The 57671-nt window shown below is 38.8% G+C and carries 56 protein-coding genes, 2 tRNA genes, 1 riboswitch and 1 other annotated feature (1 of these 60 running past the window's edge); of the genes, 18 read left to right on the top strand and 40 right to left on the bottom strand.

What is annotated here, in order from left to right; all coding sequences use genetic code 11:
• The 4 genes in view from FC85_RS10605 to asnB are tightly spaced (at most 29 nt apart) and all read right to left on the bottom strand, a layout consistent with a single transcriptional unit that may run on beyond the window.
• A protein-coding gene (locus FC85_RS10605; RefSeq protein WP_057865506.1) for an aspartate/glutamate racemase family protein crosses the window boundary here: on the bottom strand, positions 1-530 show its 5' portion. Its footprint begins 193 nt before the window's first position; the window shows 530 of its 723 coding nt (coding positions 1-530); its start codon is at positions 528-530; the stop codon falls past the left edge of the window.
• A gap of 13 nt (positions 531-543) precedes the next feature.
• Positions 544-1794 (bottom strand): carboxylate--amine ligase, encoded by a 1251-nt coding sequence (locus FC85_RS10600; RefSeq protein ID WP_057865505.1) that lies wholly within the window; start codon positions 1792-1794, stop codon positions 544-546.
• 4 nt (positions 1795-1798) lie between these two features.
• Complete coding sequence (locus FC85_RS10595) at positions 1799-3334, bottom strand: UDP-N-acetylmuramoyl-L-alanyl-D-glutamate--2,6-diaminopimelate ligase (protein ID WP_057865504.1); 1536 nt, start codon at positions 3332-3334, stop codon at positions 1799-1801.
• Positions 3335-3363: 29 nt separating this feature from the next.
• On the bottom strand, positions 3364-5244 hold the full coding sequence (gene asnB / locus FC85_RS10590) for an asparagine synthase (glutamine-hydrolyzing) (protein ID WP_057865503.1): 1881 nt from the start codon (positions 5242-5244) through the stop codon (positions 3364-3366).
• Positions 5245-5463: 219 nt separating this feature from the next.
• Between asnB and FC85_RS10585 the strand changes: the two genes are divergently transcribed.
• Complete coding sequence (locus FC85_RS10585) at positions 5464-5712, top strand: hypothetical protein (protein WP_057865502.1); 249 nt, start codon at positions 5464-5466, stop codon at positions 5710-5712.
• 205 nt (positions 5713-5917) lie between these two features.
• Here FC85_RS10585 and FC85_RS10580 read toward each other — a convergent pair whose 3' ends face one another.
• From FC85_RS10580 to FC85_RS10555, 6 genes are all read right to left on the bottom strand, one after another.
• Complete coding sequence (locus FC85_RS10580) at positions 5918-6949, bottom strand: uroporphyrinogen decarboxylase family protein (RefSeq protein WP_057865501.1); 1032 nt, start codon at positions 6947-6949, stop codon at positions 5918-5920.
• A complete protein-coding gene (locus FC85_RS10575; protein WP_057865500.1) occupies positions 6946-7650 on the bottom strand; it encodes an amino acid ABC transporter permease in 705 nt (234 codons plus the stop codon). Before FC85_RS10575 ends, FC85_RS10580 begins: the two co-directional genes overlap by 4 nt.
• Complete coding sequence (locus FC85_RS10570; RefSeq protein ID WP_057865499.1) at positions 7647-8357, bottom strand: amino acid ABC transporter permease; 711 nt, start codon at positions 8355-8357, stop codon at positions 7647-7649. The genes FC85_RS10575 and FC85_RS10570 overlap by 4 nt, the downstream gene beginning before the upstream one ends.
• A gap of 64 nt (positions 8358-8421) precedes the next feature.
• Positions 8422-9243, bottom strand: a complete 822-nt coding sequence (locus tag FC85_RS10565) for a transporter substrate-binding domain-containing protein (RefSeq protein WP_057865498.1) — start codon at positions 9241-9243, stop codon at positions 8422-8424.
• 5 nt (positions 9244-9248) lie between these two features.
• Complete coding sequence (locus FC85_RS10560; RefSeq protein WP_057865497.1) at positions 9249-10031, bottom strand: amino acid ABC transporter ATP-binding protein; 783 nt, start codon at positions 10029-10031, stop codon at positions 9249-9251.
• A 582-nt stretch (positions 10032-10613) separates the two neighbouring features.
• Entirely contained in the window at positions 10614-11060 is a 447-nt protein-coding gene (locus tag FC85_RS10555) for a universal stress protein (protein WP_057865496.1), read from the bottom strand.
• A 213-nt stretch (positions 11061-11273) separates the two neighbouring features.
• On the opposite strand from FC85_RS10555, the gene FC85_RS10550 reads away from it, so the two are divergent.
• Positions 11274-11876: a DUF3862 domain-containing protein gene (locus FC85_RS10550; protein ID WP_057865495.1), complete on the top strand. Its 603-nt coding sequence runs from the start codon at positions 11274-11276 to the stop codon at positions 11874-11876.
• A gap of 561 nt (positions 11877-12437) precedes the next feature.
• Here FC85_RS10550 and FC85_RS10545 read toward each other — a convergent pair.
• A tRNA-Leu gene (locus FC85_RS10545) sits at positions 12438-12521 on the bottom strand.
• Positions 12522-12542: 21 nt separating this feature from the next.
• Positions 12543-13241, bottom strand: a complete 699-nt coding sequence (locus FC85_RS10540) for a DUF2238 domain-containing protein (RefSeq protein WP_057865666.1) — start codon at positions 13239-13241, stop codon at positions 12543-12545.
• Positions 13242-13372: 131 nt separating this feature from the next.
• On the opposite strand from FC85_RS10540, the gene FC85_RS10535 reads away from it, so the two are divergent.
• A complete protein-coding gene (locus tag FC85_RS10535) occupies positions 13373-13834 on the top strand; it encodes a MarR family winged helix-turn-helix transcriptional regulator (protein ID WP_057865494.1) in 462 nt (153 codons plus the stop codon).
• A gap of 360 nt (positions 13835-14194) precedes the next feature.
• On the opposite strand, the gene FC85_RS10530 is transcribed toward FC85_RS10535, so the two are convergent.
• From FC85_RS10530 to FC85_RS10490, 9 genes are all read right to left on the bottom strand, one after another.
• Complete coding sequence (locus FC85_RS10530) at positions 14195-14950, bottom strand: serine hydrolase (protein ID WP_057865493.1); 756 nt, start codon at positions 14948-14950, stop codon at positions 14195-14197.
• The gene (locus FC85_RS10525) at positions 14950-15840 is read right to left on the bottom strand and encodes a C40 family peptidase (RefSeq protein WP_057865492.1); all 891 of its coding nucleotides are present in this window, start codon (positions 15838-15840) and stop codon (positions 14950-14952) included. The genes FC85_RS10530 and FC85_RS10525 overlap by 1 nt, the downstream gene beginning before the upstream one ends.
• Before the next feature lie 144 nt (positions 15841-15984).
• On the bottom strand, positions 15985-17064 hold the full coding sequence (locus tag FC85_RS10520; protein WP_057865491.1) for a dipeptide epimerase: 1080 nt from the start codon (positions 17062-17064) through the stop codon (positions 15985-15987).
• Positions 17065-17075: 11 nt separating this feature from the next.
• Entirely contained in the window at positions 17076-18695 is a 1620-nt protein-coding gene (locus FC85_RS10515) for a peptide ABC transporter substrate-binding protein (RefSeq protein ID WP_057865490.1), read from the bottom strand.
• A 128-nt stretch (positions 18696-18823) separates the two neighbouring features.
• Positions 18824-19375, bottom strand: a complete 552-nt coding sequence (locus FC85_RS10510) for a C39 family peptidase (protein ID WP_057865489.1) — start codon at positions 19373-19375, stop codon at positions 18824-18826.
• Entirely contained in the window at positions 19372-20481 is a 1110-nt protein-coding gene (locus FC85_RS10505) for a DmpA family aminopeptidase (protein ID WP_057865488.1), read from the bottom strand. Before FC85_RS10505 ends, FC85_RS10510 begins: the two co-directional genes overlap by 4 nt.
• 75 nt (positions 20482-20556) lie before the next feature.
• Positions 20557-21267, bottom strand: a complete 711-nt coding sequence (locus FC85_RS10500) for a CPBP family intramembrane glutamic endopeptidase (protein WP_057865487.1) — start codon at positions 21265-21267, stop codon at positions 20557-20559.
• Positions 21268-21377: 110 nt separating this feature from the next.
• On the bottom strand, positions 21378-23255 hold the full coding sequence (locus FC85_RS10495; RefSeq protein WP_057865486.1) for a S53 family peptidase: 1878 nt from the start codon (positions 23253-23255) through the stop codon (positions 21378-21380).
• A 20-nt stretch (positions 23256-23275) separates the two neighbouring features.
• Positions 23276-23545 carry a hypothetical protein gene (locus FC85_RS10490; RefSeq protein ID WP_057865485.1) on the bottom strand — a complete coding sequence of 90 codons (270 nt, stop codon included), beginning with the start codon at positions 23543-23545 and terminating at the stop codon, positions 23276-23278.
• A 160-nt stretch (positions 23546-23705) separates the two neighbouring features.
• Here FC85_RS10490 and mscL point away from each other — a divergent pair, with 160 nt between their 5' ends.
• From mscL to pgmB, 3 genes are all read left to right on the top strand, one after another.
• Positions 23706-24101, top strand: coding sequence for a large-conductance mechanosensitive channel protein MscL (gene mscL, locus FC85_RS10485; RefSeq protein WP_057865484.1), 396 nt, complete (start codon positions 23706-23708; stop codon positions 24099-24101).
• A gap of 265 nt (positions 24102-24366) precedes the next feature.
• Positions 24367-27084: a glycoside hydrolase family 65 protein gene (locus FC85_RS10480; protein ID WP_057865483.1), complete on the top strand. Its 2718-nt coding sequence runs from the start codon at positions 24367-24369 to the stop codon at positions 27082-27084.
• Between the two features lie 17 nt (positions 27085-27101).
• Positions 27102-27776 (top strand): beta-phosphoglucomutase, encoded by a 675-nt coding sequence (pgmB, locus tag FC85_RS10475; protein WP_057865482.1) that lies wholly within the window; start codon positions 27102-27104, stop codon positions 27774-27776.
• 153 nt (positions 27777-27929) lie between these two features.
• Here the strand turns inward: pgmB and FC85_RS10470 are convergent, their stop codons facing one another.
• Positions 27930-28700, bottom strand: a complete 771-nt coding sequence (locus tag FC85_RS10470; protein WP_057865481.1) for a Cof-type HAD-IIB family hydrolase — start codon at positions 28698-28700, stop codon at positions 27930-27932.
• 158 nt (positions 28701-28858) lie between these two features.
• On the opposite strand from FC85_RS10470, the gene FC85_RS10465 reads away from it, so the two are divergent.
• The gene (locus FC85_RS10465) at positions 28859-29512 is read left to right on the top strand and encodes a deoxynucleoside kinase (protein WP_057865480.1); all 654 of its coding nucleotides are present in this window, start codon (positions 28859-28861) and stop codon (positions 29510-29512) included.
• A 258-nt stretch (positions 29513-29770) separates the two neighbouring features.
• On the opposite strand, the gene FC85_RS10460 is transcribed toward FC85_RS10465, so the two are convergent.
• On the bottom strand, positions 29771-30577 hold the full coding sequence (locus FC85_RS10460) for a DUF3658 domain-containing protein (RefSeq protein WP_057865479.1): 807 nt from the start codon (positions 30575-30577) through the stop codon (positions 29771-29773).
• A 103-nt stretch (positions 30578-30680) separates the two neighbouring features.
• A complete protein-coding gene (locus FC85_RS10455; RefSeq protein WP_057865478.1) occupies positions 30681-31487 on the bottom strand; it encodes a DUF3658 domain-containing protein in 807 nt (268 codons plus the stop codon).
• An 87-nt stretch (positions 31488-31574) separates the two neighbouring features.
• On the opposite strand from FC85_RS10455, the gene FC85_RS10450 reads away from it, so the two are divergent.
• Positions 31575-31910 (top strand): hypothetical protein, encoded by a 336-nt coding sequence (locus FC85_RS10450; protein ID WP_057865477.1) that lies wholly within the window; start codon positions 31575-31577, stop codon positions 31908-31910.
• Between the two features lie 167 nt (positions 31911-32077).
• On the opposite strand, the gene FC85_RS10445 is transcribed toward FC85_RS10450, so the two are convergent.
• Entirely contained in the window at positions 32078-32542 is a 465-nt protein-coding gene (locus FC85_RS10445; RefSeq protein ID WP_057865476.1) for a universal stress protein, read from the bottom strand.
• Positions 32543-32561: 19 nt separating this feature from the next.
• The gene (gene pepV / locus FC85_RS10440; protein WP_057865475.1) at positions 32562-33965 is read right to left on the bottom strand and encodes a dipeptidase PepV; all 1404 of its coding nucleotides are present in this window, start codon (positions 33963-33965) and stop codon (positions 32562-32564) included.
• A 123-nt stretch (positions 33966-34088) separates the two neighbouring features.
• On the opposite strand from pepV, the gene FC85_RS10435 reads away from it, so the two are divergent.
• The gene (locus tag FC85_RS10435) at positions 34089-34919 is read left to right on the top strand and encodes an NAD(P)H-hydrate dehydratase (RefSeq protein WP_057865474.1); all 831 of its coding nucleotides are present in this window, start codon (positions 34089-34091) and stop codon (positions 34917-34919) included.
• Positions 34920-35349: 430 nt separating this feature from the next.
• On the opposite strand, the gene FC85_RS10430 is transcribed toward FC85_RS10435, so the two are convergent.
• Positions 35350-36996 (bottom strand): putative polysaccharide biosynthesis protein, encoded by a 1647-nt coding sequence (locus tag FC85_RS10430; protein ID WP_371862940.1) that lies wholly within the window; start codon positions 36994-36996, stop codon positions 35350-35352.
• A gap of 208 nt (positions 36997-37204) precedes the next feature.
• Here FC85_RS10430 and FC85_RS10425 point away from each other — a divergent pair, with 208 nt between their 5' ends.
• Positions 37205-38233, top strand: a complete 1029-nt coding sequence (locus tag FC85_RS10425) for an acyltransferase family protein (protein WP_057865472.1) — start codon at positions 37205-37207, stop codon at positions 38231-38233.
• 227 nt (positions 38234-38460) lie between these two features.
• Here the strand turns inward: FC85_RS10425 and leuS are convergent, their stop codons facing one another.
• Positions 38461-40887: a leucine--tRNA ligase gene (gene leuS, locus FC85_RS10420; RefSeq protein ID WP_057865471.1), complete on the bottom strand. Its 2427-nt coding sequence runs from the start codon at positions 40885-40887 to the stop codon at positions 38461-38463.
• A gap of 71 nt (positions 40888-40958) precedes the next feature.
• Positions 40959-41169 (bottom strand) — a binding site (T-box leader).
• A gap of 99 nt (positions 41170-41268) precedes the next feature.
• Between leuS and FC85_RS10415 the strand changes: the two genes are divergently transcribed.
• A complete protein-coding gene (locus FC85_RS10415; protein ID WP_225427543.1) occupies positions 41269-41904 on the top strand; it encodes a phosphatase PAP2 family protein in 636 nt (211 codons plus the stop codon).
• Entirely contained in the window at positions 41904-42500 is a 597-nt protein-coding gene (mnmM, locus tag FC85_RS10410; protein ID WP_057865469.1) for a tRNA 5-(aminomethyl)-2-thiouridylate-methyltransferase MnmM, read from the top strand. The genes FC85_RS10415 and mnmM overlap by 1 nt, the downstream gene beginning before the upstream one ends.
• 328 nt (positions 42501-42828) lie before the next feature.
• Here the strand turns inward: mnmM and FC85_RS10405 are convergent, their stop codons facing one another.
• Together FC85_RS10405 and metK are read right to left on the bottom strand one after the other, a co-directional pair.
• Entirely contained in the window at positions 42829-44304 is a 1476-nt protein-coding gene (locus FC85_RS10405) for an MDR family MFS transporter (protein ID WP_057865468.1), read from the bottom strand.
• A gap of 70 nt (positions 44305-44374) precedes the next feature.
• Positions 44375-45580 (bottom strand): methionine adenosyltransferase, encoded by a 1206-nt coding sequence (metK, locus tag FC85_RS10400; protein WP_057865467.1) that lies wholly within the window; start codon positions 45578-45580, stop codon positions 44375-44377.
• Positions 45578-45661, bottom strand: a riboswitch (SMK box riboswitch). Its footprint overlaps the gene before it by 3 nt.
• A gap of 209 nt (positions 45662-45870) precedes the next feature.
• On the opposite strand from metK, the gene FC85_RS10395 reads away from it, so the two are divergent.
• A complete protein-coding gene (locus FC85_RS10395; RefSeq protein ID WP_225427544.1) occupies positions 45871-46572 on the top strand; it encodes a hypothetical protein in 702 nt (233 codons plus the stop codon).
• A 135-nt stretch (positions 46573-46707) separates the two neighbouring features.
• On the top strand, positions 46708-47067 hold the full coding sequence (locus FC85_RS10390) for a hypothetical protein (protein ID WP_057865466.1): 360 nt from the start codon (positions 46708-46710) through the stop codon (positions 47065-47067).
• A gap of 224 nt (positions 47068-47291) precedes the next feature.
• Here the strand turns inward: FC85_RS10390 and FC85_RS10385 are convergent, their stop codons facing one another.
• Both FC85_RS10385 and FC85_RS10380 read right to left on the bottom strand, forming a co-directional pair.
• Positions 47292-48197, bottom strand: coding sequence for a magnesium transporter CorA family protein (locus FC85_RS10385; RefSeq protein WP_057865465.1), 906 nt, complete (start codon positions 48195-48197; stop codon positions 47292-47294).
• Between the two features lie 76 nt (positions 48198-48273).
• Positions 48274-49638, bottom strand: coding sequence for an amino acid permease (locus FC85_RS10380; protein ID WP_057865464.1), 1365 nt, complete (start codon positions 49636-49638; stop codon positions 48274-48276).
• 386 nt (positions 49639-50024) lie between these two features.
• On the opposite strand from FC85_RS10380, the gene FC85_RS10375 reads away from it, so the two are divergent.
• Both FC85_RS10375 and FC85_RS10370 read left to right on the top strand, forming a co-directional pair.
• Positions 50025-50582: a cysteine hydrolase family protein gene (locus tag FC85_RS10375; RefSeq protein ID WP_057865463.1), complete on the top strand. Its 558-nt coding sequence runs from the start codon at positions 50025-50027 to the stop codon at positions 50580-50582.
• A gap of 123 nt (positions 50583-50705) precedes the next feature.
• Positions 50706-51068 carry a hypothetical protein gene (locus FC85_RS10370; protein ID WP_057865462.1) on the top strand — a complete coding sequence of 121 codons (363 nt, stop codon included), beginning with the start codon at positions 50706-50708 and terminating at the stop codon, positions 51066-51068.
• A gap of 420 nt (positions 51069-51488) precedes the next feature.
• Here the strand turns inward: FC85_RS10370 and FC85_RS10365 are convergent, their stop codons facing one another.
• The 7 genes from FC85_RS10365 to FC85_RS10335 all read right to left on the bottom strand — a co-directional run bounded on the left by FC85_RS10365 (position 51489) and on the right by FC85_RS10335 (position 55903).
• Positions 51489-51902: an Asp23/Gls24 family envelope stress response protein gene (locus tag FC85_RS10365; RefSeq protein WP_057865461.1), complete on the bottom strand. Its 414-nt coding sequence runs from the start codon at positions 51900-51902 to the stop codon at positions 51489-51491.
• A 31-nt stretch (positions 51903-51933) separates the two neighbouring features.
• The gene (locus FC85_RS10360) at positions 51934-52365 is read right to left on the bottom strand and encodes an Asp23/Gls24 family envelope stress response protein (protein ID WP_057865460.1); all 432 of its coding nucleotides are present in this window, start codon (positions 52363-52365) and stop codon (positions 51934-51936) included.
• Positions 52366-52469: 104 nt separating this feature from the next.
• Positions 52470-52652 carry a hypothetical protein gene (locus FC85_RS10355; RefSeq protein WP_057865459.1) on the bottom strand — a complete coding sequence of 61 codons (183 nt, stop codon included), beginning with the start codon at positions 52650-52652 and terminating at the stop codon, positions 52470-52472.
• Positions 52653-52663: 11 nt separating this feature from the next.
• Positions 52664-53227 carry an alkaline shock response membrane anchor protein AmaP gene (amaP, locus tag FC85_RS10350; protein ID WP_147008626.1) on the bottom strand — a complete coding sequence of 188 codons (564 nt, stop codon included), beginning with the start codon at positions 53225-53227 and terminating at the stop codon, positions 52664-52666.
• A 30-nt stretch (positions 53228-53257) separates the two neighbouring features.
• Entirely contained in the window at positions 53258-53509 is a 252-nt protein-coding gene (locus FC85_RS10345; RefSeq protein WP_057865458.1) for a GlsB/YeaQ/YmgE family stress response membrane protein, read from the bottom strand.
• Between the two features lie 577 nt (positions 53510-54086).
• Positions 54087-55139, bottom strand: a complete 1053-nt coding sequence (locus tag FC85_RS10340) for a YdcF family protein (protein WP_057865457.1) — start codon at positions 55137-55139, stop codon at positions 54087-54089.
• A gap of 284 nt (positions 55140-55423) precedes the next feature.
• On the bottom strand, positions 55424-55903 hold the full coding sequence (locus tag FC85_RS10335) for a MarR family winged helix-turn-helix transcriptional regulator (RefSeq protein WP_057865456.1): 480 nt from the start codon (positions 55901-55903) through the stop codon (positions 55424-55426).
• 141 nt (positions 55904-56044) lie between these two features.
• On the opposite strand from FC85_RS10335, the gene FC85_RS10330 reads away from it, so the two are divergent.
• On the top strand, positions 56045-56869 hold the full coding sequence (locus FC85_RS10330; RefSeq protein WP_057865455.1) for a LicD family protein: 825 nt from the start codon (positions 56045-56047) through the stop codon (positions 56867-56869).
• A gap of 75 nt (positions 56870-56944) precedes the next feature.
• On the top strand, positions 56945-57253 hold the full coding sequence (locus FC85_RS10325; protein ID WP_057865454.1) for a DUF960 domain-containing protein: 309 nt from the start codon (positions 56945-56947) through the stop codon (positions 57251-57253).
• Positions 57254-57483: 230 nt separating this feature from the next.
• Here FC85_RS10325 and FC85_RS10320 read toward each other — a convergent pair.
• Positions 57484-57555 (bottom strand) — tRNA-Asn (locus FC85_RS10320).
• Positions 57556-57671 lie beyond the last annotated feature (116 nt).

Below are 57671 nucleotides of genomic sequence, written 5' to 3'. Positions count from 1 at the left end.
AGCTCACCATCAACAACGTTCTTTTCTTTAATATCATCATAAATTAATGACATTGTCTCATCAGCAACTTCACGGGTCGGCTTAAACAATTCATAACCAGCATCAATAATCTCTTGATCATAAATACCATCTTCAAGTGTTCCCTTAGTCGCAATTAAACCAACCTTGCGTGCATTTGGTGCGTAGCCCTTGATAGCTTTAATCGTTTCCTGGGGCATATTCAAAATGGGAATTGTGGTTAACGCCTGCAACTGAGCTAAAAAATAATGAGCTGTATTACAAGGAATCGCAAAGAAGTCGGGTGCCAGTTTGCTTTGCTGCTTAATGTCTTCAGCCAGTGGTTCGAATGGATTAGGCTTGGTATGATCCAAAATATAATCGGTTCGGTCTGGAACCGTTGCATGATTAACCAATATATAATTCAAGTAATCTTGATCCTTATTGGCATGTGTCCGTTCATTCAGGATATGAATAAACGTTTCAGTTGCTTCGGTACCCATGCCACCAATGATAGTGAAAAAGTCTTTCATTCTAAATCAGTCCTTATTTTGTGACAAAATAGCGTTTAAAGTTCTTGGCATAATTATGCATCATCCATTTATATAAGGCAAACCGCTTCAGATTTTTATCTTTACCATACCAAAAAGTATCGCCAAACCGCCCCTCTTTAATGAGTTGCATGGCATGTTGTTTAACATCATTCGTCTTGGCATATTTTTCAAAAATTCGGGGTGTGACACCAAGCCATAAGAAATAGTTGCTTTGATCTTTATTCGCATAAAGCGTCGGTTGATCTTTCAGAGAATCGAAGACATAATCTTGGACAACCCAGTCAGCTAGTTTATATCCATTTAAAGTTACAAAGAAACTGCTCCGTCCAGTCCGCAAATTGATTTCAAAGAGTTTATAGGAATCATCACGAGTATCAAATTTAATATCAAAATTAGCATACCCGGTAAAGTTGATTTCTTCTAGGAATTTTTGAACTCGATTATAAATATCCTGGTTGAACTCAGGAATAATTGCAACATAATTTCCGATCGCTGAAGGTGCCGGGTCCTCAAGTAACGGATGACCAAGACACATTAACTTTACCTTATGGGATCGATCAACGTAAACATTGAGGGTTCGCATATTGCTGTCGTCACCAGGAATAAAGTCTTGAAGAATAAAGTCGGACGTATAGCCATTGCCATAACTTTTAGCAACAATGTCCTTGAATTCGGCTTCACTTTTAATGATGAACGCCTTTTTCCGACCATCGAAATGAATATCCAGCCATTCGACACTATTAGCCGGCTTCAAAGCAACTGGGTAACCAAATGGCTGCTCAATTGGATCACCAGATTCATACATTGCCTTGCTGATAATTTTCGTTTTGGGGTAAGGCAAATCATACTGATCACACATCTTGTAAAAATTCTCTTTATCATTCAAACGTTTGATTAAGTCGTAATCAACATATGGACAAACAAAGACGTCGGATAGTTCCGCCTTGTGTTTTGAAATCAATTCCGCATAACCATCCCCACAACCAATCAAAATCACCGGTTCTTTATGGCCTGCATACCGTTGTTTGATCTTCATCATTTCGTTAATCCAAGTCGGATCCTCACTAAATCCCGGAATTAATTCAAGATCAACAATTTTTGTATATCGGGTTGGTGCCAAACTAACTTGAGCAAATGCTTTAACCGGTTTCCCATAAACATCGTACAAAGAGCGTGCCATTCCGTATACGTTAAAATCACTACCTAATAAAACAGGAGTGAAATTAGCTTGTTCATTTTTCATAGATTCAAAGTCCCTTCACTAGATTTGCCACAATTGACGCATCCCCTTCAAAAGGAATATTCTTGCCATTAATCTTTTGAAAAGCATCATGGCCTTTACCGGCGATCACAATGACATCGCCCTTTTGGCTTTCATTCACGGCTTTAGTAATCGCCGTTTTCCGATCAGCAATATAACTTACAGAAACTTTGTCCCGGTCAATGTGAGTCGCAATTTCCTGAGCAATGACTTTAGGATCCTCAGTGGCCGGATCATCAGTAGTTAAATAAGCGACATTGGCTGACTCATTGATTGCTTTACCTAAACCGGAGCGCCGATCAATTCCCTTGTCACCCGTACTACCAGTTAAAACAACTACCTTACCGCTTGGTGATTGCTTCTTCAAGAAGTCGAGCACAGCATGCAGACTGCCATAATTATGAGCATAGTCAACATAAATGGTGCCATGCGTTCTAGTTCGATAAATCTCCATTCGGCCAGGAACAGTTGTATGGGCAAGGCCATATTTTATATCATCTTTACCGGCGTGCATGAGCCCACTGGTAATTGCTGCCGCAACACCATTACCTTCATTATAATCCCCAGGAATTCCAATTTCGTAAACTCCGTCAATATCCAACTGCTTTGCCTTCTCACTGACCGCCTTTAACTCAATTTTATTATTGGTTAAAGAATCAGCAAGTGAGCGATACTGAAAATCAAGCGGAAATTCAGTAGCAGTTTGTGCTTTTTGACGACCATAAATATAAATATTTTCCGGTTGTGTCGTTGCCTTAGCTGCATAGTAAATATCTTTCAAATGAGTCCCATCAGCATTCAGAATGCAACGATCGGAGTTTACCAGTAGCTGTTCCTTGCAGTGTAAATAGTCAGCAAACGTTGGATGTTCATTGCGACCAATATGATCCGGTGAGATATTCAAAAAGACTCCAACATCATAATGGAGATTATAAACTCGGTTTTTCTTATACGCCTGAGACGAAACTTCCATGACTAAATGTGACATGCCGTTTTTAACAACGGCAGCCATGTTGGTAAATAGGTCCAGTGACTCTGGTGTTGTTAAACTTGATTTAACCACGTCAGACTTCGCCGGTCCCACAACCGTATTAATCGTCGAAAACAACCCGACCCGTTTATTATAAGTTCTGTCTAAAATTGCCTTAGTGAAGTATGCTGATGTCGTCTTTCCCTTAGTTCCAGTGTATGCAATGGTTGGCAAATTATTTTGTGGAAACCCAAAAAATGCCGCACTAATGAGCGACATTGATTTTTGGATATTCTTAACAATGATGCCTGGAATCTGAACATTGTCGTAACGGGTTTCTGACATGTATCCCGTCGCGCCGTGTTTTTGAGCATCCATTAAATATTCTGGTCGAAAATTTCCCTTGCAAAAGAATAAGCACCGATCAGAAACAACTTGGGAATTATAAGCAATTTGTTCAAAACTTAAACGAGGGTCGTTAAATTGACTTTCAATCAATAAATGATGTTCATTGAGAAGTAATAGGACTTCATCAACTGTAATTTCTGCCAATCTAAGCACCTTCCATTTCCTCGAAAATTCTAAATTTGAGTCCGATGTACCAAACTAACCGTATCCTCAGTCGTGTCCTCTGGGAAGTAAACTTGATACCAAAGAATAAATGTATAAATCGTAAAGATTTTTTGCATATTAGACTTGCCTTCAGCATGTTGCTTTAATAAATAGTCCAATTCGCTGGTATTAAAGAATTTCTTACCAGTATCTGAATGAAAGGCTTTTACGATTCGTTCGTGATACTTGGGGTCATTAATCCAACTAGCAATTGGTGATGGGAAGCCCAGCTTTTCTTTCAAAGCCGTTTTCTTTGGTAATTCACTTTCAGCAGCGGTTCGTAACGAAATTTTAGTCTCATCTTTAGTAATTCGGGTCTTAACAGGCATTGTCGCCGCAAAGGCAGCCACATCCTTGTCAACTAGTGGTGTTCGCACTTCAAGAGAATTACACATGCTCATTCGATCAGCCTTATGCAAAATATCATATGGCAGCCAAGTGTTAATATCGAAATATTGCATTTGGGTCATTTCATCTTTATCAGCAACATCATCAAAAATGTGCTTTGTGTAAGTACCGGAATCAACGTTGAGTGAAGGATCTTTCAATACTTTATTTCGGTCATCATAATTAAAGACGTAATTGACCCGATAATAGCGTTCACTCAACGGCTCAGCACCCCTGACCAAGAAACGCTTACCATGGAATCGTGGTAGATGACGGGCAATTCCTGCTAGTCCCTTACGAACTGGCTTTGGCACATACTTTTGGTACCGATCAAACGGAATGGATTCCAAGTAAGTATTATAACCGCCAAAGAATTCATCAGCCCCCTCACCCGACAAAGCAACCTTCACATGTTTCGAAGTCTCTTTAGATAGGAAATAAAGTTGAATTGCTGCTGGATTTGAAAGCGGTTCATCCATGTAATACATCATAGTTGGCAAGAAATTAAAGTAATCATCCCCATCCATATAAATTGGGGTATTCTTTTGCTTGATTTCTTTGGCGAATTGAGTTGACCAAGCCAACTCACTATACTTGGAATGATGAAAACCAATTGAAAACGACTGAATTGGTTTTAATTTTGCGGCTTCGTTTAGAACGTAGCTGGAATCAATCCCGCTTGATAGAAAGCTACCAACTTCAACATCGGCAATCATATGGGCTTTAACTGAATCATCAACAATTTTCCGAATCTTCTCAGCATCACCCTGAACCGTTTGGCTATTGTCAATATGGTCGTAGTTAAACTTAAAGTAACGATGGGTTTCAGTCTGACCATTCTTATGAAGGAAATACTGGCCCGGTAACAGCTTATAAACATTCTTGAACATCGTTTCCCGTGAAGGAATAAATTCGAAACTCAGATGAATCGGCAACAGCTTCAGGTTTAATTGCTTTTTGAAATTTGGATGCTCCAAGAAAGCTTTAATTTCAGATCCCCAAAGGAATGTATCACCATCATCATAATAGTAGAGTGGCTTGATTCCAAAGTGATCACGGGCACCAAAAACCTCATTGTTCTTTTTATCGTAAATTACGAAGGCAAACATCCCTCGTAATTTTTGAAGAAGATCGGGACCCCATTCTTCATAACCATAGATCAAAACTTCAGAATCAACATCAGTCTTGAATTTATAGCCAAGATCACGAAGCTCCTCACGAATTTCTTTATAATTGTAAATTTCACCATTAAATGTTAGGACTTTTGTCTGGTCAGCATTATACATTGGCTGACCACCATGGGCTAAATCAATGATAGAAAGTCGTCGAAATCCCATTTTAACATTGTCATCAGAAAAGTAAGCTTCGTCATCGGGGCCACGATGCTTAATTCTATCTGCCATGTCACTAATTGTATTTTCAGGAACATCTTTTTGGTTAACATAACCAACAAATCCGCACATAATTTATTCCCCTTTTATTAAATCTATCTTTGTTAGCCTTTAACATCGAACATAACGGCTTTTATTTTATCAGATAACGACTAGACCTACCAGTACTATAAAGCTTTCTTAAAAAACAGCAGCCACCGGAAAACTAAATGTTATCGAATTTCATTTTACCACCCTTTTAAGTTATAATTAAAATAAGAGCATGAAATAGAATTGAAGGGAGCGAGATTTATGGATGAAGTCGTATTTTTTAACCCGGGGGATTCAATTGGTAATTTTCACGATCATAACGAAGCAGTAAAAACTGCTCAGATTTATAAGGAAAAGCAAGACGAAAACAAACGGGTGCTAGTTGTTCACGGCGTTGATAACAAGAATTTTGATATTTTCTTCGCAGACGATGTCATTAGTCATACAAACGAACAACAGGCTGCTCAACAAAAGAACGAAAAACCATATCGCATTTCGGATCGAATTTAGTATCGTGTAAGTTGTCCCGGAAACTTTGACGAACAACTTACACATCATCATTTAACGCGTGTGGGGAATCACATTGCTAAAGAAGTCCTGTAAAACCAGTCTCAAGGCTGATCTTACAGGACTTCTTTTGGTCAAATGACCCACTCGAATATTTTCAATTGCATCAAAATCGTATCATTCAGCTATCTAAAATACTTTAAATTAATCAAACACTCTCTCTGGCCGTTGAGAATCCCACTGCAGATCGTAATGCATAAATATTTGCATCGGGTACTTCTTGACTGGCAACGCATCCCGGACCAATGATCAGCCCTTTCCCATTCACTTCATCAATCGCTTCTTGAACGTGTTTTTCAACTTCATTAACGGATCCAGTCACTAGAATACTTGGTCGGCTGCCGGTTTCAACATCCTCGTAAGGTAATTCATGAAGGCCACCAATCAGTGCTTTATTTGTCTGTTGCCGTGCCTCCTTTAATGAAGGAGCTACTGAACGATCATGCCAATTCAATGCTTGAACCGGATAATCAGCAATCAAGTCAAAATAAGTATGATCACCATGAATATGAGCAACATTAAACCATGTCTTATCCTTAAATGCATTAAGGACTTTTAAATCATAAGGCCGACCAAATTCCAAATATTCCTCTCTGGTAAATAAATTGGCAGTTGCTGTTTGAGTTGCATAAAAGAAACCATCAACACCCGCATTAATATTTTCATTAATAAAATTAATTGTTGTTTCAGTTAAGGCTTCCAAGGCCTGTTTAACTTCATCTGGATGTTCTTTAATATCCAACACTAACCGATTACCAGCTAATTTTAAAGCATTCGTAAGTGGATTGAAAATTGTCTGAATAAATGGTAATTGCCCTTGTGAGAATTCACGAACATACTTTGCCAGTTCGACCTGTTTCCCATAGGTCCCATAATTGCCAGGTAAAGGTTCAACCTTCTGCCAATCACTATAATGATTAATCCCAGGTTTACTCAAAACAGCCGGATGATCTCGTTGCGCATAATATTTAATCTCGGCACCATAATCTTCGACCGCATAGAGGCCAAATGGCATTAATTTGATAAAATCAAAGTCATACTGTTGCGCAAATTCGACTTGCTTTCTGGCTAAGGATTTTGGATTTTGATCATATTCCGGTAAATGAGCCCATAAATTAACTGGGACCCGGTCAACTGGTTGAAAATTTAAAGCTGCTTTAATTCGTTCATAATGATTCATGCCAACACACTCCTATCATATCGACGTAAATAGTGTTCAACTTTTGAAAAGATTAACGTTAAAACAACACATAAGATCCAATAAACAATGGCGGCCGCACAAAACGCTTCAATATAACGGTCATTAGCTGCCGTCTCCAACTTGGCTTTTGCAAAAATATCAACTACGGACACCAGAAAAGCTAATGATAACTGACGAATCAGAAGCGTATAATAATTCAAGATTTTGGGAAGAGCTTCACTTAACGCTTGTGGCAGCCAAACTGCGAAAAAGCGCTGAGTCCCCGTATACCCCAATGCAGATGCCGCTTCCAGTTGATCCGTACCAACTGACTTAAAGGATCCACGAATAATTTCAGCTAAGAAACTTGCCGAATATAACGTGTAACTAACAATGACCGCATAAATGGGATTCAATTGATTGGTGCTAACCCCCCAATTAAATTGATCACTAAGAGCCTTAATCACTATCGGTAGACCGTAATAAAAAATCAATAAATGAATTAGCAACGGAACACCTCTGAAATAAGAAGAAAAGGCATGATATAGAAACTTAATCGCTGTGTGCCTAGACTCTTGAATCTGCCAAAAGAGACTTCCAAGCAGCGTTGCTAAAATTAAAATCAAAAATGACAATCCAAGTGTCTGAGGGACCACTTTCCAAATCGTCCAGAAATCGCCAACAAAAATATGTGAGCTCATATTGTCCCTCCCTCTAAATCACTTTGCTTGTATCGATCAACATACCTTTCAATGCTATGAACAACGGCCGTGATAACAATCGTTAATCCCCAATAAATCATCCCAGCACAGAAATAAGTCAGCAGCGGTGATGAGGTGTAATCCGTTGTGATAATCATATCCGCCTGCCCCATTAAATCGACAGTTCCTAAAACAAACAGAATGGATGACTGATGAACTAAATTAATGACTTCATTTCCCAGTGATGGTAGCGCAATTGAGAACATCTGCGGCACAATAACATGAAAATTCGTCTGAAATTTGGTATATCCCAACCCATAGGCCGCATCATGCTGCTCTTTTCGAACAGATAAATATGCTGGCCTGAGGATCTCAGACAAATAGGAACCATAGTAAATTGAAAACGTGATAATACAGAAGATCATTTTATTGACATCATTTAGGTCAACGCCGATCAGCGTTTGAACAAGCGCTGGCAATCCGTAATAGACCAAAAACAGCTGCAAAACAATTGGAATGCTTCTAGTGAAGGAAACCAAAACGTCTAGAGGATATCTCAACCATCTCCGCGGACTTAATCGACCGGCAGTCACCAATACCGATAAACTAAATCCAATAATCCACGAAGAAATAATGAAGCCGAGGGTAATTGGCAACCCTGTTAACAACTGTTTAAAAAGGCCAATTACGTCACTAAAATTATGCATATGCTCACCTGACTTTTAATTCATTGCTTTTTTATTGACGACTTAATAAATTTAATTTTGAAGCTTAATTTTCCTTAACTTTGTACTGAAAGACATCCTCGCCGAAATACTTCTTTGAAAGTTTGCTCAACGTGCCATCCTTTTTTAATTCCTTTAATGCTTTATCAACCCGCTTAGAGATTGCTGTATTGTCCTTGGTGAATAAGAAATAAGTTGGAAATGCACGAACAGGTTCTGAACTCCTAATATTATTAAGTTTCAAACCAGAAATGATTTCGTTTTCGCCTAAATTAGAAGGATCAATTAACGCATCATACTTACCACTATTAACATCTTTTAGAAGTTGTTGTAATGGGAATTGATCGCTGGTCAAAACTTTTACTTTCTTAGAGTTGGTTTTGTTCCATGTGGTTAACAAGTTATACATACCACCATTGGGATTGACTGGAGCAACGCGGAGACCGGATAAGTCATCCAAGTTTTTGATTGATTTTTTGACCTTATTCTTGTTGTAGTAGACCTTCACTAAACTAAGTCCGTCATTTTGCTTAGGTACCAAATATTTTTTCTGACGCTCAGGGTTGCTATAAAAACCATTGGCGGCAAAATCATATTTCTTGGAATCAAGGCCGATTAGTTCAGCCGTCTGGGAAACTGCACTGTAATTGAATTTAACATTACCAAGTTTCTTTTCCACTGCCTTTAAAACATCAACTTCATAACCTTTTAACTTGCCATTTTCTTGATAGCTTAACGGTTTACTGGCTGTTGAAACGGCAACATCATATGTTTTCTTACTTTGACCTGATGATTTACCACAAGCTGTCAAAAAGAGTGCGATTAATAAGATTGGGAGAATTGCTAAAATTCGATGTGTCTTCTTCATAATTGTTAAACCACCTTAAACTTTTTTATTTGTGCAGAATAAATTGGTGCTTGACGAACGCGATAGTTTTCAAGGAATCTTGCGGTCCGCTCATTCGCCGGATGATGAAAGATTTCAGCCGGTGTACCGTCTTCAACAACATTGCCGTTTTCCATAAAAACAACCTGATTTGAAATTTCTTCTGCAAACTGCATTTCATGAGTTGCCAGTACAATCGTAATCCCCAGATCTGCTACCTTGTGAATAGCATTCAACACTTCACGCGAAAGCTCCGGATCCAGGGCACTGGTTGGTTCATCGAATAAAATTACCTTGGGATCAAGTGCCAGTGCTCTTGCAATACTGACCCGTTGCTGCTGACCACCAGATAACTGTGATGGATAATACTTTTGATAATCCTGCATACCAACCTCTTGTAAAAATGTTTCAGCACGTTGCTTAGCCACTTGCTTATTAGTCCGTTTAACAAGTACCTGTGGTTGAACCACATTTTGAAGGACAGTTTGATTTCGAAAAAGATTGTATTGCTGAAAAACCATCGCGGTTTTACGTCGAAGTGTCAATATATCATTTTTATTCTTGATTGGAATTTGAACCCGGACACCATCAATTTCAATCGTGCCCTGATCAGGTTCCTCAAGTAGATTAATGCACCTGAGTAACGTGGTCTTTCCCGTACCACTGGGACCGATTAATGTGACAACATTTCCAGTCTCTGCGTGTAAATTAATACCATTCAAAACTGTCCGATTATTGAATTGTTTATGGACATTTGTAATTTCGATCATTTTGTAACCTCCTTTTTTGTTATGTAAAGTAATCACGATTTTTTCAAAAAATTGTCATCTAAACCAATTTTTAAGAATAAAAAAAGTCCCTTTACCCACATTAAAATGCAGGTAAAGGGACGATTATTATCGTGTTACCACCTTTGTTCGTCTAGTAATTTATTAATCCACACACTTACTAAACCTCAACAGCTCGTGTTCAAGCTTGGGATGATAACGCATCCTTGCGATTCAATAGCAACGTACCTTGAATATGCTCTGGGCTCATCTTCATCGGACTTTCAAACATCTTGATCTCATCATCCAAGACTTTCTGTAATGTTACTAATCCGGTTACTCTTCCCATCAACACAAATAATATTAAAAACAAATGATATATTGATTAGAAATGATAATAACCCGATTTATGAGGCTTGTCAATTATTTTTTTATCATTTTTTAACATAGCACTTAATCCAAAAATCATTTTACGCTTATAATCCGGTTCCAATCCCTGAGCTAAAACGATAAAAAGGACCAGGGCAAGTTTTATGTCCTGATCCACTCTCAAGTTTTTAATTCAGCTTCAAATTTTAATCTTTCCTAATCTGAATCTTTTGCGTTAACAACTAATACCTTACGAGTTGCATTACGAACAACATAAGCCGTTGTCGAACCAATGAGTAATCGGTTCAGTGCATCAACACCGGATTTACCAATGACGATCAGATCAATGTCGTGTTGGCCTGGATAAATATGGGCAATAATATTTTTGGGGTTCCCAATATCTACTGACGTTTCGTATTTGACACCTTGAGCCTCAACATATTTCTTAGCTTCATCAATAATCTTATTGGCCATTGCCTTTTGATCATCATACATCCGTGGTGGCATTCCGGCAGCACCAGTCCCATAATAAAAATTCGTATTATTGATAACCGTCACTAAACTTAATGTCGAGTCAAATTGCTTAGCCAGAGTGACAGCTTCCTGTAACGCCTGTCGTGAATTATTACTACCATCGAGTGGAACAAGAATGTTTTTATACATTGTGATCATCCTTTCTTGAAAGCGCCAACATTGTTACTACTAATATCATAATGCAACGTTTATGATTAAAATGCAAAAAATATGCCCAAGGATATATTTTAAATCACAAGCGTAATTAATCATCAAGGGCTGTTGGACTTCCGGTAGTAATTACGGGGCATTTAACTTATAATGTATTTTGTGTGATTAATATTTTATTGGGAGAGATATAACATGTTTATGAAAAAGTCAGTTGTATTAGCGGTAACAGTCTTAGCAAGTTTGTCACTTGCTGCTTGTGGGAATTCGAGTAAATCGAAGAGCGGCAGTAACAAAACTTCAAGTAGTCAAACACAAGATCTTAGCAAGAACATTACATTAGCCAATTATAAAAAAATTAAGGTTGGCATTATGACTGGCCAAGGTGGCGCAACAGAAAGCTCGGTCAAAGCAAAATTTGGTACTCCTAGTAGCAAGTCTAAAGCGTCAAAAACAGAGATTGTCCAATACTCATGGTCAAAGGTTGACCCTTCATTTAAAGTTGCTGATGTCACTATCCATGCCATTGATGGCAAAGTTGTTGGAAAAGCGTATGATGCTAAAAAAACTAGCGGCATGAAGATCACTTCCAAAAGCAGACTTGCCGGGATCAAAAAAGGTGACTCCTATAATGCCACGCTAAAGACGCTTGGAACACCAAACGGCGAATCAATTATGGGGGCGGGGAAAAACTCCCTACAACAATTAACATATGCCACTGATAAAAATGGTAATGCTGTGACATTTTCATTTAACCAGAATAAATTAAATGCAAAAACAACTGCAACAATCAATTAACAACTAATTATTAATTAACCAAAGTGAGCTAAGAAGCGGTTAGCTCACTCAAAAAATATAAGCCCTTTTAACCTGATATTCCCGATTTTGGAATGTTAAGTTAGGGGGGCTTATATTTTTTGAGGGGGCTGCCTGCTGACCCACGTTTTTCTACTAATTAAAAAAGTTCGGTGATATATTCTGGGCTTGAAGATTTGGATAATTCGGTGACACAACCGGAAATTGCCTTTTGTCCCGCAGTTTTCTCGATAATAATTGTGTTCACACTAATAGGGGCCAGGCAAAGTAATTATTGACTCACCCCATTTTTTAGCATAATCCTTATGATCACTGAATGAGGAACATTTTCTATCCAGCTCTGGATTCAATTATGCTGTTATAAAGTTAGGCCGGAATAAATCACCTTGATCCCAACCACATTCTTATCGATTAAAAACTAGCATAATAAATCACAAGTTAATTAACATTGTCCATTAACTTGATAATTCTTAGTAGCTATCAAAAAAGGCTCCTGTAATCGCAGTAATTACGGGGCCCTTTCTTTTAATATGTTCTTTTTTATGCCCCAAGCAGGATTCGAACCTGTACTTGATCTCTCAAACAGCGACCTGAACGCTGCGCGTCTGCCAGTTCCGCCATTGGGGCAACAACATATTATATTTTACACTAAAAGTAGAGACTTGAAAAGATATTTTGACGTTTTGACTTAAATACCAGATAACGACCACTATTAGGATTATTTTTCATCATCAAATAGCCAATCAATGCCATTAAGAAAGCACCAATCAAATCGGCAATTAAGTCAGTCATCGTATCCATCAGGGCGGCACGACCAACTAACATCCGGCCAGCTTGCTCGTATCGTTGCAAATTAAGACCGCCCAAACCATCCGCCGTGAATTCATACATTTCCCAGAAGACGCCACAGGTTGCGCCAAAAGTAAATGCAAACAGACTCACCAAAAATGGCTGGGTTCTAGAGTTTTGACGAGAATCTAATAATCCCTGAAAAATTGAAAAGCCCAATCCAGCCAACATCATTGCTGAAAGAACATGTTCATACTTGTCCCAAAAAAGAATGCTATAGAATTGAAGACCGGAACCAAGGAAAATCGACATATAAAGAAAAATATAGAAAAAAATCAGTTCAACTTGTGGAAAATAAAAACGACCAAGTTTTTCAATTAGAAACGGTAACACTGCAATACCAATTCCTACTGCAACCTCAATTAATAGCATCAACTGACCATGGAATTTGGGAGATCCTTGCAAATACCAATAACCAAAATAGCCAAGGTAGCCAAGCATCGAAATTAAGGTAACAATAAATAACCATGTACTAATTCTTAATTTACTAAGTTTAATCAATTTAAATCCCCTTTTACTGGAACAAAATAACGTATTGTTCGCAATTAAATTGCTCCATATTATTTTTCTTGATTTTGTTTCCAAATACTTTACAATAACATTATACACTACTTGCAGGAGTTGAAATTATGCCCAATACACAACCACCAATCCAATTAAATTCTCAACTGTGTTTTCAACTTTACACAGCCAATAAAAAATTTAATAAATTTTATCAAGATGCCCTAAGTCCTTTCAGTTTGACATATCCACAGTATATTGCGATGTTGACATTGTGGCAATATGCACCATTATCAGTCAAAGAACTTGGAAACCATCTTCACCTTGATAGCGGTACATTAACCCCACTGTTAAAACGATTAGAAAGTCACAATTGGATCAAGCGAGAGCGAAGTCACAAAGATGAAAGAACGGTCATTATTCAGCTAACCCACATGGCTGTTACGAATCGTGACAGTGTATTTAAACGAGTTAGCAATTGCTTCAAAGTTTTAAATTTAACTCCGCAAGAGAAAGCTGCTTGTTCGGAAACAATTGCAACAATTGAAGCCCACCTTGATCACTATAATGAACAACACAATGCAAATTAACCAACTTTGATCTATTTAATTCTAATTTAAATAGTTTTCCTTATCCATTATATTATCAATATATTAACAACAACGCGGCGGAGACAAAAGTAATTTTGTCCCGCCTCGTTTTGTGTAGTCACGATTATTACCGAGCAAAAAAACGCGGGACAAGAGGCAACTTCCTACCATGTCACTGAATTATCCAAATATTCAAGTTCAGAATATCTCGTTAAGCTTTTTACTTGGAAGAAAAACGTGGGCCAGCAAGCAGACCCCAAAATATAGGCCCCTAACTTAAACATTCCAAAATCAGGAATATCAAGTTAGGGAGCCGATATTTTGGAGCCTAGCCGCTTGCTGGTCCACTCTGTTATTTTTTTATGGTTTCGAAATGATAAAGTCAAAAATTAATTGTCCAATTTGGTTAAACAACCTCAGTGCATCCATTCGCCTCTTGAATTTTGAAGTTAGCAAAGCGACATCTACCACGTTATTGTTATATACAAATCTTGCAACATCATGATCGATTTGAACCCCTTCACCGGTTTTGTTGAAGACTGTCACTTGGTCAGTAAGTTCGTCAAAGTTTCCGGGTAACTTGTACCGAGACTGTTGGTTCGCAAACCAACTGGAAACCAATGTGGAATGTTTTAATGCAGTCTGAAGTAATCGAACAGCTTCAACAGCAGATGTCAGATTATCACGGCCAGTTTGTAAAGCATTTGTATCCATCAAATATCGATTAAGTCGGGTTCCCTCAAACTGATGATTAACTAGATATTCGTTGATTGTATCCATTCCAAAATGATCAATGATCACATTACTTGCCGCATTATCAGACACACTAATCATTAATGCTAATAAATCTTGCAACGTCCAAGTTGATCTTGTCATTAACTGGAGAATACCGGCGCCGCCAGCGAGACGGTTCGGATCAATCCGAATATTCTGTTTTAAATCGGGACGCAGTTCTATGACTGCATTCAAAATAGCCAATTTAATTAACGATGCAGACGGAAATATTTGATTCGCATTCTTTTCAAAAATAGTTTCACCATTTAACTGAATCAAGATACCAGTGTGTGTCGTCGTTTGACTCAATAATTCAGTCATTTTATGATCAAGGTTCTGCATCAACGCCAATATCTCCTAAATCCTGCAAATTCTGAAGCAAACTTAGGTTCCGTCAAACTTGCAATATCAATTTTTGCACCAGGAGTCCGCGATTCGATCATTTTACCATCACCAATGTACATTCCCACATGATGCACATACCCGGTTCCGTGATCATATGCGAAGAATACTAAGTCTCCTGGCAGAATTTCTTCTGGCGAGAGAGGCAATCCACCATCACGCTGGTCATCAGCATCACGCGGAATATCAAACCCTAAAACGCGATGCAACGTATAAGCAAATCCTGAACAATCGAACCCATATGAACTAATCCCAGCCCAGAGATAGCGCATCCCTAGAAATTGGCGCCCCATCTCAACCATTGTTTCACCTGCATTCGCACCGGCAAACGGCAAAACAGCGGCAGCTTCATCAATGTATCCCTTTCCCAACGGTGTCACCACTTCGATGAATTTATCATCACTGCCGATCTGAGGTAACACTGTTCCTAAGCTCAATTCAAGAATCGGATTTTTGGTTGTATCATACAGTATGGCGTTTTTAACAGCAATCCTCACCGTTGCCGTAATTGGCGGATAGGCCACTTGCTGATCGCTCAATAATTTGATTGGTACCCATCCTGGATACCCCCTAGAGTCAGAATCATCTTTCTGACTTGCAACATACACCTTTGCCCAGTCACCATCAAAGTGATCGATAATTAATTCGTCATTGAAAAGTGCTTGAGTTTCAAGTAAATCATTTTCGCTTAAATCCACCGATTGCTGATCCGTCATTTGGGCAACCCATTTTTTTACATCACCATCAACTGCCGATTGATCAACAGATCTTGGTGAATTTTTTGATTTCCAGATAGTTGCTACAGGTACCTTTACACGTCTTGTTTCCATCTGGGCACCTCCATTCGTTTTTTATTATAATACCACGATTCCAACATTTCATAAACGATTACTACTTTTTAGTAAGTGACAAAATAATAAAAAGTGGTTCACTGTGACAAGTCACAACGAATCACTCATTAGAATAACATTACTTTAAGATTGAAAACCTAAACCTGCACGATGAGGTAGACTAATTTGATTTCGTTTATTAACCAACCCACCGCTAATTGGATTGCTCGAAAACATCATTGAGGCATCCAAATCCACGTATCGGACATTTTGTTTTGCAGCTGCAAGATTAGCAGCTGCAGTGACTGAAACCGAAGATTCAATCATACTACCAACCATACACGGGATTCCAGCCGCTTCAGCTAAGGTATTGATCTTCAACACGTTATCAATTCCGCCGGCTTTCATTAACTTAAGATTAATTAAATCACATCCACGCATATTGATTAACCGTTGCGCATCCGTAACTGAAAAAATACTCTCGTCAGCCATAATCATTGTTGTCGTATTAGCAGTCACAAATGCCAGACCATCAAAATCTGCTGCCCTAACTGGTTGTTCCACAAACTGGATATCTAATCCAAGGGTTTTCATTCGATTAATAGCTGCAACAGCTTGTTTAGGATGCCATCCTTGATTTGCATCTAAACGAAGCTTAATTTGAGGTCCAACAGCCTTTCTGATTGCAGAAACCTTAGCAACATCGTTGGCTTCAGAATCATCACCAACTTTTAATTTCAACGTGGTAAACCCTTGAGCCACTAAATCATTGGCTTGGCCAATCATATCATCAATTGAGCCCACGCTAACCGTATAATCAGTCAAGATCTGATCAGCATTCCCGCCCAACAGTTGATAGAGTGGAATGCCGTAGTGTTGGGAGATTAAATCATTAACTGCAATATTTAAAGCAGCTTTAGGACTTGAATTATGCACCATTGATTGATCAATGATTGCTTTGATGTCTTCTGAACGACTTAACGCTTTACCAATCAGTTTGGGACCAATCACATGATTAATTGCTTCAGAAATACTAGCTAAAGTGTCACCGGTAATTACAGGGGTCGGCGCCGCTTCACCAAAACCAACGTAGCCCATGCTGTCACTAATTTGAACAATCAGGGTTTGAGCTGTTGTCACAGTTCTTAACGCAGTCTTGAACGGTCGTTTAAGCGGAGCTGAGGCCGTTTGAACTTCAATTCGAGTAATTGTTGGTTCTTCCAAAACACAGCCTCCTATTTAACGTAGGCGTTCTTAAAGTTATAGTTAGCGCCTGCAGTATTATAAACGACACCCTTAACTTTGGAACTAATCAACCATTGTTCACCTGATTGATACAATGGAATAATTGCCTGATTATTCAAGGCGACATTTTGTGCCTTCACCATGTCGTCCCATCGGGCGTCTGCGTTGCTACCATCATCATCGTTGCTAGCCTTGATTAATTTATCGTAAGTCGCATTCTTCCAACGAGAAATATTACTTGGGTTGGTCGACGTTAAAATGTTAAGGAACGTAATTGGATCAGAGAAGTCGGCAAACCAGTTGGCCACGGTTGCTTGGAACTGATGATCAGCCTGTCGTGAAAGGATAACTCTTCCAGGAATGTTATTCAACGAAACCGTCAACCCAGGTAATTTTTGTAATGCACTTTGCAAATATTCACTCAATTGCTTCTGGTCATAAGTATCAGAATTCAGCAAAGTAAAATGTAAGGATGATCGACCAATTTCTTGTAATCCTTGACGGAATAACTGCTTGGCTTTCGTTGGGTTATAGCTCATTGAGGCCGGTGCAGTAACATCTTTGGTAAAGTCAGTCCCGTCCTTTGGTGAAACAGCTAATCCTTTCGAAACAAAACTATCGTTATCAATAGCGCCACCGCCAACAACCTTGCTAGCCATCATCTTTCGATTGATGATCATTGACATTGCTTGGCGAATTTTCAAATTTTGGAAAGCTTTGTTCTTTAAATTAAACGCGATGTAATAATTTGAAGATTGTCGTCTTGAAACTAAATCTTTTTTCTTGCCCATTTGTTTGGCTTGTGTTGCTGAGAGTTGTGCCATATCAAGTTTCTTTTGATTATATAGGTTCAACCCAGTTGCAGGATCTTTCACAACTTGAAATTTAATATCATCAAGCTTAACGTTCTTTTTATCCCAATATGAAGAATTTTTGGCAAGTGTCCAGGTCAAATTTGTCCCCGTCCACTTCTTAAGAACAAACGGACCATTGTAAACTTGAGTCTTTGAGGAAGTTCCGTAGTCACTACCGTACTTTTTAACTGTCTTAGAGTCTTGTGGGAAGAATACTGGGAATCCCATCAAAAGTTTAAAGTAAGGAATTCGCTGTTCCAAAGTCACTGTCAATTTATACTTGCCATCAGCCTTAATTCCCAGCGATGAAACTGCAGCTTTTTTGTTTTGAATTTTATCGGCATTCTTAATTCCAGAGAATAAGTAACCATACTGAGAAGCTGTCTTAGGATTCAAAGTCCGTCGCCAAGAATAAACAAAATCTTGAGCTGTTACCGGATCACCATTGCTCCATTTTGCATTTTTCCTCAAATTAAAGGTGTAAGTTTTCCCATCCTTTGAAACTTGAGATGAAGTGGCAATCCCAGGCTCAACCTTACTATCCTTGCCCAATCGGAAAAGACCTTCATCAACATTGTTCAAAACATTAAATGTCCCAACAGCTGTGGTTTTAGAAGGATCAACCGTCGTCAATTCAGTATCAGTTGATGTCGTAATCGTTTTCTTTTGCTGACTGGACTTCTGTCCACAGCCAACAAGAATCAATGAAATGCTTGCAACCCCCGCCAATACCGTAAATCTACGTGATAAATGCATCATAAATCACTCCTCAATTTGTATGTAAGATTTTTAACAAACCAAACTTAGTTTCTAATTTAGCATAAAATTATAAAAAAAACAGGCCTTTACTAATAATTTTTAGCAGACCTGGTAAGAAAAAGTGATTATTTTTGGATTGTAACCGCCATCCGTCGGGAATTATAGATCGTTTCGAATTTATTCCTATCCAACCAATATTTTCCATCAATTGGGTCACTAACATGAACGCGGTCAGAATCAATGCCATCTAATAAAACAGCGTGATTATTCGTTGGTACTTTCCCAAACGGATATTGTTCCCATTTAGGGTCCTCAAAATGAACCGTGACATAAACTAGTACCGGACTGCCCTCTTTGAGAGACTGGTATAACCACCAAGGAGCCGCGCCACTTAAATTTATTAATGAACCATATCGAGATCCCCATTGCATTAATGGCGTCACAAAAATTGCTTCAAATTTTCCGATCTGATTTTTAAACGGTGACCCACCGAATCCACGATAAGGATTACCATCCGCGCTAATTGGCATATCAAGTAGAAATTGACCATAATTAATCATTTCTGCCCGTTTTTGGAAATGAAGGCCCTCTAATAAACTGGCAGCCTCGCAGCCATTGATTGCACCCCAAGCATTTTGATTAATATTCTCAGCACCAAGTAAAATCAAGCCCTTCATTGCACCACCCCAAGTTGTGTCAAAACCCGCTCAACCATTTCAGTATAATCAGGTTGTTCTTGAACTAATTTATTTGCCGCATCAACTAATCCCAATCGCAACCGTCCCTTACGATCAACAACCGATTTGGCATGAACCATCGAGCTTAAGATTGCTTCGTCAACACTGGCGGCAACGGCTCTAAAAAATAAATCAATATGATTATCATTGAATCGATCAATTGTGTCAAAATCATCATCAGCAAAATGATTAACTAAATTAGCTGTTGAAAACGCGTAAACAATTTCACCGCTTCCATTGCCGATATATCCGCCACTTCGATTAATACCGACAGTTGCCCGTTTAGCCAATCGTTTGAGCTGACGGGAATTAAGCGGCGCGTCGGTTGCCAAAACTGTAATAATGGATCCTTTTTCTTCTTTTTTCTTATCAGCAGCCAGCATTTTAGCCAACGGTTTACCAATTGGGATACCATTTACAATAAAATCGTCAAGAAAACCATAGTTTGTCATCACTAATGAGCCAACAGTGTAGGTGTGGGTATCGTCAACTTTAACAAGCCGGGATGAAGAACCAATTCCACCCTTCAAGTCATAGCACATCATACCTCGACCACTGCCCACGGCACCCTCTTCAAAAGTGGTTTCCGTGGTTTTTAAGGCTGCCATAACATCTGCTTCGGTAATTCTCATCGCCCGAATATTTGAAACATCGCCATCATTACACTCAGCCACAATTGGATTAACTGTGCTGGTTGTGTCCCCAATTTCCGGATTTTGATCCAACATATGTTTGGTCAGCGCATTAATAGCTGTGCCCACACCAAAAGTATTAGTTAAAATAATTGGGGTTTCAATCGTCCCCAACTCATCAATCTGCACTAAGCCAACACTTTTGCCGAAACCATTAATCACATAGGATGCAGCTGGAACCTTTTCTCGAAAAATATTACCTTGGTGTGGCAAGATTGCTGTCACACCAGTGTGTACATCACCCTCATCAATTGTGATTTGACCTACCTTAACGCCAGCAACATCTGTAATTAGGTTATTAGGTCCTTTTGTACCGTCTGAAAGATCATTGATTAGCTTTACTGATAGTCCCATAGTTGTTCACCTCAAAAAATTATTTGAATTGTTTAACAATTATTTTTTTCAAAATTAAGTGAATTTAATCTTTGATTACTGGCCAATTGTAAAAATAGAGATCGCCATCATCCCCATCGCAAACAAATTATTTAGGAAATGAAGCCCAATTGAGACTTTTATATTATCAGTTCGAACATATAAATATGCCAAAATCATTCCCAGTAACGCGTATGTTACAAAACTAATGACGTTTAAATCTTCCATATGCATAGTTGAAAATAATACGCCACTTACAATAACAGGCAGTATTCGACTTGACTTGTTGAAAAATGCACCAATCAGAAATCCACGAAAAACCAGTTCCTCCAAAATTGGAGAGAAGAATACAGCTGTAATCCCCATTAAGATCATTGTAAGGTGATTAGTTGTCATAAGTTGACTGATAATTTCATTGTTCGAAGTCGATGAAACATGATAGATCACTTGATTAAGAAGGCCTAAAATAACTTCAATCACTAAAAATGAGATCCATGACAAAACGATCCATTTAACATTTTGCCAAGTCAATGCCCTTTTCGCAGGATGAACGTATTTATTATAAATTATTAATGCAATCCAAATAAATATTGCAAAAATGATTAAGTAAAGCGCCCCAAATATATAATTTGCCTTTGTCGAAAAACCACCTTTTGCAATGAACAAAAGGGGTAATTGGACAATTGACACCATGACAACTAATCCAACAAAAATTAAAATTCTTTCAAAATAGTCACCCGCTGTCAGTTTTTGGGAATTATTATTCATGATTTTATTCTCCTCAATCTGAATTTTCCAAGTTGTTAAATTGATAATTGAAAAAATACCTCAAAACGAACGCAACTAAATATGCGATTATCTTAAGAACAACGTATCAGTTATCCATTAAAAGCATTATTCAATTTCGTAAAGTCTACCGTTCCTAAACCAGTTGCCTGATTATATAGTTTGCCGGGTTGACCCGTATAATACAAATTCGTATTGTTGGTTCGGCTATCCAACACTGTAAAGGGCGTATCATGGCTGGCAGCAAATCGGTAAATTTGTGGATTCCAAAAGCCAAGTCGACCAGCCGAATTATCCGACATTAAGACACTGGTTGCCGCAATTTGGGGAGCAACAATACTAGTTCCACCCGAAATTTCCCATTCACCCTTGTCTGCAGCATTATGTTTCGGGGTGACAAACATCGTATAACCAGTTGCGGGATCAGCATTGGCAGAAATATCAGGGACATTACGTCCTTGCTGTTTACCACTAATTTCAACCGGTGTGCTTAGCTGCTTAGGCTGACCATTTTTATTAAATGACCAGAGTTTTGTTGCTTCGTAGGTTCCAACTCCGCTGAAGCCCTTCTGGTACTTTGGCGTGTCATTATACTTACTAAATCCACCACCGCCACCAGTGAAGTAACTGTCAATCATGTCCATTGTGTTAAAAAACTTTTGATGATCATAGTTGGGGTAAAGAAATTCTGATCCCCAGGCACGCTCTTTTGAAACTGTCACTTTGTTTCCGTTTACTGTGTAAGTTTTAGGCAACGTTGTCCCACCGACAGACGTGACATACGGAGAATTAGAAGGGGTATCAACTGATAATCCCTTCGTCAATCCCGTTGAGATACCATCGTAGGCGCCGTTATCACCGGCTGCCGTAAAGACACTCATTCCCTGCGCAGCCGCCTGCTCAAACAGCAAATTTAGAATCTGATTATATTTAGCTGGCGTAATGCCCTGTTTGATTTCATACGCAACCTGAGCTTCACTTTGCCCCCAAGAAATTGATAATGCATCAGCTATGTTTTGACCAACTGCTGCAGCCAACGAGTTCACCATACCAGTGATATTTGACCTACCGATGTATGTCCGAATATTCGCATCCGGCGCGATTGCACCTGCTTGTTCAACATCCATTGTTGTTTCATCATAACCATCCCATGTCCCGGCATATTCATTTGTCCGATAAACACTTAACCGGTTTTGCTTAACAGTAATTCCTTGACCTGCCCAATATTTATAAGCATCACTGGGATGATAGTTAGCAAACGTGATAATACCGATTGTCTTGTTTCGACCTGTTGAACCATTGGCATAGAGTGATGACAAACTATAGCGGTTAACAAACTTTTGTGGGGAGTAACGAGGTGAGATGCCAGAACTACCCGACGTTTCTGCTAACTTATGAAATAATGCTGGTGAAAATGTTCGTTTGGTATTTGAAAAGGGCGAATAATTTGAGAGTCCCATAATTGCGTAAACTGCCCTATTCAGTGTTTTCGGAACCCGAGCTGTCCCTATCGCCTTTTGGTACTTGAGACTTCCCTTAGTCACGTTGACCAAGTTGACTTTAAAAGCCTTTTCAATATTTTTAGTTGTTCCCGTCACCGACATTATCAGGTTTCCTCGATAGACGGTTGTCTTTAAGTGATTCTTGTTTAAATAAACCCGGAGTTTTTTAATATTTGTCGCATTTTGACCAAATTGAGCGGCGAACTGCTTGGCACTTACAAATTTCCGGTAATTAATATTTCCAGGGTCAACACTGTCATAAACAAAATCATCCAGGTTTTGCTGACTCTTGGGTTTCATAACAATATCGACCAACTGCTGCTTAGAATTTGCAACCTGAGTTGTTTTTGCTTTCGTTGCCCTAGCCTTAGCATCAACACTTGAAGTTAATAGGTTTGATCCACCAACAACAAGTGACAAAAGGACTGCAGCCGAAATCAATATTTTTCTAAGCATGTCTTTTTTCATAAACTTCTCCTTCGTTCAAACTATTTTTTCTGATCCTTAGATTGACTCGTTTGTTGAGTAACCTCGTAATTATCATCTTCATCCCAGTCTTTCCAATCACCCTTGGGATTATCCGATTTTAATAAGAATACCAGTAAGGGTGTAATCATCAACCGTAACAAAATCATTGCACCAATCCAGATTGCAATAAATGCAATGGAAGACCAGCTAAAAGTTTGTGTAATGTAAAATGTTGCTGATAAAACAAGGATGATAATGGCGCCGATTAGAATAATATTTTTCTTTTTCAATTTCTATTCACCTTTGGAATTTCTTGTTCTATATTATCATACTCACAAATCAGACGAAACGTGAGAATTGGTAAACCCATTTTTGGCGTTTTAAAAATCTAATCTGTATAATAAATTGATGTTAATACCATAACACAATCTCAGAGAGGAGAACGAACTTATGTTAAAAGAATTTAAAGCATTTATTTCGAGAGGAAACGTCATCGATTTAGCCGTCGGTGTCATTATTGGTGGCGCCTTTACAGCAATTGTAACGTCACTAACGACTAACTTAATTAATCCGTTTATCGGAATCTTTTTGGGAAAGATTGACTTATCAAATCTCGCACTTAAGGTCGGCGATGCCACTTTCAAATACGGTGCATTCTTAAACTCAGTCATCAACTTCCTCATTATTGCCTTTGTCGTTTTCATTTTAATTAAAATGATCAACAAGTTTGTAACCAAAGAACCCGCTAAATCTGAACCAGCTCCTGATAATAAAGAGGTTCTCTTGACTGAGATTCGAGACTTATTACAACAATCAGAAAAGCAAAATGATAACCCGCTTAAGTAATTATCAAACTGGTTGATTAATCAAAGAAGATCATTTGCGTAATTTACTGTTTAGCCTGACGACAGTTGGCTCATTACGTTTTAGAAGTATCACGCGTTTACTATTTGGCAAGCCAAGAATTTCTGTGACCATCACCCAACATTTTCAATAATGGTGGTGGACAACCGATTTCACACCCAATTAATTGCTCTTTACTACCGGCTGGTCTAAAATTAAGTTATAAGAATTATTTTATGATTCCTAAATTTTGAGAAGAGGTTTTGTTATGAGAACGTTTGCTATTAGGGCTCGCGATGGGGTTATGGAATTAAATTATTCCGAAAATTCCAACAGGCCACCCTTTCGGAAGTTCATGATTACATACAACCCCAAATTTTCAATTGGCGATAACCTGGAAAATATTAAGGCTGCCCTGACAGGATTACCTATCGATGCAGCCATCATTGAAAATTCACTTAATTATGAATTTTCCGATACGATTATCGGAATCAACCATCAAAAGATTGATATCGGATTGGCTATTGCCAATATGATGAACGTCCCGGTTGTTAACTTACAAACTGTTAAAGAAATCGGTTTAGAAAAAGCCGTTGAGCAAAAGGCCGAGTATCTTAAATGGCACTTAGACTATTATGGTGAATATAGTGGCAAGCGTAACTATGGTCAAGAAGCCATGCTGACAATCGGTAACGGCTATTTCGGGTTACGTGGGGCCTACGTCGAATCAACCGCCAACAAGGATAACTACCCTGGCATGTATGTTGCCGGTGTCTACAACCAACTTACAACCAATATTAACGGCCGTGATGTGGTTAATGAAGACTTGGTCAACTTGCCAAACGCACAATACATCAGCTTTGGTGTGGATCATCAACAACCATTCACCATTAAAAAAGAAGATATTCAAGACATTTATCGTAGTCTAAATCTAAAAACCGGTGTTCTAACGACGACCCTGCATATTCAGTTGTCAACTGGTCATATCTTGGAGGTCCGGGCCACAAAGGTCGCTAATATGACTAATTGGCACCGCTATTCAATTAAGTATGAGCTAAAGCCCATTAACTTTTCCGGTAGTTTGCAACTTTATTCCGAAATTGACGGCAGCGTCATTAACGGAAATGTTGATCGATATAAAGACTTTAATCAAAAGCATATTGACATTGTTGGCATGTCTGCTCACGATAATCAGATTTCTTTAAGCGGCCAAACCAAAACATCTAAAGTCGATTTTGTCATTAATTCCAAGTTAACGAGTCAAACTGTTGATGTTCAAAAACTAATTGATACAACAACTGAAAATCAGATGATCCGTCAATCACTTAGCATTAATGTTGAACCAGGTCAAAGCTACGAATTCGAAAAATGCGTCACGATCTTTACTAGTCAAAACTCGGATGACAATTTGGAAACGGCTGCCCAAAATGAGCTTAACGATTCTTCGCTTGAAGATACTTTAGCAGATAGCAAGAAATTCTGGGGTAACGTCTGGAATAAGTCAGATATTCAAATTCAAAACGACATTACCAGCCAAAAACTCACTCGGGTCAATATTTATCATATGTTGGTCACAAGTGCCGCACTGGCATCTGGTAAACTCGATTCATCGGTTGGCGCTCGTGGCCTTCATGGTGAAGCTTATCGTGGCCATATTTTCTGGGACGTTACTTTTGATCTGCCGTTTTATGCCATCCACTACCCTGCAATTGCAAAACAATGCTTACTTTACCGCTATAACAGGATTGGCGAAGCTCGAAAATACGCGACCTCAGAGGATAAGCAAGGCGCTATGTATCCTTGGCAATCTGGAATGTATGGTGACGAGCAATCACAATTTGTTCATCTGAATCCAGTTAGCGGTGAGTGGGACCCTGATAATAGCCGACTACAACGACACGTCTCGCTTTCCGTTGCTTATGATGTCATTAATTACGTTCATATCACTGGTGATCATGACTTTATGCAAAAATACGGATTGGAAATGCTTCTTTCGATTTGCAAATTCTGGGTCAGCATGGCTGATTACGACAAATCGGCGGATCGCTACGATATTCGGCACGTCATGGGTCCTGATGAATTCCACGAAGAGTATCCAAACGCCGATGATCATGGTCTGACTAATAACGCTTATACAAACATTATGGTTTCCTGGCTATTTGACAAAGTTGCCGGATTAGTCGCTAATCAAAAAGCAGCTGTTGTGGATAGTGCAAATAAAAAGGCCGGAACTGATAACGAACTGCTTGATAAAATGAGTGACATTGCCCATAAGCTTCGCTTGGATATCAACGAAGAGGGTATCATTGGTCAATTCTCCGGATACTTTAATCTTTCCAAACTTAATTTTGATTCCTACCGAAAGAAATACGGCGATATATCTAGAATTGACCGACTATTAAAAGGTGAAGGAAAATCGCCAGACTCATATCAAGTTGCCAAGCAAGCAGATACGCTGATGGCATACTACGTTTTACCATTTAATGAAGTGCAAAACGTCATCACCCGACTTGGCTATGAGTTACCTGCCAATTTCTTTACAACCAACTTAAGATTCTATCTTGATCGAACAACCCACGGTTCAACATTATCACGGATTGTCTATTCAGTTCTTGACGAAATGGATGGCAATATGGATCAATCATGGCAGCTGTTTTCTACCGCTCTATTTTCCGATTACTATGATATTCAAGGTGGCACAACCGCTGAGGGAATTCACTTAGGTGTCATGGGAGCTACCTTGGAAATTGAAACCAAATGTTATGGTGGTGTCCGATTTGATACTGACGAACTCAGTATTAATCCGCATCTTCCAAGCTTGTGGCAAAAACTTTCATTCAAGCAAACATACCAAGGAATTAACTATAAATTTGAAATTGCACATCACCGGTTAATCATTACGGCCGATAAAGATACTCACGTTAAAGTGGCTGATAAGGCATATTCAATTTCCAAAAATAAACCAACAGAAATCTCATATAAATAATTAAGGAGTGATGAAGAATGGCACATTTTTCTGATATTAAGGGCTTCGTATTCGATTTAGATGGTGTTATTACAGATACTTCGGTTTTTCACAGTCAAGCATGGCACCAAGTGGCTGATAAGGTAGGCGCCCCTTGGTCCAAAGAACTTGAAGATGGCTTGAAAGGAATCAGCCGAATGGACTCTTTGGAAATGATTTTAAAAGCAGGAAATCTTCAAAATAAATATACTGAGGATCGAAAAGTTGCTTTAGCTACCGAAAAAAATACCAATTATCTTAAATTAGTTGATAAAATGACGCCGGCAAATATTTTGCCAGGTATCAAAGCATTTCTTGATGAAATCAAAAATGGTGGGTATCTGCTTTCATTGGCATCTGCCTCCAAGAACGCCCCAACTGTTTTGAAAAAATTACAACTAACAGATTATTTCCCTAAGATTGTTGACCCCAAGACTTTAAGCAAAGGAAAACCTGATCCGGAAATTTATGTTAAGGGTGCTGAATTAATTAACCTCGCACCTGCCCAATGCATTGGGGTTGAAGATGCTGCTGCCGGCGTTGAATCAATCAATGCTGCTGGTGAAACTTCAATTGGAATTGGCGATAAAACAATTCTCAAAGCCGCTGATGTTAATTTTGAGTCAACTGCTGAAATGACATTAGCTAATATTGAGAAACAAATGACCAAGTAATTGTTACCTTACTAATAGTAAAAGCGCGTTAGCCAGTAAATCATTGGGATTTATTGGCTAACGCGCTTTTACTATTTATAATTAAACGACATTATTTTTACCGGTTTTGCACGTGTAAAACGGGCGCAATTCACTTTATTATTTCAATTGACACTATTTAATCAATCCATAATGACGTAATCCATTAACAATCCCGCCGTTAATGTTTGATTTCGTGACATAAGCAGCTTTGGCTTTGACGTCAGGCCGACCATTTCCCATCGCAATTGGATACTTCACTTCTTCAAACATTTGTAAATCATTTAACTGATCGCCAAATGCATAAGACGGAATATCACCTAACTTAGCTTGTTTAAGCATGGCCTGAATGCCGGTTTGTTTGGAGACACCCCAGTTCATCGTATCCAAACACCGCGGATTGTTCCGAACCAATGACAATTTTCCTTTAAACTCATCTTGATATAATTGATCCTTATCATAATTAAAGACATTCAAGAAATTAACTTCATTATTTTTATAAAAGTCGGGATCAACATGTGGGGTCAACCGCAAAAGCCGATAGTTGACCTTCGTTAACTCATTTTCAGCTGTTAAAGCAAATTCTCGGTTATTATAAAATGAAATCACATCCCCCTGCTTCTGAGCGAATGTCAGTAAGTTTTCAATAACATCATCAGGAATGGCTTCTGCTTTTAACTTTTTACCCTGATATTGTACATAACTGCCATTAGCACTTACTAATGAGTCAATACCAGTTGCATCAATGACATACTGAATCTCAAAAATATTTCGGCCAGTCGAAATGATTGGCAAAATGTGATTGGCACGTAGTTCGTTGATTGCTGCAATATTTTCTTTGGAGACATTCTTTTCATTATCAAATAACGTTCCATCCAAATCGAAAAAAACAACCGCTTTATACATAAATAATTCCCTCCATCAGTTATTCAATACTTTCATTGTACTACTTAATGAGAATAAGCCTTTAGATAGTGATTGGATTTTTCAAGATTTATAGATATTGTGTGACCATATTCTATGGTACACTATATATTGTTAATTTTATTAAAAGAGGGGCTACCATGGTGATAATCACAGCAGGAATGATCGGTGTTGGCAAAACAACACTTACAGGAAAAATTGCAGAGCATTTAGGCACAAAGGCCTTTTTTGAACCAGTCGGCGAAAATCCGGTTCTGCCACTGTATTACTCAAATCCAAAACAATATGGATTTCTACTTCAAATTTACTTTTTGAATAAACGATTTGCAATGATCAAACAGGCGCTTAATAATGACAATAACGTGTTGGATCGCTCAATCTATGAAGATGCCTTATTTACTAAAGAAAACAACGCCGAGGGTAACATTACTGATACTGAGTTATCTGTCTATCTCAAGCTACTTGATAACATGATGACTGAGTTAAACCAGTTGCCCAAAAAAGCCCCTGATCTATTGGTTTATGCAGACAGTGACTTTGATACAATCAAGTACCGAATCAAAAAACGAGGCCGCGATTACGAGCAGTTTGATGACAATCCAGGCCTCCAAGAATACTATTTTAAAATGTGGACCGCTTATAAAAAATGGTATCAAGAATATGATGTTAGTCCTAAAATTCGGATTGATTTACAAAAATATGATCTATCCAATCCGAAAAATATTGAAATTGTGCTGGGCCAAATCGATCAGGCTTTGGCGAAAATTAGGCAACCGAAAGAAAATGTCATTTAGAGCTCCTCAAATTGAGATCACAAGGCATGGACAATTAGACCATTTAAGTTTTAACAGACAAGAGGCTGGGACAATAGTCATTTATCCCAGCCTCTGTTCGTGTAAACACGATTGTTACCGAGCGAAAACGCGGGACAAAAGGCAACTTCCGGCCGTGTAATCGAATTACCCAAATATTCAAGTTCAGAATATTCGGATAATTCAATTACACTCTGGAAGTTAAACGCCCTTTGTCCCGCTCTGTTTTATCTTCAACGATCAAAACGTGGTTTGATTGACTTTATTTAGCTTGATACTACCAACCGCCATATTAGTTGGCATTTTGTAATCCAAGACACCTTTGGATATTAAATAATCAATCCGATGCCAATACCACCAATCAGCAACCCCAATTGGTGAAGACCCGATTGTATCACCGATTACTCTGATAATATTCCGGAATCGATGTTTTTTAACGTTTCCCAACAAGAATTGATCATAAAAATCAATTTCCTGACTAAGCATGTGGCCATTTATCATTGCCCGAACCGGTGTGTTGTCACTTCTAAGTTCCCGCCATTCATAGCTATAGGCCAGTTGCTTTTCTGCAGAAATTACTTTTTCCGTCTTAAATAAATTTAGGGTCGCCAACTGATCCTCCGTAATTTCACCAATACTATCCAATGTTATCAATCGGTTTCCTTTAATTGCATAGCTTAGAGGCACGTGAATGCTAAACATTTGCAACTGATGCTCCGATAAATAATCGCATAACCACAGGAAACCACAGTAATCGTCGGCCAAGTCGCTCCACCAAACCCGAATTGTCTCACGATTACTAATTGCTTGCTTTAATCGACTCGTCATTGCATTCAAATGCTCACCATACTCGTGGGGATCAATTGTCTTAGAATGAGTACTCATGATTTTATATAAGGTCTTACGGGCCTCAGTAAAGCTCCATTGATTGATGTCACCTAACCCCAAATACATCGGCATTGATAATACTTCTTGATCGATATGATGCTGCTGATAGTAGTATTTTAACGTCGATGAAAAGCTTTCATTAAATAAAACATCAATCATAACGATTCCCTCACTTAATAATTTCGAATTTGTGCGCTTGGAAAAGTATAAACGTTTTTATGGGTCACATGCAACTCCTGTGTGATTTTTTCTAATCAAATGATCATTTGGGCAACTTTAAGCGAATCGTTGTTTTGGAAGACTTTTTATCTGTTTTAATTTCAAACATCCCTTGGCTGGCCAAAGTGTGAAGCCGATAACGATACCAGACCTCTGAAAATTGGCTGCCAAACCCGCTGCCATAGGTTCCAAGAATCTTTGCCAGTAATTGCTCAACCTTAATAAAATGAACAGTATCCATTGTTGACAAAATAAATTGATCATAAAATGTGATCGGCTGACTTAATACATGGCCATTTAAAACAATCCGAACCACTCGATTGTCATCTCTTAAAGATCTCCACGCGTAACTCCAACTCCGACGAATCAGTTTGGGGAGCGATTGCTGATAAGAGAATAAATTAAATTTATCAATATCCTGATCCGCTAATTCATCGATACTGGAAATGGCAATAAGAACTTCCGGGGTTGGAAATACAAGCGGCAATTTGATCTGATAAACCGGATTATCAATAGTTGATAGTTGCTGACACAACCAAAGAAAGCCACAGTAATTAGCGGACGACTCATCCCACCAGATTCGTAACGTATCTCCCCGTTTAATCACCGTTTTTAACTGTTGTAATGCTTGTCTAAGGGTTACCAACGCGTCTTTGAGCTGCTGTTCATGAAACCCAGATGCCATCATCTCAAACGTTTTCTGTCGTGATGCCAAAATATCATCCTGATTAATTTCCCCAAAGTCAAGTGCCAATGGTAACGCAATGACTTCACTTTGTTGATGTTTAAGCCGATAATAATGCGCTAATGTATGCCCAAAAGTTGTCCCGAAAGTAATATCAACAATCATTTAACCATCTCCCGTCAGTCAGTTTACAAAATCTTTTGATTACCGTAAAGTTGAACCAAACGTTAGTCGTAAAGAAGGTGATGCTACTTGAAAAATAAAGAAAATCTCACTGGTGCCCAGATCGTTGGCTGGATTATCTGGTGGTTTGTCACTGTTATTTTAGTTTTGACATTAATTGCCGGCATGATTTTTAAGCCCACATCATGGATTGTCAACATTGTGTTGGTAATCCTTGGCGGACTGTACCTGGCACAACAGATCATCGTATTTTTTGGACTTAAACGCCTACACCAAAACAACGGTTATGTTTGGCCAATTGTGATGATGATCATTGGCATACTTGGCAGTCTGCTATATATCATTCCTGGCATTTGGGCGTTGATTATCAATAATAATCGGCAAAAGGAAGCCAAAAATAAATGATTTTATTTCTTAATGCTGAAAGAAGACCGGAGAATGGAACTAACTTTCTGCCACCCTTTTTACTCTGCAATAATTGGAATAACACTAAAGAGACTGGACAAAATCAAATTTTGCCTCAGCCTCCTTTTATTTGCCATCACGACGATCACTAAGAAAAAATGGCCTCACTAATCTCGATGAACGACAAAGACATCACACGGTGCGTGAGCAATTACAAAGGAAGCCGTCGATCCCAGCATTAAGCGTGAGACAAAATTAACCCCAGTTGCTCCAATTACAATTGCATCAACGTCTTCTTCATCAACAAGCCGTTTTGACAAAACTGTTTTCGGATCACCAAACGTCACAATCGTTTTCACGTTAACATGAACAGCCCGCGCTTGATCAGCATACCTTGCGACCATTTTTTCATAACGCAATTTTAAAGCGTCAATTGTCGATGGATCAATATTACCAAAACCAATCGAAGCAGCCTTTGAAACCCCCATGAACTCACGATCGTTGATGACCGCCGCAATGATCAATTTTGCCTGATTTCGTTTGGCAACGGCAATTGCTTTAGTAACCGCCTTAATAGACGTCTTAGAACCGTCAACCCCCACCAAAATGTTTGTATAATTAAACTCAAGCATTCTAACACCTCAAATGTGTTTACTTAGTTGTCAATTCATAAATGGACCGACCATAAATTGCCATTGCTTTGATCAAATCGTTAATCGGTTGAAATTCATTGGCTTGATGCATCGTATCCTCAGTTCCTGGGAATAATGCCCCAAATGCAACTCCGCGCTTCATTAGCCGAGCATAGGTACCGCCACCGACAACTTCCGGTTGAACATCTTTGGTGCCTGTCTGCGCTTCATAAACATGCAGCAATGTCTTAACGATTGGGTCATCAGGATCCACATAATGTGGTCCCATGTTTTCAGTTTCCTTAACGGTTCCACCAAACTTCTCAGCAACGGTTTGTAGTCGATCTAAGATTTCTTGATCACTGGTTCCCTTGGGATAACGGAAGTTGGTATTAACCAGACCACCGTCTTTTTCATTAAACGTCATAATACCAACGTTCATTGTCAAGTCACCCATCACGTCATCAACATGAGCGGCACCGATCTTGGTTGCCCGGGAATCATCGTGCAGCTTGTCGGCAATAAATCGAATAAAGTTCTTGGCTGCCCCTTCAAAATTAAACTGACTCAGGAATTTAGCCATATAGGTTCCAGCATTGACACCATTTTTAGGCTCCATCGCATGGGCCTGTTTTCCAATCACATGAACAGCAATTCCATTAGGTGTTGCTTTAATATCTCCGGATACCGCATTCTTATCCAAAAAATCGGTAAAGGCATCCACAAATCCTTCATTATCATCTGTCTCAACCATTGCTGTGGCGTTACCCGGCACCATGTTCAAACGTAGGCCTGAATTAAAATTCTTTAACGTATACGCATCACCGTTGGTATGGCCAAAAGTTGTTTCATAGGTTGAATTCCCCTTTTCGCCATTAATCAGTGGAAATTCTGCATCTGGTGAGAAACCAAAAGTGGGTTCCGGCTCAACATCAAAGTAATGTTTCATGCCCGTCCATTGACTTTCCTCATCAGTTCCAATAATCAAACGAATCTTCATTTTAGGTGTTACACCATGGTCCTTTAAGATTCTTAGACCATAGTATGCTGCTAATCCCGGCCCCTTATCATCAGAAGTTCCCCGACCATAAACATTGCCATCCTTTTCAGTCATGGTGAACGGATCGGTTTGCCAGCCGTCACCGGCAGGCATCACGTCAGCGTGAGACTGCATGGCCATTGTTTGGTCACCACTACCATATTCGATATAACCAACAATGTTATCCAAGTTTTTAGTAACAAACCCATCACGTTTACCAAATGAAAGAAATTTTAATAACGCTTTGGTTGGCCCCTCACCAAGTGGATATTCATCAGTTGCATGTTCATCATCGCGAACACTGGGGATGCTAATCAATTCTTTTAAGTCTTTCAAATAGTCATCCCGATATTTTTTTGCTTCTTCTTGCCAATTAATTGTCATTATTTTCTCACTCCTGTCATCTTATGATTCAATTTTATCACAATCAGTAACGATTGTTGGACTTGCCGTCGGACTCATAATGTTATACTAAAAGAAAGTGAATGTTGTTGGGAGGTTTTTAATTTGAAAAAAATCACGCAGTCAATTCTCGAAAAAGTTATCCGTAAACGACCTGCAAATAGTTACAAGGGAACTTATGGTAAAATTGCCTTAATTGGTGGCAGTCAAAACTTTGGTGGGGCCATCATTATGGCATCGCTTGCTGCCGTTTATTCCGGAGCCGGCTTGGTCACTACCATGACTGACCCGACTAATCAAACTAGCCTACACGATTGGTTACCAGAAGCGATGTTTGTTGATTATCATGATTCACAGGCAGCTTCACCAATTATTTCAGCTGCTGACGTTGTCGTCATCGGTCCTGGTTTGGGAACAGATAATCAGGCATTAACAATTTTGACAAAGACGTTCGAACTTGCGCATAAAAATCAAACATTGGTTATTGATGGTTCTGCGCTAACGTTGGTTGCACAAAACCACTTAACGCTACCTCAAGATTCGCTGAATGTCTTGACACCCCATCAGATGGAATGGCAACGCGTTTCCGGTATTAAAATCGCTGATCAAACACCTGAAGCCAATCAAGCCGCTGCCAATAAACTGAACGCATTGGTTGTGGTGAAGTCACATCGAACCCAAGTTTACTATCAAGACAGTGTCTATGAAAACACAGGTGGAACGCCAGCTCAGGCAACCGGTGGCATGGGTGACACCTTGGCAGGAATGGTTGGTGGCTTTACCGCCCAATTTGCTGATCAGCCCAAAGCTGTGTTAGCAGCTGTCTTTGCCCATAGTGCAATTGCCGATAAATTGGCCCACAAACAATACGTGGTCTTACCTCATCAAATCAGTGAAGCATTACCAAAATTTATGAAGAAAAATCAGAGTGTCTAAAAATAGTCCCCTAAACAAAAACGGATTCGAAATGATTAATTGGAAACTCAATCCTCCTCTATCTGCAACGATTGCTTATCGATTAATCTTTCGAAATCTGTTTTTCTTTTTTTAGATAAATTTCAAATTGCTTTGAGTCTGAATTAACTCAAAGATGATTTGCTGAATCAATTCACATGATATAAGTCAATCAGAACCCGGGTTAAACTTAATCGTTTTTTCGCAGAAGATAGTGAAAAGAAGAGCTCACCGCCATATAAGCCCCCTAACCCTAATATTTAAAAGCCTCCTGTTTTAGGCTTCCTAACCGAAACGTGGTCTAAAGAGCAGATCCCCGCCATATAAGCCCCCTAACCCTAATATTCAAAACCGGAATATTAGGGTTAGGGGGCTTATATTCTGGGATCTAACCGCTCTTTAGACCACTCTTTTACCTTATCCTCAACATTCTCCTCAACCGATTACTTCTCGGGCCCAACACCATATCTGCAATTCGGCTTTTTAATGTTAAATAAATGTAAATCAAGCCACCAATTCCCACACCCACTAATGACACCAGCAAACTGCCACTCCTACCAAATGGGTGATACACATACCCTAGAACAATATTGGCACCATGAACCACCAAAATTGTAATGAGATACATAAATAATGAATATTTTGAAATCTTTTCCATGGCAATTGACAGCATCCGTTTTTCAAACCCAAATTGCCGATCTAATGACCGTAAGATTAACCAATTTGCCACCGACAGGCCAATTCCAGTTGACAGCAATGGTCCAAACGCACCTAAAAAATATATACAGGGCCACTGAATCAATAATTTAACAAGAGTCCCGACCAAGAAAAACCTAACGGCCCGTTTGTTTTCGGACAATCCCTGCATGACCGCCGAAATCACGACAAATAACCCCATCGGAATTGAAACAATTGATGAAAATGTTAAAATATTGGCGCCTAATGCTTGCTGAGTGGTGCCATAGAATACCCGGTTTAACGGCCCTGCAATGGCTGCCATTCCCAACGACGCCGGAATCATTACGAACAGGAAAAGGACAATCACGTTGGAAATTTGGCGAGAAATTTCTTTTTTCTCGCTATTAGTCAGTGCAATGGACAGCAGCGGAACGGCTGTAATGGCTAAAGCTGATGCCAACGAAACCGTAATCATAATTAATTTATTGGCATTCACAGCAAACATGGCATATAAGTCAGCCAACGTCGCTTCCGAATAAGTCGTCGCGACTCGCATAATTTTAAAAAATGTAAACTGATCAATCAACATAAAAATTGTAATTCCCGCACCTAATATAATAAATGGTACAGCTTGAGCGACGATTTCCCGGTAAAGTTCTTTGGGGGATACCCGCAGTTGATTATTACTATTTCGAACTAATGATCTGAAAACATCACGGTGCTTTAAGTAGTAAACCATCAAAGAAATCATTCCGGCCGCGGCACCAACAAATGCGGCAAACGTTGATTGCGATACCGCTTTAACCCAATCAACATGTAGGATTTGCATCATAACAAACGCGGTCAGCAGCATATACAGTACCCGGGCCAACTGTTCAACAAATTGTGAAATTGCAGAAGGTGCCATTTGTTGATACCCTTGAAAATAACCCCTGGTCAAACTCATTGTGGGGATAATTAAGACCGCCCACGCCAAGGAGCGAAGAATTGGAATCACATTCGGATTGCCATCATCAATTAACGGAGCGCCAAAGTACAGAATGGCTGCACAAATAATTCCCATGATAGCTGCCAAGACGAGGCCGCGCTTATATAACCGAACACCGACACCATACTCATTGAGTGCATTATAATGAGCCACCTGTTTGGCAATTGCTGAAGGAATCCCTGCAATGGCTGCAATCAAGAAAAAGCTGTAGATATTGTATCCGAGTCCATATAACGCGTTTGCTCGAAAAAAGTAATTGCCAAACCAAATTCCCCACGGAATAATATAAATGGCTCCTAAAAATCGACTGAGAATGCTGCCAGCTGTCATCCAAGCGGATCCAGACAACATTTGATCCCTGGATTCATCAGAATCGCTTTGTTTTCTAACCATGATGTTTCCTACTTTCGTTTGCTTTCGATGATTCTTGACTCATTGTAATCAAAGAAGCTATCAATAACAATTAATCCCTGACATATTAAAAATGTCTTAAGCATAAGTCATTTTGATAACAAGTGACCAAAATGTATTGTCAATCCCATGCAATATGCACTAAAATACTTTTATTAGTGTTCTTAATAATTTTAGAGGTGAAAAACTTGTGAGTAAGAAAAGAATTGAATGGATTGACGTTGCCAAAGCAATTGGGATCGTTGCCGTTGTCTTTGGTCATGCCATGACTCGGCACGGCACCATGTTTCACTTCCTTTATTGGTGGCACATGCCGATCTTCTTCATTATGGGCGGATTTTTCTTAAAACCAATTATTAATAATAATTGGTGGGGGTTTTTAAAGAAACGAATTATTCCGTTATTGGTTTCATACTTTATCTGTGGTAGCTTTCTAATCCTGCTTTCACATTTTATTCGTGGTGAAAGTTGGTCATACACACTCTTTTACTTTGTCCGATTGGCTTATGGTGGCCGAACATTAAATAACTATTTGAGTGTCTTTTGGTACATTAACGTTTATCTATTAGCATTGCTGTTCACATCTATCATTATTACATACGTTAAAAACCGGGAAGCTCAGATTATCGTCGCGTTTATTTCGCTGATTGTTTCAACCAGCTATAAACACATTTACTTTTTCCAGTGGAAATATGTCCCTTGGGATGTTGACGTGGCATTCATTGCATTGTTTTTCATGCTGTTTGGCTATTTATATTTTCACAAAATTCAGCAAATTGTCAGTGATTTGTGGATTATCGTTCCTTGTGCACTTATTACCCTCTGGATTTTCTGGGAACAACACATGGATCGGTTTAATTTTGGTTTCTTCTTAAAATCCAAGATCATTCATGCATCCTATCACCATATCCCGATTTCCAGAGTTTCTTACATTATGTTTATTCCTATTATCATCTGTTTAGTTGTCTTTAGTTTTAGTTATTATTTCTGCAAACTAATGCCACAATTTGTTATTAAACCAATCCAGTTGGTCGGCCAGCAGACACTTGGGATCATGTTTCTGCACAAAGCAATCATTGATATCCTTGATGAGGCCGGTTACGATGGTGCGATCGTTGAAACAATTTTTGCTGTTCTAATTTCATTCATCTTATCAATTGGTTATGCTTACATTAAAAGTAAAATTAAGAGTTCAAAAAGATGGCCGGCAACAAAATAGGTCATAACGCTTTTGCTGCAAAATAAAGGGATCTTTAAAATCAAATTTTGATTTTAAAGATCCCTTTATTTTTGTAATCAGAATTGAACTAAAATACCGTCAGAATGCTTATCTGATATCTGTTTTTTCAGCCAAAAGGTACCAACTGAAGTTCTACCAGGTAACAATTTTGGGGAAGCCGTTGGACAAAATAATTTTTGACCCAGTTTCCTTTAATTCAAACAAATTTAACCATTTGAAACAACGATATTTACAATCTTGTTAGGAACGACAATTACTTTGCGAATCGTCTTTCCTTTAGTATATCGTTGAACATTCTCATCATTTTTAGCAGCTGCTTCAACCTTATCCTTTGCTTCATCACGAGCAATTTTAAGATGTGAGCGAACCTTGCCATTGACTTGAACCACCATTTGAACTGTGTTTTCAACTAATTGCTTTGGATCATAGGTTGGCCATGGCTCGTAAGTGATCGTCCCATCATGACCTAACAAACTCCAGAGTTCTTCAGCAATGTGTGGGGCAACTGGTGAAAGTAATTTAACAAAGCCTTCCATGTATTTAATCGGCAACGCTTCAGCTTTATAAGCATCGTTAACAAAAACCATCATTTGGGAAATGCCAACATTAAAACGCATGTGTTTAAAATCATCCGTGACAATCTTAACTGTTTGATTGTAAACTTTGTCAAGTTCCCCATTATCAATGGTTGTTACCCGATCACGCAGATGATTATTGTCATCAATGATCATCCGCCATACCCGATCCAACCAATGATGAGCACCACTGATTCCTTCAGTGCTCCATGGTTTGGCGGCATCAATTGGTCCCATGAACATTTCATAAACCCGCAAGGTATCAGCACCATAGTCACGGACAATATCGTCTGGATTAATCACATTTCCTTTGGATTTAGACATTTTTTCATGATTGGTTCCCAGGATCATTCCTTGGTTAACTAATTTCTGGAATGGTTCTGGTGTTGGAACAACCCCAAGATCATACAAGAATTTATGCCAGAATCTTGCGTAAAGTAAATGTAGGACAGCATGTTCAGCACCACCAACGTATAAGTCAACTGGTGACCAATACTTTAATTTTTCAGGACTGGCAATCATCTTGTCATTATGGGGATCAATATAACGAAGCCAGTACCATGAACTTCCTGCCCATTGTGGCATTGTGTTAGTCTCACGTTTCCCTTTACGACCATTTTTATCAACCACATTAACCCAGTCGGTTAAGTTGGCCAATGGACTTTCCTTGCCACCGGAAGTTTGAATATCTTTAGCTTTAGGCAGTCGAAGTGGTAATTCATCCTCAGGAACCAAGGTTGTTTCACCATCTTCCCAGTGAATAACCGGAATTGGCTCGCCCCAATACCGTTGACGACTGAAAATCCAATCGCGAAGCTTATAATTGACCTTTTCTTTACCGGCTTTATGGTCCTTCAACCAGTCCATAGCCGCCTTAATGGCATCGTCTTTATTCATCCCATCCATGAATCCAGAATTGAAATGAGGACCATCACCAGTGAACGCAGCATCATCAATGTCGCCTCCTTCGATTACCGGAACAATTGGTAAATCAAATTTTTTGGCAAATTCATAATCTCGATCATCATGCGCTGGAACAGCCATGATGGCACCCGTTCCATAAGATTCCAGAACATAATCACCAATCCAGATTGGCACTTCTTTGCCATTAATTGGGTTAATGCCATATGCACCTGTAAAGACACCACTCTTATCTTTATTTAAGTCCGTTCGCTCAAGATCGGACTTACGGGAAACCTTTTCTTTATAAGCATCAACTTCAGCTTTTTGTTCAGGTGTCGTAATCTGGTCAACCAGCTCGTGCTCTGGTGCCAACACCATGTATGTTGCACCAAACAACGTGTCTGGCCGAGTTGTAAAGACTTCAACTTTAGCATCCGGGTGCCCTTTAACTTCAAAATAAACACTTGCACCACGAGAGCGGCCAATCCAATTTCGTTGTTGTTCTTTAATACTTTCAGGCCAATCAACCGTGTCCAGGTCATCAATTAACCGGTCAGCATAAGCCGTAATTCTGAGAACCCATTGACGCATTGGAACCCGGTAAACCGGGTAGCCGCCACGTTCGGTCTTGCCGTCAACAACCTCTTCATTCGCAACAACGGTCCCACCCATGAAATCAGGCGCCCAGTTAACTTCAATATTGTCTTCGTAAGCGAGGCCCTTTTTATATAACTGTTCAAAAATCCACTGCGTCCACTTATAGTACTTAGGGTCAGTCGTATTAATTTCGCGGTCCCAGTCGTACGAAAAACCTAATGAGCGGATTTGACGCTTAAATGTTTTAATGTTTTGAGCTGTAAAGTCACGTGGGTTATGTCCTGTTTTTAAAGCATACTGTTCGGCAGGTAATCCAAAGGCATCCCATCCCATTGGGTGAAGAACATTTTTTCCTTGCATTCGTGCCACTCGCGCCATGATATCAGTTGCCGTATATCCCTCTGGATGACCAACATGCAGTCCTTGACCAGATGGATACGGGAACATATCCAACACGTAGTATTTATCTTTACTGGTGTCATCTGATGTTTTAAATGTTTTATGTTCTTTCCAATAATGTTGCCATTTTCGTTCAATTACCTCATGATTGTATGCCATTATGCAACTGCCACCTTTCAAATTTTTTCAAAATAATGAAAAAAGCCCTATAAGAAACCACACTGGGTTTCTTATAGGACGATTTATCGCGGTACCACCTATATTCTCATTTACAATAAAATGAGCACTCAAAACCGATAACGGCGATAAAACCGACCTGGCTTACTCAAATTCGACCAGGCATTCGACGATGAGTTCACCACCACTTGCTCTGAGTTCACAGCCCCCACTCAGTTTCTGGACAACAAATGATTAGTTACTAATTCGTCTCTTCATTTTTCACTAGATTGAAATTATTGCTTATTATCATAACAAAACCACCAATAAAAAACAATAGATCACCGTGCTATAATTATGATATTAACACTGGAGTTGAAAATATTGAAATTATCATTTCGTCACAACCACTATCTGATTACCATTTTATCGTTAGCCGTTTTTCTTATCATCACTTACGGCGTTATTTTTAAACAATCCTGGATATCGTCTTTTGACAGTACTGCTAGTCAATTTGTCCGAGAATTTGCCAATCCGACGTTAACCCGTTTGACAATTCAGTTTACTCAAATGGCGAATGTTGGCCCCGCAATTGGATTTATTGTCGGTGCGTGTCTGATTCTTTTATTAATTGATAATGGCCGCAGTGCCTTTTTCTTGTTCGTTAATGGCATTGTCTTAGCGGGACCGGTTAACTCACTCATCAAGTTGCTCATTGATCGTCAACGACCAACATTGGCCCATCTGGTTCAAGTTCATTCAAGCAGCTTTCCAAGTGGCCATTCAATGAGTGCTATGATGGTTGGCGGCAGCTTAATCATTATTATCAACCATATAATGGCCAAGAAATCCCAACGACTTATTATTAACTGCCTGATTGGATTGTTTATCATTTTAATTGGATTGAGCAGAATTTACGTTGGCGTCCATTTTGCAAGTGATGTTTTAGGTGGCTGGACACTAGGATTTTTCCTACTGCGGATCAGCCAAATTATTTTTGAAAAGATAGGAGTTCTGTAATGTCAGAAAAATTGCCAAATGCATTGGCGTATAGTCATCAACTTTTAAAACACATTATTAGCAGAGGGAACACTGTCGTTGATTGCACCGTTGGCAACGGTAATGATACGTTGCTACTTGCAAATTTAGTCGGTAAAACCGGAAGTGTCTACGGTTTCGATATTCAACAAACGGCGATTAATCACACACATGATCGACTGAAAGCAAATGGCTTGAACGAAGAAAATATTCACTTGTTTACAGCCAGTCATTCTCAACTCGATCATTTTTTACCTAAAAAGAGCTTAATTTCAGCGGCAATCTTCAATCTTGGTTATCTCCCCGGAGGAGACAAATCGATTATCACCCATCCAGAATCAACTATCGAAGCAATTAAGGGCTGCTTAAACCATTTAAAACAAAATGGGCTAGTGGTAATCGTCATCTACTATGGTCATCCTGGCGGACAGACGGAAAAGAATGCCATTCTCGATTTTGGCAAATCATTGGACCAAAAAAAGTTTGCTGCCCTTACTTATCAATTCATTAATCAAAAACACGAGCCACCGTTCGTTCTGGTAATTCAAAACATTGCTCCAACAGTTAAAAACAGTTAATTAAAGTATGGCGTTTGTTTGATTAGATTTCCAAACTCATCCGCAAGTCAGTATAGTTGAAAGCCGATTTTAGATGATTAACGTCAAAGACCAGGTCACTTAAATCTTTACCTCACCTATCCCAAACCGTTAAAGAGCAGATCCCGGCCATATAAGACACTTTAACCTAATTTTTGAAATCAAATCTTTTTTCGACTTCCAAGCCGAAACGTGGTCTAAAGAGCAAGATCCCAGCCATATAAGACCCCCAACCCTAATATTCAGAAACGGAATATTAGGGTTGGGGGTCTTATACTCTGGGATCTAACCGCTCTTTAGACCACTCTTTTTATAAGTGCCCATTCCGATTTTTTCGATCGATAAAATTAGCCGCATAGGCGATTAAAATCAAAATCAAGGCCACAACAAAAACATTATGAAGCGATTGGTACAGAATATTTCTTAGTTTTGGCAAGACGTTGGTTGATAATTCATTAGCTGTTTGCGGGTTAATTAATTTGTCCATCATTTTCAACGACGTTCCCTCAGTCTGACGCACCCCACGCAACATCGTCATATTCATGACGATTCCAAACACTGAAATCATCAATGTTTGGCCTAATGTCCGACACAACGTATTAAATGAAGTAGCGACCCCGATTTCAGTCGGTTTAACAGTATTTTGAACACTAATAATCGATGTGGTAATTGTCAATCCAAAGCCAATTCCACAAATAACGGAAATCAGCAGAAAACCGGCAAACGGGGTATATGCCGGTAGCAAGACCATAACAATTGCCCCAACTAAAATGAAAAAAAGACTCAAATTGATAATCCGATATGGAGAAATTCTTGCTAATAATTTTCCAGCAAAGAACGATCCAAATATCCACATCAATGAACTTGGAGTAACGGCAAATCCGGCCATTGAAGCTCGTAACCCCAAAATTCCCTGTGTCCAATCCGGCAAATAGACTTCGTATCCAATCAAAAAGCCGCTTACTAAAAATACGACAATGTTTTGAACAACGAAGGTCCGATTGTCAAAAAGGGCCATCGGAATTAATGGATCTTTAGCGACTCGCTCAACTCGAATAAACATGATGGCTGAAATGATTGTGACCAAGAAACACACCGCAACAACTTTCCAATTAACAGGATTCTGGCCAATGAGTTGAAAAGCGTACATCACGGCCAATAAAGTTAAAGTTAGCCAAGAGGTCCCAGCTATGTCCATCTTACTTTTAACGTGCCGTTTTTCTTCATGAAAAAACCATTGAACCATGATCAAAACAATCAAACCAATCGGCAAATTAATAAAGAAAATCCAGTGCCAACTTAAGTGATCAACAATAAAACCACCTAATAACGGCGCAACTACAGATGCAATTCCCCAGGCAGAGCTATTCAGGCCTAGGATCTGAGCGCGCTTTTCCAAGGGATAAATATCGGCAATAATTGTATTTGAAATTGGCATAATCGAACCAGCTCCAATGCCTTGGATAGCTCGCCAAATAATCAGAACCAGCATTGAGTGGGATAAGCCAGACATGACTGATCCAATGATAAAAATTAAAATTCCCAAAATAAACATTGGTTTACGTCCAACACTATCAGCCAATTTTCCGTATATCGGTGTCGCGATCGCATTTGTTAGTAAAAAGATCGAAAATACCCAATTCATTAGGGCAACCCCGCGCAAGTCACCGACAATTGTTGGCATAGCAGTCGAGACAATTGTCCCCTCGATGGCGCTCATAAACGTTGCAACAAATAATGCAATGGTGACTAATGCAACGTTACTTTTAGAAGCTGTCTTTGTCATGAAATATCTCCTTCATTTAAAATTTTGGTCAAAAAAACACCCTTGAATTTTTTCAAGGGCGTTTCGCTAACTAGTTTTTAGCCGTTTTTAACTTGAAATAGTCTTTTAACGCATCTACTTTATCAGTATGTTCCCAAGGTAAATCAATATCAGTTCTGCCAAAATGACCATAAGCAGCCGTTTGTTCATAAATCGGTCGTTTCAGGTCAAGCATTTTAATAATTCCAGCGGGTCGAAGATCAAAAGTCTTTCGAGTTGCTTCAATCAATTGTTCTGAAGAAACCTTCCCCGTCCCAAAGGTATTAATATCAATGGAAACTGGTTTGGCAACTCCAATTGCATAAGCTAATTGAATCTCAACTTGATCAGCTAAACCGGCTGCGACAATGTTTTTAGCAATATAACGAGCGGCATAACTAGCTGAGCGATCAACCTTAGTTGCGTCTTTTCCGGAAAAGGCACCACCACCATGATGTGCATAACCACCGTAAGTATCAACAATAATCTTTCGGCCGGTTAAACCAGCATCACCCTGAGGGCCGCCAATGACAAAACGACCAGTTGGATTAACTAAATAACGCGTTTTGTCATCCAAATAACGACTAGGAATGACCTTTTTAATAATTTGCTCAATCACATCTGAACGAACTTGTTCCAGCGTAACACCTTCATCATGTTGCGTACTTAGAACAACAGTATCGACACGAAATGGCTTATCATCGTCATCATATTCAACGGTCACTTCAGCCTTGGCATCAGGACCAAGATAAGGGATGGTGCCGTTCTTACGTAACTCAGCCTGTTTTTGCATTAAGTGATGAGCCAATGAAATTGGTAGTGGCATTAATTCTGGTGTTTCATTAATGGCATAACCAAACATCAACCCCTGATCACCGGCACCAATCTTATCTAATGGATCGGTTTGTCCATGACGTTCTTCTAAGGCATCGTCAACTCCTTGGGCAATATCAGGTGATTGTTCATCAAGTGCAACAATGACGGCACATGAATCGCCATCAAACCCATAACGACCATCAACGTAACCAATTCGTTTGATCGTATCACGAACGACTTTTTGAATATCGACATAGGCACTTGTGGAAATTTCACCAAATACGAGAACCAATCCGGTCGTAACGGATGTCTCACATGCAACTCGTGCATCTGGATCTTTTGCTAACAACGCGTCTAAAATTGCATCACTGATCTGATCGGCAATCTTATCCGGATGTCCTTCTGAAACTGATTCCGAAGTAAATAAATGTCTTTCACGCATTTTATTTTCCCCCTACTTATTTTTTAGGTTACAAGGCTTCTTCACGTCCAGCGCGAATCCTATCGGGAACTCATAACTTTTCCATATTATCACAGATCTTTTTGTTTTGGAACCTAAAATTTGAGTTAAAACCGTGTCTGCCATCAGATTTCAATCAGATTCAACCCGAATTGATAATTTCAACATTTGATTTAAAATATTAAACATCAGTTACTTTTGACACAGCTTGACTTAATCCCCTCCAAGTTATAGTAAACTGTTATTCAGAACTGTTTAAGGGGGGCTTCATTGTGATCGCAAGGTATGCCAGTCAAATTCAATTTGGCATTCGAACGTTGATGTTATTAGCTATCTGGATGTTATTTTCAAATATTGCATTCTCACAATTCTTTCTCAATCATGAATTACTAAAATTAGGATTATTGGGGTTACCACTTGCTGCTTTATTCTGCTTAATCGTTACCTCAAAGTTTAGTCGCTTGTCACTGTTTTTGTGTGATACCTTTATTTGCATTTTGGGACTTTTCTTTTATGTCAACAATCACTTGGCTGATGGGCTGCTTCTCCTAATTGATTTTGGAGCAGCTAACTTACTTGCGTTAACCCACCTGGTGGACGAGCCCCACTGCCAGTGGATTATTTACGGCGTTATTAATGGCAGTGGTATCGTTTTTTTGTTCAACATTTCCTACCACCATTATTTTTCATTAGTATCGTTAATGTATATTACGCTCTTAATTTTTGCCAATATTTTTTTCTCATTTCCTGCATTTATGAAAAAAAACAACCAATCTTCATTGTGGGCAATTCTGGTAGTCATTTTGATCATTTGCTTCTCCTTAAGCATCTCCTTTACCCGAATTTTAGGGATATCCATTATTTTAGCATTCTATTTATTTTTTGAGTTGCGGGCTCATGCACAAAATGAAGATAAGCATCAAAATATTTCCCTATTTTGTCAATTATTATTTGCGTTGATTACTTTTGCTTGAAAACTCATCCTCACTAAATCTTATATTTTGGTTAATAAAGTTAATTTTGATAAAAGATGATTTCATTTTTCCGTATCACCTTCTATTAACGTGATACCATGACTTGGAGCAATAAAAACGGGGCGGTGAGATTCATTGAACATAAGAGTCGTTGGCGACATTCGGGTTGGTAAAATTCAACCTTCATTGACGGGAAATGCAATCGTGGATGATGCACTCATTCAAAATTTTTGTGATCAATTAAAAAATGGTATTCACTCAATTAGAAGATCAATTAACGTAGTCGCCGAACATTTCTTCGATCCAAGTGTTCCGACAAATGACATTATTCTGATGGATGATCGCATTCTTAACAGCTTACCAGACGAACTAATCGCCGATTTAAAAATTATTGATGTTAGTCATACCGATATTGTCCGGGGAAACGTCACCAATGCGCTGAACGCTCTACGACGATACGATAATGGTGAACCAGTAAAAAGTCAGGGAAAATAATCCAGCTATTATCATTCAAGTCCAAAAATGAGAGTGGGACGAAAGGCGGTTACGCGGCAGGAAGTTGCCTTTTGGCGCACGTTTCCATTCGGTAATAATCGTAATTACACAAAACGGGACTGGGACAAAATTACTTTTGTCCCAGTCCTATTTATATATATATACAAACAAAATCAACAGACAGCCAACGATTTAGCCAAGTTGGCGTTAATCTAAGACAACATTTAAAACCGCTTTTTAATCTTCAAATAGAGAACCATTCCCAAGACAAATAGTAACGTTAATATTAACGTATCAAACCACGCTTCTGTTCGACCTGCAAATGGTAATTTAACATTCATCCCATAAAATCCCGAAATAATTGGCGGGATTGCCAGAATCAACGACCAGACAGTTAAAAATTGCATTGTTTGATTCAATTTATTATTCAAAATATTACCAAATGCCGATTCGGTTTCGCTCACGACATCACCTTCGACATCGAACATTGTTTGGCACTGCTTATATTCAACAATCAGGTCGGCAATCTGCTGATTAACTTTAATTCCGCCTGTGGCCATTAAATTACTTCGGCCCTTCAAGATTCCCTGTAAGTCTTGAAGCGCAATGAGATTTCCTGCCGTAGCCGATCGTAGGTAGACTAAGTTCGTTTTCAATATCGATAAGGCATCCAAGTTGCGATTGCTAATCCCCCGACCGCGAATTCCTTCCAACTTCTCAGCTTTCTGACTAATCTCATCAAGATTGTCAAAATAAGGTGACAGGATAGCAAGTAAAGCTGAAAAAATATGTTCACTTATCTCAGAAACCCCTGAGTCGTCTGCAATTTTAATTAATTGCGATTGTTCCAGGCCATGACATACTGTGATGAGCACCCGGTTATCAAAACCAATGAAGATGGGAACGGTGGTTGTGTTGTTTCCGGAATGGTTGGTCAATGCTCGAATTACCAACACACCAAAATCGGTTAAATCATCGTAGTTGGCTCGCGGCTGTTCATGTTTGTCCAGCATGTAGTTTTTAAATTTTCTTGGCAACTGATAGTTATCAATCACATCACTTAACTCTGATTCTTTCGGCTCAACAACCTCAATCCAAGTATATTGCGGCAATTTATGAATTTTTATCATTGTCTTTCCTCACATTTTTCTACACTCGTTACTCATTAGTGTAAGGTCAATGACAAGTGATTTCAACTTAACCCGGTCATTTTGAGAAAGACGATTTTCTTGAAATAATTTGATAAATAATTAACATTATTCCAATCGAAATTAATGAAATAATCATTGCAATCCGCGTGGCTGAGCTGATTAATAAAAAGCCAAGAATAAAAATGAAGAATGCTAAGCTTAAATAATCAGTAACCGGATATCCGGGCATCGAAAATGTCTTGGTCCCCTTAGGATGCTTACGGCGATATTTAATGTGAACAATAATTAAAACTACCCAGACGACTACAAAATTAATCGTTGAAACACTGGAGACTAGATTAAAAACACCTGCTGGAATAAAATAATTCAAAATAACGATAATGAGCAAAAAGGCCGTTGAAAAATTGAGCGCAATATTCGGAACCCCATTTCGACCGAGCTTCGTTAAAAATGACGACGCATTTCCCCCCATGCTCAAGGCGTACATCGTCCGGCTGGTGCTAAATAAGCAACTATTAGTAGCCGAAACGGCCGCTGTTAAAACAACGAAATTCAAAATACCGGCGGCACCAACGATTCCTACACCTGAAAAAACTTGAACAAACGGACTGGCAGTGGTCGTAATTTTATTCCATGGAAACACACTCATAACGGCAATCATTGATCCAATGTAGAAAAGGCCAATCCGAATTGGTAGACTGTTAATCGCTTTGGGCAAATTTTCCTCTGGGTTATCTGTTTCACCAGCGGTTAGCCCAACCATTTCAATCCCCACAAAAGCAAACACGACCATTTGAAATGACATCAGGAAACCGTGAAAACCAGTTGGGAAAAAGCCGCCGTGAGAAACCAAAAGCGAAAATGAAGCTGTTGAGGTTGCTGTTTTTACTTGAAAAATCGCTAAGCCAAATCCAACCACCACCAATAAGATAATCGCAACAACTTTGATCATAGAAAACCAGGATTCTAATTCCCCGAACAAACCAACATTTACGAGATTTGCAGCAAATAAGCAAAGCAAAATAATCAGTGGCGGAATCCATTGTGGGACAGCCGGGAACCAATATTTAATATAGATTCCGGTTGCAGTTAAATCAGCCATTGCCAGACTAATCCAGCAGAACCAATACGTCCATCCAGTCACAAATTCCCAACGGTCTCCTAAATAAATTTTTACAAAGTCCAGAAACGAGTGCTTACTTGTATCGGAAAGGAGTAATTCACCAATGCCCCGCATCAGCAGAAAGCAAAAACAGCCTACAATGAGATACGACAAAATAATCGATGGTCCCGATGTATGAATCGCCGATCCAGAACCAAGAAACAAGCCGGTTCCAATTGCGCCGCCGATAGCAATCATTTGAATATGTCGACTTTTTAATGAACGTGACAAACGATTTGGTGCTTTACTTTTTTCCATTTCCAATTTCCTCCTAAAAATTCGTCAAAAAAACGCCCCCAGTACCAACTACAGTACTAGGGGCGTTATGTATTAAACGCGGTTCCACCCAATTCCACAATTCGAATATGAATTGCCTCTCATGCAGATAACGGATGCAGCCAATTAATTAATTGCCATTTCGAATGCTGACTTTCAGCAACATCAGCTCTCTGTTTAATAACTATAAAGTATACGTAACAAACTTAAAATGTCAACCCACTTTCTGAACTATCTTTTAGTTTGGCAGAAAATTGTCCGGCTTTTATTCGAAATGATTGGATAAATAAGTTGATATTTTGATTAAATACGTGTAGGTTATAGACAATAAAAGTTGTTTTTACTTTTAACTGTTAGGAGGATTTTTTATGACATCACATACTGCACTGTTAATTATTGATTATACAAACGATTTTGTTGCCGATAAAGGTGCATTAACTTGCGGAAAAGCCGGACAAGACATTGAGCCTCGAATCATTCAGTTAGCCGACAAATTTGTTAAAGACGATGACTGGGTTATTCTACCAACTGACGTTCATACACCAAACGATCCTTATCACCCGGAAACTAAATTATTTCCGCCACATAATGTACGTGATACATGGGGACGGGAATTCTATGACGATCTGGCAGATTGGTTCAAAGTCAACCAAGATCAAGATAAAGTCTACATGTATGATAAAACTCGTTACAGTGCTTTCGCTGGCACAGACCTTGATCTACGCTTACGGGAACGTCATATTGACACTCTCCATTTAGTTGGCGTCTGCACTGACATCTGTGTGCTGCATACTGCGGTCGATGCTTACAACCTTAATTACCAATTAGTGATTCACAAAAATGGTGTGGCCGGCCTAACACCAGCAGGCAAAAAATGGGCACTCAACCATTTTGAACATGTCCTTGGTGCTAAAGTAATTGATTAATTTTTGACCTTTGCAAATTGTGAACATTTAGTGTTTAATGGTCTTCAGAAGACAAAATACTAGCTCGACTGGTCAGACATAGCAATGTGTTGGGCTGTAATTTTTGTACTAAGGAGGATCATTATGACTAATAAATTGCCTAGGTACAATAATGAGCAATGGGAACACGCTAAAGATGCCGTTCTACAAGAATATGAGGACTATAAACAAACTCTGCGTCAGCAAGGGGTTGATTATACGATTAAAAATGCGCGTAAATTGCTGATATACCAAGACCTTGTTGCTGAGTGGCAACATAAGCTTGGCACCGTAATTTCGGATCTTGAGGATAATGTATTTGCACTAACAATTTTTGATGATCTTAAAAAACGCAAGCCGAGCTCATTGCTTGCACGTGGTTACACACATATTTCCAATTGGCCTGATTTCAACCCAACTGCATTAGCATTATGGTTGGAATTAGAGGAAGACGAAGCGATGGCTTAATGTTTGGCAATTATTAAACCAGAGTGGGCCAACAAACGATTAGATCCCAGAATATAAGCCCCTAACTTGATATTCCTGATTTTGGAATGTTAAGTTAGGGGCTTATATGGCCGGGGTCTGCTTGCTGGCGCACGTTTTCACTCGGTAACAATCGTGATTACACAAAACGCAGAGCGGGACAAAAGGCGTTTAACTTCCAGAATGTAATTGAATTATCCGAATATGCTCTGAACGGAATAGTTGGATAATTCGGTTACACGGCCGGAAGTTGCCTTTTGTCCCGCGTTTTCGCTCGGTAACAATCGTGTTTACACGAACAGAGGCTGGGATAAATGACTATTGTCCCAGCCTCCATTGTTTTTGTAGTCACGACTATTACCAAGCTAAGCGTTTTTTGCCTTAGATTGTTTATCGCCCACTTTATTTATCTTTCTTCTTATCCGTCTTGCGATTCTTTTTCAGGAATTCATCACGAGTTTGTAAATCCTTAATATTAATTTTAATTTCTGTTGGCTTCAAATCTGTCATTTCAGTAACGGCTTGATTCAATTTCGACGTGATCTTATTGAAGACATTAGGAATTGATTTACCGTACTCCAACACTGCTTCCATCGCTAGTTTAACTTCTTTTTCATCGTTATCCAGATCAACTTTAACGCCCTTGGTGGGGTCGGTTTCATCGCTAAAACGATCGGTTACCGAATCAAGAATGTTTCCTTCTAATGACAGTACCCCATCAACATCTCTCACAGTATTACCAGCAATTTTTCCCAATACATCATCTTCATATGTTAAAACAGTCGTTAAACCAGAATTTCTATTTTCTTCAGTCATTACGATCATCCTCCTAAAATATATTGGATTTTTATTTTACCCGGTCATCCGTTACTTCGTTGGCAATATCATCTTTTTTTCGAGTGCTTTGTTGTTCCCATTCTTTTTTAGTTAGAACATCATTAATATTCAGATTAATTTCGACAACGTCCAAGCCCGTGTAGTTTTTGATTGCCCGCTGCGTTTTTGTGCAAATTTCATCAAATATTTGACGCGCATCCGCACCGTATTCAATTGTTGCTTCCATATCAAGGGCAACCTGCTTTTCGCCAACTTCAGCATCAATCCCCTTTGTCGGATCAGTCGTTTTTGAAAAACGATCAGTCAACTCGCTGATCATTCCGCCATCCAATGATAAAATGCCATCAACATTTCGGCATACCAGGCCGGCAATTTTTTCAATAACGCCATTTTCGAATGTTAATTTTCTTGTTAAGTCCGTTTTCGTAATCGTTGCATCCATTTTTAATGACCTTCTTTCAAATAATTAAGTTTTGTTGGATTCGTTTCTAATCTCCGATTCACAGTTGCGTCATTTGGTGTTGCATTATTCGAGATTAATTCATGTTAATTATCACTTACCAATTGACTAATGAGATTCCGAAGGCCACCAAATTTACCAACAACTGCACCAACCATTAATCCCAGAACCGTTAGTGCAAGGACCAGCAATACACCACTGAAATTACCAAATACCCAAACAATCCCGCAGATCATGCCAATTGCACCGCCGTACGTCATTGATTTCATTGCTTTCCTCCTTAAACCACCCGTGGCTTTCCGCGTTGCTTGTTCGCAATCTCCGAATAGGGCTTCATTTTTACCTTTACTTTTTTTACAGGGACATCCATTAAGTTTTTCATTTCATTGACCACAATTGCTTGAAGTCGCTCTCCTAATTCAACCAGATCTTGATTATTCTTTTCAACAACTGATAATTTGACCTTTGATACCCGGTTCTTACGTTGTAGGTGAACGTGGGCGTCAACATCCGTGACTAAACCACCAGCCATAACCGCTTCCTGCAAGGACTTTTCAACTGCCCGTTTAGAAAGGGTTAATTTTCCATGCGACGAATAAAAATCTAATTGATCAGCTTTTTTGGGTGCCAGCACAATTAATAGCATTGCCATAATCCAGCCAATTCCCAAAATGGTACTGATCGTGATCACACTAATCAAGATCCAAGATTCCGACGTCTGAATTGTCACAAGTACTGCCTTTGATAAATAATCAATTGGCATCACAGCTCCTAACAACCAGATTGTCTGGACCATCCCAAGAATACTCACAATCATGATTAACAGTTTAGTAATTCTGCTCACAACTAAACCTCCTCTCGATCATTCTAAAGACTAGCTTGCCAGACCACGAGTAATGAGTGAGACAACCAGTACCAGAATAACTGCGCCAACAATAGCAGGAAAGATTGCAATTTCGGCCAGTTGAGGTCCCCAAGTTCCTAATAACGCCTGTCCAAGCCATGCGCCAATCAAACCACCAACAATGTTGCCGATCCAGCCCATTGGCATGTCCCGACTTGTAATTGCTCCGGCAAGTGCTCCAATCACACCACCAATAATCAATGTCCAAATTAAGCTGAACATAGTAATCATCCTTTCTGTTATAGAATTCAAATCATTAATAGCTCTTTGGCTATATCTACATTCTACAATAAGTTACATCTTATTGTGTGAATAAGTTATGAAGAAAGCTTGCACTTTTCGTGTCATGCTTACCACGTGATTTTGGACATTACTTTAAACAGTAGGATACAAGCTTTAGAAGACTTACAAATGAAGAACAGGTCGGTTTGAGTAGATCATAACTGCAATTGCACAAAAAATGAGGTTGGGATAATAATCGTTTTGCCAGTCGCTGTTAGTGTAAACTCAACTGTTAACGAGAAAAATGCGGGACAAAAGACAACCTTCCGACCGTGTCACCAAATTGTCCCAATACTCAACCCGGGATATCTCGTTGAACTTTTACTTAGTAAAAATGTGAACCAACAAACAGACCCCAGAATATAAGCCCCCTAACTTAACATCCCAAAATCGGGAATATCAAGTTAGGGGGCTTATATTCTGGGGTCTAACCACTGGCTGGGTTTACCCTGGTTCTTCGCTTAAACTTTAATTATTTTTTTGCGAGCCTTCTTCTCCAGGCAATTTAATTAGACTATCAATTTATCCACGTAATCACACCATTTAAAACGGCAATTAAAAAGATCAGAATAAACATGATAATATGAAACCGTTTGTGCATCACAAATAAAGCCAAATATTCCCGAATAACAGCGTTGGGCAAATAATAAAAAGGCGTTGGTGCCCCAATACCATAAGCTTTTAAGCCAACTCGGTCTGCTAAAATTCCTGCTCTCATCGTATGGAAGTTATTGGTTACAAAAACAACTTTACTTTGATCATTACCACCATCGCTTTTAATCAGTTGTTTTGAAAATTTCATATTTTGAAACGTGTTGACTGACTTATTCTCAATTAACGTGTCCTGGGCCGAGGCACCATGTTGAATCGCATATTTTTGCATTGCTTCAGCTTCTGGTAGCTTTTCGTCACCACCCTGGCCGCCGGAAAAAATAAGCTTGGGATGTTTTTGTGTTTCGAAAATTTGCTGACTATAAAAACTGATTGCCGTATTAATTCGATTTCCAAGCAACCGACCTACTTTATAACCATCAACCAAACCGGCCCCCAGCACGATAATGTAATCTTTATTTTTCTTTGGAAAATACCATCGATAAATAAACATCGATGTTAATGTATTCCAAACGGTAAGCAATATGTAAAAAATAATCGTCGAAAGCAACACGTTAATAAATACTTTAATTGGTTCAGGCGCCTTAATTGGATCAAAAAAGAATAACACATCAACTAAAATAACCCCAACACCAGTAATTAATGTTAACGAACTTGCCAAACTGTGTCCCTCTCGCCGCCAAACAACAATTGCGTTAGCAAATAGAAAAATAAAGCTTAGTGACAAACCAACGAAAATAATAATGGCAAGAATAACAATTAAAACGCCAACAATCGTACCAATAAGCACACTATTTGTTAGAACAATAGTTTCTAACAGTAGTGCCAGAAAAAATAATAAATTTAGATTTACTAACCACCCGATAAATGAAGAATTACGTTTCCGAATTAAATATGCCCCAAGCGTCACTAATAATACAACTTGAATCAACGCAAGAAAATAAGGAACCCAGTTCATTAGTAAACATCTCCTTTTATTTAATTATTAATTATCCTTGGATTGAGATTGAAAATAACGATTACCCAACAATGCAGGAAGTCGCCTTCATCAACCATTGTTTCTCGTTTCAATACATCAATCACTTGATATAAAAAATCATGGTTTTACACTTTTAAACAGTGCTAAATTAATTTGTAACGTCAAAATAACGCCGTTCCATTTTAATCTTAACCGTTAAAAAAAGACTGAAACAAATCCTCAGTTTGTCTCAGCCTCTTGCAGACGTGGTGAATAAAACGTGACTATGACTGCCCTTGAGTTTCAGGATTGCGCTTATTCATTTCATGAGATGAAAAATCCTTTATAAAATTAAGAATCTCTTTGACCTTATCTTCCCCATAACGGTGAATCCAATTATCGAATCTTGCCGTTATCAGATCATTGACATTCTTTTCAACATCTTCACCACTTGGTGTTAGATGTAAGTATAATCGACGGCGGTCACTTTCAGCCGGCTTCTGAAAAATATAGTCATGCTGAAGTAGTACCTTAATTTGACGTGAAATTGCACTTCGCGTTACTTTACGTTCACTTGCAATATCCATCAAAGAAACATGGTCACGTTCGGCAATCGTATGCAAAATCAAATATTGCTCAAATGATAATCCGTACTTAGTTGCCGGTTCAGAAACAAAATTATCTAAATACTTTAAAGAAGATAGATAAACATCAATTGCTTCTTTCAATAATTCCTCGTTTGTCTTACTCATTTCCCTCACCATTCCCCATTAATTATTAATATCGATACTGCACTAATTATATATTGTCTGTACCTTAGTAGCAACTGTATGCACATCCTTTTGGGCCTTTTTTTCCAATAATAGCTTATAATTTAAACTAATAAGATCATTTAGGAGATCATTATGTCAGAGACAACAATTTCGTTAATCCACCAAGTCGAGCTAAAAATTTTTAAACGATTCAAACAAATTGTCCAGCAGTACGAAATCCCATACATCGCAATGGGCGGCACGTTATTGGGTGCAGTTCGTCATCATGGCTTTATTCCATGGGATGATGATATGGATGTTGGAATGCTGCGAGATGATTATGAAAAATTCTTACAGATCTGTTCAGCTGAATTCCAAAATGATTCATATTTTTTACAAACACCATGGACAGACGAAAATTACGCCCTAAGCTATGCCAAAATTTTGGACAGGAATACATACATCGAAGAGAAGAACAACGTTAATAACGCACGTAAAGGCGTATTCTTGGATATTTTCCCCCTAGATAAGATTCCTGCTTCACCTTCCCGCCAACGTCATCAAATTATCCAGATGCGCAGGCTGGATAGTCGGATTTATCTTAAGCTGCGTTATAATGTAATTGATAATCCGATTAGAAGACTTCAAAGTTCCTTATCTCCAGAACAAATATTAGCTGCCTCACAATTCAAAAACCAGCGCCAACAAGTGATGACTCAATTCAATAGTAAGTTAGCTCTCACAGATTTCAAGAATTTGGCCTCACAATACGCCTACGATAAAGAGATAATCTCTCAAGACCAATTGGAGAATACGATGGCACTACCCTTTGAGAATACGCAAATAACCGTTCCAAAGGACTTTGATACGATTCTTACCAACATTTATGGCAATTACCTACAATTACCACCAGTTAATCAACGAAACGATAAGCACATTGCCAGACTAATCATGGATAACCAAGAGTTTGAAGGCTAGCCATTTGCTTGCAACGGGTGATAATATTTGTTAGTTTATTGACAATAAAAACATTTAAGATTGAAGGTGTTTAATATGTTTGATCCAAACAGTTCACGATTTGCGAGTTTTAGTATTGTGTCTTCTTTACCAGATCGGGCAATAGATAATGTTTGGTTTATTATTGACAATGATCTTCAGGGAGTTTTTCCACTATCTAATTTAGTGACTTTTAACCTCATTAATAATGATGGTAAACTCTCCTATGATTTTATTCAGGGAAATGAGTTGGTGGCAACATTTGATTCACCGTTCCCATATGATAACAGTTTTCCTAAATCACTGGTGGTCTATGACAGTGGTAATCGACAAATTATCGCAACACCGTCAGAAATTAACATCTGAACCCGACCACTTCTTTAAATAAGGATCATTGAATTAATGAAAAATACCAAGAAACAGTCAAAAACCGTTAATTGATCTTGCTACCTAAATTTACAGTAGCTCGGTTAATTAACGGTTTTTATTGTCAGTCGCTTAAAACACTAGTCCGACCACTTTATCATTTAAACGGTCATCATAAACAAAAAGAGATTAAAGCAAAATTACTTTAACCTCAATCAGAAATTCTATTACTGCTCCGGCTGGGTTCGAACCAGCGACCTCTTGATTAACAGTCAATTATTCTACCACTGAACTACGGAGCAAAAATATTGTTTTGGCAAAATTGCCATGTATTATTTATACCATAATACTAAGGATGTGACAAGTAAAAAATGTATAAAAAAAGATTTTTAAAATTTGATAAGACTTAAAAATCTTC

It is taken from the genome of Lentilactobacillus diolivorans DSM 14421, from assembly GCF_001434255.1.
GTDB classification, from domain to species: domain Bacteria; phylum Bacillota; class Bacilli; order Lactobacillales; family Lactobacillaceae; genus Lentilactobacillus; species Lentilactobacillus diolivorans.
This window is presented reverse-complemented; position numbering and strand designations above follow the sequence as displayed.

Coding starts and splice junctions, on each gene's coding strand:
- FC85_RS10585 (WP_057865502.1), top strand. CDS start 5,464: ATGGATGAAGTCGTATTTTTTAACCCGGGGGATTCAATTGGTAATTTT.
- FC85_RS10535 (WP_057865494.1), top strand. CDS start 13,373: ATGCCCAATACACAACCACCAATCCAATTAAATTCTCAACTGTGTTTT.
- FC85_RS10330 (WP_057865455.1), top strand. CDS start 56,045: ATGTCAGAGACAACAATTTCGTTAATCCACCAAGTCGAGCTAAAAATT.
- FC85_RS10465 (WP_057865480.1), top strand. CDS start 28,859: ATGGTGATAATCACAGCAGGAATGATCGGTGTTGGCAAAACAACACTT.
- FC85_RS10530 (WP_057865493.1), bottom strand. CDS start 14,950: ATGCAGAACCTTGATCATAAAATGACTGAATTATTGAGTCAAACGACG.
- FC85_RS10380 (WP_057865464.1), bottom strand. CDS start 49,638: ATGGAAAAAAGTAAAGCACCAAATCGTTTGTCACGTTCATTAAAAAGT.
- FC85_RS10480 (WP_057865483.1), top strand. CDS start 24,367: ATGAGAACGTTTGCTATTAGGGCTCGCGATGGGGTTATGGAATTAAAT.
- FC85_RS10360 (WP_057865460.1), bottom strand. CDS start 52,365: ATGGATGCAACGATTACGAAAACGGACTTAACAAGAAAATTAACATTC.
- FC85_RS10325 (WP_057865454.1), top strand. CDS start 56,945: ATGTTTGATCCAAACAGTTCACGATTTGCGAGTTTTAGTATTGTGTCT.
- FC85_RS10370 (WP_057865462.1), top strand. CDS start 50,706: ATGACTAATAAATTGCCTAGGTACAATAATGAGCAATGGGAACACGCT.
- FC85_RS10510 (WP_057865489.1), bottom strand. CDS start 19,375: ATGAAGGGCTTGATTTTACTTGGTGCTGAGAATATTAATCAAAATGCT.
- leuS (WP_057865471.1), bottom strand. CDS start 40,887: ATGGCATACAATCATGAGGTAATTGAACGAAAATGGCAACATTATTGG.
- FC85_RS10405 (WP_057865468.1), bottom strand. CDS start 44,304: ATGACAAAGACAGCTTCTAAAAGTAACGTTGCATTAGTCACCATTGCA.
- FC85_RS10455 (WP_057865478.1), bottom strand. CDS start 31,487: ATGATTGTTGATATTACTTTCGGGACAACTTTTGGGCATACATTAGCG.
- FC85_RS10555 (WP_057865496.1), bottom strand. CDS start 11,060: ATGTATAAAAACATTCTTGTTCCACTCGATGGTAGTAATAATTCACGA.
- FC85_RS10525 (WP_057865492.1), bottom strand. CDS start 15,840: ATGGAAACAAGACGTGTAAAGGTACCTGTAGCAACTATCTGGAAATCA.
- FC85_RS10445 (WP_057865476.1), bottom strand. CDS start 32,542: ATGCTTGAGTTTAATTATACAAACATTTTGGTGGGGGTTGACGGTTCT.
- mnmM (WP_057865469.1), top strand. CDS start 41,904: ATGTCAGAAAAATTGCCAAATGCATTGGCGTATAGTCATCAACTTTTA.
- FC85_RS10470 (WP_057865481.1), bottom strand. CDS start 28,700: ATGTATAAAGCGGTTGTTTTTTTCGATTTGGATGGAACGTTATTTGAT.
- FC85_RS10340 (WP_057865457.1), bottom strand. CDS start 55,139: ATGAACTGGGTTCCTTATTTTCTTGCGTTGATTCAAGTTGTATTATTA.
- FC85_RS10355 (WP_057865459.1), bottom strand. CDS start 52,652: ATGAAATCAATGACGTACGGCGGTGCAATTGGCATGATCTGCGGGATT.
- FC85_RS10575 (WP_057865500.1), bottom strand. CDS start 7,650: ATGAGCTCACATATTTTTGTTGGCGATTTCTGGACGATTTGGAAAGTG.
- FC85_RS10335 (WP_057865456.1), bottom strand. CDS start 55,903: ATGGTGAGGGAAATGAGTAAGACAAACGAGGAATTATTGAAAGAAGCA.
- asnB (WP_057865503.1), bottom strand. CDS start 5,244: ATGTGCGGATTTGTTGGTTATGTTAACCAAAAAGATGTTCCTGAAAAT.
- FC85_RS10430 (WP_371862940.1), bottom strand. CDS start 36,996: ATGGTTAGAAAACAAAGCGATTCTGATGAATCCAGGGATCAAATGTTG.
- FC85_RS10500 (WP_057865487.1), bottom strand. CDS start 21,267: ATGAATAATAATTCCCAAAAACTGACAGCGGGTGACTATTTTGAAAGA.
- FC85_RS10600 (WP_057865505.1), bottom strand. CDS start 1,794: ATGAAAAATGAACAAGCTAATTTCACTCCTGTTTTATTAGGTAGTGAT.
- FC85_RS10345 (WP_057865458.1), bottom strand. CDS start 53,509: ATGTTCAGCTTAATTTGGACATTGATTATTGGTGGTGTGATTGGAGCA.
- mscL (WP_057865484.1), top strand. CDS start 23,706: ATGTTAAAAGAATTTAAAGCATTTATTTCGAGAGGAAACGTCATCGAT.
- FC85_RS10495 (WP_057865486.1), bottom strand. CDS start 23,255: ATGAAAAAAGACATGCTTAGAAAAATATTGATTTCGGCTGCAGTCCTT.
- pepV (WP_057865475.1), bottom strand. CDS start 33,965: ATGACAATTAATTGGCAAGAAGAAGCAAAAAAATATCGGGATGACTAT.
- FC85_RS10560 (WP_057865497.1), bottom strand. CDS start 10,031: ATGATCGAAATTACAAATGTCCATAAACAATTCAATAATCGGACAGTT.
- FC85_RS10365 (WP_057865461.1), bottom strand. CDS start 51,902: ATGACTGAAGAAAATAGAAATTCTGGTTTAACGACTGTTTTAACATAT.
- pgmB (WP_057865482.1), top strand. CDS start 27,102: ATGGCACATTTTTCTGATATTAAGGGCTTCGTATTCGATTTAGATGGT.
- FC85_RS10375 (WP_057865463.1), top strand. CDS start 50,025: ATGACATCACATACTGCACTGTTAATTATTGATTATACAAACGATTTT.
- FC85_RS10515 (WP_057865490.1), bottom strand. CDS start 18,695: ATGCATTTATCACGTAGATTTACGGTATTGGCGGGGGTTGCAAGCATT.
- FC85_RS10565 (WP_057865498.1), bottom strand. CDS start 9,243: ATGAAGAAGACACATCGAATTTTAGCAATTCTCCCAATCTTATTAATC.
- FC85_RS10580 (WP_057865501.1), bottom strand. CDS start 6,949: ATGAATCATTATGAACGAATTAAAGCAGCTTTAAATTTTCAACCAGTT.
- FC85_RS10550 (WP_057865495.1), top strand. CDS start 11,274: ATGTTTATGAAAAAGTCAGTTGTATTAGCGGTAACAGTCTTAGCAAGT.
- FC85_RS10385 (WP_057865465.1), bottom strand. CDS start 48,197: ATGATAAAAATTCATAAATTGCCGCAATATACTTGGATTGAGGTTGTT.
- FC85_RS10460 (WP_057865479.1), bottom strand. CDS start 30,577: ATGATTGATGTTTTATTTAATGAAAGCTTTTCATCGACGTTAAAATAC.
- FC85_RS10570 (WP_057865499.1), bottom strand. CDS start 8,357: ATGCATAATTTTAGTGACGTAATTGGCCTTTTTAAACAGTTGTTAACA.
- FC85_RS10505 (WP_057865488.1), bottom strand. CDS start 20,481: ATGGGACTATCAGTAAAGCTAATCAATGATCTTTCAGACGGTACAAAA.
- metK (WP_057865467.1), bottom strand. CDS start 45,580: ATGCGTGAAAGACATTTATTTACTTCGGAATCAGTTTCAGAAGGACAT.